The sequence below is a fragment of the Salinivibrio sp. MA351 genome (assembly GCF_001996065.1).
GTDB classification, from domain to species: Bacteria; Pseudomonadota; Gammaproteobacteria; order Enterobacterales; family Vibrionaceae; genus Salinivibrio; species Salinivibrio costicola.
Window position 1 is genome coordinate 1 of sequence record NZ_MUFG01000029.1, and the last position, 40967, is coordinate 40967.

35 protein-coding genes, 3 tRNA genes and 1 other annotated feature are annotated in these 40967 nt (G+C 49.2%); of the genes, 16 read left to right on the plus strand and 22 right to left on the minus strand.

Annotated features, from left to right (window positions below):
- The first annotated feature begins 34 nt into the window (after positions 1-34).
- The 3 genes from BZG78_RS13170 to BZG78_RS13180 all read left to right on the plus strand — a co-directional run bounded on the left by BZG78_RS13170 (position 35) and on the right by BZG78_RS13180 (position 302).
- Positions 35-110 (plus strand) — tRNA-Ala (locus BZG78_RS13170).
- A 12-nt stretch (positions 111-122) separates the two neighbouring features.
- Positions 123-198, plus strand: a tRNA-Val gene (locus BZG78_RS13175).
- A 28-nt stretch (positions 199-226) separates the two neighbouring features.
- Positions 227-302, plus strand: a tRNA-Ala gene (locus BZG78_RS13180).
- Positions 303-799: 497 nt separating this feature from the next.
- Positions 800-3918 (plus strand) — a sequence feature (most likely nonfunctional fraction of RNA operon).
- Positions 3919-4289: 371 nt separating this feature from the next.
- Here the strand turns inward: BZG78_RS13180 and rsmC are convergent.
- The 8 genes from rsmC to BZG78_RS15355 all read right to left on the minus strand — a co-directional run bounded on the left by rsmC (position 4290) and on the right by BZG78_RS15355 (position 11044).
- Positions 4290-5315 carry a 16S rRNA (guanine(1207)-N(2))-methyltransferase RsmC gene (rsmC, locus tag BZG78_RS13195; protein WP_021024545.1) on the minus strand — a complete coding sequence of 342 codons (1026 nt, stop codon included), beginning with the start codon at positions 5313-5315 and terminating at the stop codon, positions 4290-4292.
- A gap of 107 nt (positions 5316-5422) precedes the next feature.
- Positions 5423-6508 carry an AI-2E family transporter gene (locus BZG78_RS13200; RefSeq protein ID WP_077661465.1) on the minus strand — a complete coding sequence of 362 codons (1086 nt, stop codon included), beginning with the start codon at positions 6506-6508 and terminating at the stop codon, positions 5423-5425.
- Positions 6509-6598: 90 nt separating this feature from the next.
- Positions 6599-7750: a radical SAM family heme chaperone HemW gene (hemW, locus tag BZG78_RS13205; RefSeq protein WP_077661466.1), complete on the minus strand. Its 1152-nt coding sequence runs from the start codon at positions 7748-7750 to the stop codon at positions 6599-6601.
- Between the two features lie 3 nt (positions 7751-7753).
- Complete coding sequence (gene rdgB / locus BZG78_RS13210) at positions 7754-8350, minus strand: RdgB/HAM1 family non-canonical purine NTP pyrophosphatase (protein WP_077661467.1); 597 nt, start codon at positions 8348-8350, stop codon at positions 7754-7756.
- Between the two features lie 28 nt (positions 8351-8378).
- Positions 8379-8822 (minus strand): DUF4426 domain-containing protein, encoded by a 444-nt coding sequence (locus BZG78_RS13215; protein ID WP_077661480.1) that lies wholly within the window; start codon positions 8820-8822, stop codon positions 8379-8381.
- A gap of 88 nt (positions 8823-8910) precedes the next feature.
- Entirely contained in the window at positions 8911-9465 is a 555-nt protein-coding gene (locus BZG78_RS13220) for a YggT family protein (protein ID WP_077461754.1), read from the minus strand.
- A gap of 16 nt (positions 9466-9481) precedes the next feature.
- The gene (gene proC, locus BZG78_RS15350) at positions 9482-10300 is read right to left on the minus strand and encodes a pyrroline-5-carboxylate reductase (protein WP_077461753.1); all 819 of its coding nucleotides are present in this window, start codon (positions 10298-10300) and stop codon (positions 9482-9484) included.
- Between the two features lie 42 nt (positions 10301-10342).
- Entirely contained in the window at positions 10343-11044 is a 702-nt protein-coding gene (locus tag BZG78_RS15355) for a YggS family pyridoxal phosphate-dependent enzyme (protein ID WP_108743390.1), read from the minus strand.
- 23 nt (positions 11045-11067) lie between these two features.
- On the opposite strand from BZG78_RS15355, the gene BZG78_RS13230 reads away from it, so the two are divergent.
- A complete protein-coding gene (locus BZG78_RS13230; RefSeq protein ID WP_077661468.1) occupies positions 11068-12105 on the plus strand; it encodes a type IV pilus twitching motility protein PilT in 1038 nt (345 codons plus the stop codon).
- Here BZG78_RS13230 and ruvX read toward each other — a convergent pair.
- The 7 genes from ruvX to BZG78_RS13265 all read right to left on the minus strand — a co-directional run bounded on the left by ruvX (position 12050) and on the right by BZG78_RS13265 (position 17790).
- Entirely contained in the window at positions 12050-12496 is a 447-nt protein-coding gene (ruvX, locus tag BZG78_RS13235) for a Holliday junction resolvase RuvX (protein WP_021024536.1), read from the minus strand. The genes BZG78_RS13230 and ruvX overlap by 56 nt on opposite strands.
- Positions 12493-13059, minus strand: a complete 567-nt coding sequence (locus BZG78_RS13240; protein ID WP_077661469.1) for a YqgE/AlgH family protein — start codon at positions 13057-13059, stop codon at positions 12493-12495. The genes ruvX and BZG78_RS13240 overlap by 4 nt, the downstream gene beginning before the upstream one ends.
- A 91-nt stretch (positions 13060-13150) precedes the next feature.
- Positions 13151-14092 (minus strand): glutathione synthase, encoded by a 942-nt coding sequence (gshB, locus tag BZG78_RS13245; RefSeq protein WP_077661470.1) that lies wholly within the window; start codon positions 14090-14092, stop codon positions 13151-13153.
- Between the two features lie 17 nt (positions 14093-14109).
- Positions 14110-14841 (minus strand): 16S rRNA (uracil(1498)-N(3))-methyltransferase, encoded by a 732-nt coding sequence (rsmE, locus tag BZG78_RS13250; protein WP_021024533.1) that lies wholly within the window; start codon positions 14839-14841, stop codon positions 14110-14112.
- A gap of 119 nt (positions 14842-14960) precedes the next feature.
- Positions 14961-15464, minus strand: coding sequence for a SprT family zinc-dependent metalloprotease (locus BZG78_RS13255; RefSeq protein WP_077461749.1), 504 nt, complete (start codon positions 15462-15464; stop codon positions 14961-14963).
- Between the two features lie 72 nt (positions 15465-15536).
- Positions 15537-16691, minus strand: coding sequence for a methionine adenosyltransferase (metK, locus tag BZG78_RS13260; protein ID WP_077661471.1), 1155 nt, complete (start codon positions 16689-16691; stop codon positions 15537-15539).
- 178 nt (positions 16692-16869) lie between these two features.
- Positions 16870-17790: a LysR family transcriptional regulator gene (locus BZG78_RS13265; RefSeq protein WP_077661472.1), complete on the minus strand. Its 921-nt coding sequence runs from the start codon at positions 17788-17790 to the stop codon at positions 16870-16872.
- A gap of 201 nt (positions 17791-17991) precedes the next feature.
- On the opposite strand from BZG78_RS13265, the gene BZG78_RS13270 reads away from it, so the two are divergent.
- The 5 genes from BZG78_RS13270 (at position 17992) to mscS (ending at position 24610) form a co-directional block, all read left to right on the plus strand.
- Positions 17992-19914 (plus strand): ligand-gated channel protein, encoded by a 1923-nt coding sequence (locus BZG78_RS13270; protein WP_241827379.1) that lies wholly within the window; start codon positions 17992-17994, stop codon positions 19912-19914.
- Between the two features lie 197 nt (positions 19915-20111).
- Entirely contained in the window at positions 20112-21119 is a 1008-nt protein-coding gene (gene epd, locus BZG78_RS13275; protein WP_025744720.1) for an erythrose-4-phosphate dehydrogenase, read from the plus strand.
- Between the two features lie 68 nt (positions 21120-21187).
- Positions 21188-22354, plus strand: coding sequence for a phosphoglycerate kinase (locus BZG78_RS13280; RefSeq protein ID WP_077461745.1), 1167 nt, complete (start codon positions 21188-21190; stop codon positions 22352-22354).
- A gap of 154 nt (positions 22355-22508) precedes the next feature.
- A complete protein-coding gene (fbaA, locus tag BZG78_RS13285; protein ID WP_021024526.1) occupies positions 22509-23585 on the plus strand; it encodes a class II fructose-bisphosphate aldolase in 1077 nt (358 codons plus the stop codon).
- A gap of 167 nt (positions 23586-23752) precedes the next feature.
- Positions 23753-24610: a small-conductance mechanosensitive channel MscS gene (gene mscS / locus BZG78_RS13290; protein WP_077661474.1), complete on the plus strand. Its 858-nt coding sequence runs from the start codon at positions 23753-23755 to the stop codon at positions 24608-24610.
- Positions 24611-24687: 77 nt separating this feature from the next.
- Here mscS and BZG78_RS13295 read toward each other — a convergent pair whose 3' ends face one another.
- A complete protein-coding gene (locus BZG78_RS13295) occupies positions 24688-25278 on the minus strand; it encodes a LysE/ArgO family amino acid transporter (RefSeq protein ID WP_077661481.1) in 591 nt (196 codons plus the stop codon).
- Positions 25279-25581: 303 nt separating this feature from the next.
- Between BZG78_RS13295 and BZG78_RS13300 the strand changes: the two genes are divergently transcribed.
- Positions 25582-26280, plus strand: coding sequence for an oxidative stress defense protein (locus BZG78_RS13300; protein ID WP_242413025.1), 699 nt, complete (start codon positions 25582-25584; stop codon positions 26278-26280).
- Positions 26281-26372: 92 nt separating this feature from the next.
- Here BZG78_RS13300 and BZG78_RS13305 read toward each other — a convergent pair whose 3' ends face one another.
- From BZG78_RS13305 to BZG78_RS13315, 3 genes are all read right to left on the minus strand, one after another.
- Positions 26373-27920, minus strand: a complete 1548-nt coding sequence (locus BZG78_RS13305; protein WP_077661476.1) for an alanine/glycine:cation symporter family protein — start codon at positions 27918-27920, stop codon at positions 26373-26375.
- Positions 27921-28157: 237 nt separating this feature from the next.
- Complete coding sequence (srmB, locus tag BZG78_RS13310) at positions 28158-29381, minus strand: ATP-dependent RNA helicase SrmB (RefSeq protein ID WP_077461742.1); 1224 nt, start codon at positions 29379-29381, stop codon at positions 28158-28160.
- A gap of 106 nt (positions 29382-29487) precedes the next feature.
- Positions 29488-30192: a methyltransferase gene (locus tag BZG78_RS13315; RefSeq protein WP_242413026.1), complete on the minus strand. Its 705-nt coding sequence runs from the start codon at positions 30190-30192 to the stop codon at positions 29488-29490.
- Between the two features lie 310 nt (positions 30193-30502).
- Between BZG78_RS13315 and brnQ the strand changes: the two genes are divergently transcribed.
- Positions 30503-31807, plus strand: a complete 1305-nt coding sequence (brnQ, locus tag BZG78_RS13320; protein ID WP_021023325.1) for a branched-chain amino acid transport system II carrier protein — start codon at positions 30503-30505, stop codon at positions 31805-31807.
- Between the two features lie 142 nt (positions 31808-31949).
- On the opposite strand, the gene fldB is transcribed toward brnQ, so the two are convergent.
- Positions 31950-32468 carry a flavodoxin FldB gene (fldB, locus tag BZG78_RS13325; RefSeq protein WP_025744416.1) on the minus strand — a complete coding sequence of 173 codons (519 nt, stop codon included), beginning with the start codon at positions 32466-32468 and terminating at the stop codon, positions 31950-31952.
- A gap of 147 nt (positions 32469-32615) precedes the next feature.
- On the opposite strand from fldB, the gene xerD reads away from it, so the two are divergent.
- From xerD to BZG78_RS13350, 5 genes are all read left to right on the plus strand, one after another.
- Positions 32616-33506, plus strand: coding sequence for a site-specific tyrosine recombinase XerD (xerD, locus tag BZG78_RS13330; RefSeq protein ID WP_077576788.1), 891 nt, complete (start codon positions 32616-32618; stop codon positions 33504-33506).
- 21 nt (positions 33507-33527) lie between these two features.
- The gene (gene recJ / locus BZG78_RS13335) at positions 33528-35258 is read left to right on the plus strand and encodes a single-stranded-DNA-specific exonuclease RecJ (RefSeq protein WP_077661477.1); all 1731 of its coding nucleotides are present in this window, start codon (positions 33528-33530) and stop codon (positions 35256-35258) included.
- A 94-nt stretch (positions 35259-35352) separates the two neighbouring features.
- Positions 35353-36451 (plus strand): peptide chain release factor 2 gene (gene prfB, locus BZG78_RS13340; protein ID WP_108742909.1). Its coding sequence is split into 2 segments (ribosomal slippage): positions 35353-35427 and positions 35429-36451, totalling 1098 coding nucleotides; the frame shifts between segments, so codons are not numbered across the junction.
- A gap of 26 nt (positions 36452-36477) precedes the next feature.
- Positions 36478-37986: a lysine--tRNA ligase gene (gene lysS / locus BZG78_RS13345; RefSeq protein ID WP_077646814.1), complete on the plus strand. Its 1509-nt coding sequence runs from the start codon at positions 36478-36480 to the stop codon at positions 37984-37986.
- Positions 37987-38219: 233 nt separating this feature from the next.
- Positions 38220-39557, plus strand: a complete 1338-nt coding sequence (locus tag BZG78_RS13350; protein WP_077576786.1) for a sigma-54 dependent transcriptional regulator — start codon at positions 38220-38222, stop codon at positions 39555-39557.
- A 34-nt stretch (positions 39558-39591) separates the two neighbouring features.
- Here BZG78_RS13350 and BZG78_RS13355 read toward each other — a convergent pair whose 3' ends face one another.
- On the minus strand, positions 39592-40023 hold the full coding sequence (locus tag BZG78_RS13355; RefSeq protein ID WP_077661478.1) for a PACE efflux transporter: 432 nt from the start codon (positions 40021-40023) through the stop codon (positions 39592-39594).
- A gap of 82 nt (positions 40024-40105) precedes the next feature.
- The gene (locus tag BZG78_RS13360; RefSeq protein ID WP_077661479.1) at positions 40106-40828 is read right to left on the minus strand and encodes a GntR family transcriptional regulator; all 723 of its coding nucleotides are present in this window, start codon (positions 40826-40828) and stop codon (positions 40106-40108) included.
- Between the last annotated feature and the right edge of the window lie 139 nt (positions 40829-40967).

Genomic DNA, 40967 nt, shown 5'->3' on the forward strand with positions numbered 1-40967 from the left:
TCGAATCCTGTACAACCCACCATTTCTCAGACGCGGGGCTATAGCTCAGCTGGGAGAGCGCTTGCATGGCATGCAAGAGGTCGGCGGTTCGATCCCGCCTAGCTCCACCAAGTCTGAAAGATGGGCGATTAGCTCAGTTGGGAGAGCACCTCCCTTACAAGGAGGGGGTCACTGGTTCGAGCCCGGTATCGCCCACCATTTTCTCAATAGAGAAAAAGCCATTATTGGGGCTATAGCTCAGCTGGGAGAGCGCCTGCCTTGCACGCAGGAGGTCAGCAGTTCGATCCTGCTTAGCTCCACCATTTCATTATACGTTTTTAGACAGCAGTTATCCCCTGTTGCGACGACGGGTGTCTGAAAGCGAATAATAAAGTGGTTTATCGTTATGATAAATACACATGCTCTTTAACAATCTGGAAAGCTGACAAGTCATTCTTTAAGAATGACAGTAAAGTTCTCAATCAGTGACATATCATGTCACTCACACAATCAAGTGTGCTTGGACTTTGTCTTATTGAATCAATAACGACAAAGTTTCTATTTGAGTCCGGCAAAAACAAAACCTTAGTTGTTTTCATGCAAGACCTTTTGGNACACATGCTCTTTAACAATCTGGAAAGCTGACAAGTCATTCTTTAAGAATGACAGTAAAGTTCTCAATCAGTGACATATCATGTCACTCACACAATCAAGTGTGCTTGGACTTTGTCTTATTGAATCAATAACGACAAAGYTTCTATTTGAGTCCGGCAAAAACAAAACCTTAGTTGTTTTCATGCAAGACCTTTTGGGGTTGTATGGTTAAGTGACTAAGCGTAGACGGTGGATGCCTTGGCAGTCAGAGGCGAYGAAGGACGTATTAACTTGCGAAAAGCCCAGATAAGGCAGTAAAAGCCATTTGAATCTGGGATATCCGAATGGGGAAACCCACCTGCATAAGCAGGTATCTTAGCGTGAATACATAGCGCTAAGAGGCGAACTCGGGGAACTGAAACATCTAAGTACCCGATCCGAATGGGGAAACCCACCTGCATAAGCAGGTATCTTAGCGTGAATACATAGCGCTAAGAGGCGAACTCGGGGAACTGAAACATCTAAGTACCCGAAGGAAAAGAAATCAATTGAGATTCCGGCAGTAGCGGCGAGCGACCCCGGATTAGCCCTTAAGCAGACTTGGCGTTAGGTGAACAGGTTGGAAAACCTGGCAAYAAAGGGTGATAGCCCCGTAACCGACGGCGCCATATKTGTGAAAACGAGTAGGACGGGACACGTGATATCTTGTCTGAACATGGGGGGACCATCCTCCAAGGCTAAATACTCCTGACTGACCGATAGTGAACCAGTACCGTGAGGGAAAGGCGAAAAGAACCCCTGTGAGGGGAGTGAAATAGAACCTGAAACCGTCTACGTACAAGCAGTGGGAGCCCCATCACTAAGACACCTTATCTTAGTGAGACGCTATCACTTTGTTGATTGGGTTAACCACGCGAAGCGTGGGTCAACCGCCCAATCAAGCAGAGGTGACTTAGTGATGGGGTGACCGCGTACCTTTTGTATAATGGGTCAGCGACTTAATGTTAGTAGCAAGGTTAACCGCATAGGGGAGCCGTAGGGAAACCGAGTCTTAACTGGGCGTGTAGTTGCTAGCATTAGACCCGAAACCGAGTGATCTAGCCATGGGCAGGTTGAAGGTTGAGTAACATCAACTGGAGGACCGAACTCACTAACGTTGAAAAGTTAGGAGATGACCTGTGGCTAGGGGTGAAAGGCCAATCAAACTCGGAGATAGCTGGTTCTCCCCGAAAGCTATTTAGGTAGCGCCTCGGACGAACACTACTGGGGGTAGAGCACTGTTAAGGCTAGGGGGTCATCCCGACTTACCAACCCTTTGCAAACTCCGAATACCAGTAAGTGCTATCCGGGAGACACACGGCGGGTGCTAACGTCCGTCGTGGAGAGGGAAACAACCCAGACCGCCAGCTAAGGTCCCAAAGTTATCGCTAAGTGGGAAACGATGTGGGAAGGCTCAGACAGCCAGGATGTTGGCTTAGAAGCAGCCATCATTTAAAGAAAGCGTAATAGCTCACTGGTCGAGTCGGCCTGCGCGGAAGATGTAACGGGGCTAAGCGATACACCGAAGCTGCGGCAATGCGATTTATCGTATTGGGTAGGGGAGCGTTGTGTAAGCYGTTGAAGGTGTGCTGAGAGGCATGCTGGAGGTATCACAAGTGCGAATGCTGACATGAGTAACGATAATGGGGGTGAAAAACCTCCACGCCGGAAGACCAAGGGTTCCTGTCCAACGTTAATCGGGGCAGGGTAAGTCGGCCCCTAAGGCGAGGCCGAAAGGCGTAGTCGATGGGAAACGGGTTAATATTCCCGTACTGCTRCTTACTGCGATGGGGGGACGGAGAAGGCTAGGTGGGCCTGGCGATGGTTGTCCAGGTTCAAGGGTGTAGGCTGTAATCTTAGGCAAATCCGGGATTACACACGGTCGAGACCCGATGTCGAGCCACCAAGGTGGTGAAGTCATTGATGCCATGCTTCCGGGAAAAGCCTCTAAGCTTCAGGTAAGTAGGAACCGTACTCCAAACCGACACAGGTGGTCGGGTAGAGAATACCAAGGCGCTTGAGAGAACTCGGGTGAAGGAACTAGGCAAAATGGTACCGTAACTTCGGGAGAAGGTACGCTGCMCACGGTGAAGTCCCTTGCGGATGGAGCTATGGGCAGTCGCAGATACCAGGTGGCTGCAACTGTTTATTAAAAACACAGCACTGTGCAAAATCGAAAGATGACGTATACGGTGTGACGCCTGCCCGGTGCCGGAAGGTTAATTGATGTGGTTATCGCAAGAGAAGCCATTGATCGAAGCCCCGGTAAACGGCGGCCGTAACTATAACGGTCCTAAGGTAGCGAAATTCCTTGTCGGGTAAGTTCCGACCTGCACGAATGGCGTAATGATGGCCACGCTGTCTCCACCCGAGACTCAGTGAAATTGAAATCGCAGTGAAGATGCTGTGTACCCGCGGCTAGACGGAAAGACCCCGTGAACCTTTACTACAGCTTGGCACTGAACATTGAGCCTACATGTGTAGGATAGGTGGGAGGCTTTGAAACGGCGACGCCAGTTGTCGTGGAGCCATCCTTGAAATACCACCCTTGTATGTTTGATGTTCTAACTTAGCCCCCTAATCGGGGGTGAGGACAGTGCCTGGTGGGTAGTTTGACTGGGGCGGTCTCCTCCCAAAGCGTAACGGAGGAGCACGAAGGTGGGCTAATCACGGTCGGACATCGTGAGGTTAGTGCAATGGCATAAGCCCGCTTAACTGCGAGAGTGACGGCTCGAGCAGGTACGAAAGTAGGTCATAGTGATCCGGTGGTTCTGAATGGAAGGGCCATCGCTCAACGGATAAAAGGTACTCCGGGGATAACAGGCTGATACCGCCCAAGAGTTCATATCGACGGCGGTGTTTGGCACCTCGATGTCGGCTCATCACATCCTGGGGCTGAAGTCGGTCCCAAGGGTATGGCTGTTCGCCATTTAAAGTGGTACGCGAGCTGGGTTTAGAACGTCGTGAGACAGTTCGGTCCCTATCTGCCGTGGGCGTTGGATGATTGAGGGGAGCTGCTCCTAGTACGAGAGGACCGGAGTGGACGAACCGCTGGTGTTCGGGTTGTGTCGCCAGACGCATTGCCCGGTAGCTAAGTTCGGCACAGATAAGCGCTGAAAGCATCTAAGCGCGAAGCTGGCCCCGAGATGAGTCATCCCTAGAGCTTCGAGCTCTCTAAAGGGTTGTTTTGCTTGGCGACCATAGCGCTTTGGACCCACCTGACTCCATGCCGAACTCAGTAGTGAAACGAAGCAGCGCCGATGGTAGTGTGGGGTCTCCCCATGTGAGAGTAGGACATCGCCAGGCTTTCATTGCTTACCTTGTTGATAGCTCGACGCTTTTGATATCTGCGATGCTCATGTATTGGCATACACTGCGCGTCTCGATTCAAAATCCTCATCGCATCAAACAAGATAATCTAATTAGCGCTTAATATTGGGCTTTAGTTAGCAAACATTTAAGCATCAAAGCAATTAAGTGTAAGACTTTGATGAGTGAAATACGAAGCCCTGACCTAACGGTCGGGGCTTTTTTGTATATTTAATCTTTGATGAAAAACCAATAGAGCCCTGGCCTGACGGTCAGGGCTTTTTGTTGTAATGAGTCTTCAATGCAGACTTTAGCGATGATAAATGTGGTGATAATAAAGCTGCTAAAGGTAACCCGTTGCTCTGATCTTACTCACGTGTTTTATATGCGTGATAGACCGCGAAGCGTCGAGTCTTGGCGATCGATTCACACTGTCCGAGACTGTCTTTAATTATCGGCGGATAGCGTAAGAAACTATTGGCCACCACAATGAGCTGGCCACCTTTGGAGAGGTGAGAGGGGACGTTACGTAACAAAGACTCGGTTGGTGAGTAGCGTGTATCCAGTCCATCATGGAAAGGGGGATTACTAATGATAGTATTAAATGTCGCCTCAACACCATCAAGCATATCTGAAGGTAAAACTTGCCCATCTAAGCCGTTGGCGGCAAGTGTGGCTTTGCTTGATGCAATGGCGAGGTAATTAACATCCACAAGCGTCACTTGGCAATCAGGATAAGTAGCAAGGATATAGCTACCTATCACGCCTGCGCCGCAACCTACGTCTAATACGTTTCCTTTGATCGACGGAAGATGACGAAGCAACAACTCGGTACCGTCATCTAAACTTTTTTGGCTAAATACGCCGGGTAACGCACGAATGGTCAGTGACGTCTCGCCGAGGGTTAATGGGTAGTCAGTAAACCACGCTTCCAACGAAAAAGAGCTCGCAGGGGTGTGGCAGGTGCCGTAATACATACTGCAGCGCCGCGCAGCATCGTATTTGCTAATAGACCCGTAGGGAGCGAAGCGTTTTTCAATGCTTTTGATGCCACTACGGTTTTCACCCACTACCATCCAATCAACCTCTTTCCCCAATGCGTGTGTCAACATTGCGAGTAAGTAATCAGCTTCTGCTTTTGCTTTAGGCCAATAAAATAAGACCAGATCGATGGGATGATCGATATCGAGCGTCGCGCCTGCATGAACAGTAATCGACGCTTTTTTCTGGCGTGTGGCGAAACCGTGATGCGTCGTAAAGACAGTGACGCTTGCGGCACGTTGCGATAATTGTTGGACAAAGTCATCTTCGAGCTCTCCTGCCAACAGCAGGTGTTTATTATCAAACAACGGAAGGTGACGCTGAGCAATTTCACTGGGGGCCGTGAGGGTCATGATTGTTCTCTTTGCATTATCGACGGTAATAAAGCGCACCGAAATAACCTGGCGCGTCGGGAGTCGAATTTTCCCACAAAGCACGCACCAGGCCAATCTTTAACGGGTTAGGCGTTGTCTTGGCGATCAAGGAAGTGTGCAAACTCGAGCTCATACATCCGGAATAACACCAATGTTAATGAGAAAATAATCGGACCGTAAATTAACCCCATTAAGCCAAAGAGGTGCAAACCGCCCAACAATGAGAAAAAGATAAGCAGGGTGTTCATGCCAGAGTTTCCCTGCATCAAAAAAGGGCGAAGCAGATTATCAATGGAGCCCACAACCACAACGCTCCATACTAAAAGCGCGAGCGCCCACTGCCAGTCACCGATTACTGCGAGATATAGCACTGTTGGTAACCAGATAAGTGCTGTCCCTATCACAGGAATAAAAGAGGCAAAGGCCATCATGGTGCCCCAAAAAAGGGCCGGTAAGCCTACCGCCCACATCGCTAGGCCGCCTGCAGCACCTTGTGCTAAAGCAGTGAGGAATGAACCGAGAACAGCCGATTTGGCGACTTTCTCCACTTCATCAAGCAGTTGGTCTTCTTGGCTACGTGACAAAGGGATAACATGACGCAGTGTTTGGATAATGTTGTCGTGATCGCGCAGTAAAAAGAACAGCACAAATAACATCAGCATAAAGGTGATAAAAAAGTTAGTGACATCGCCCAGTACCCCAGAGCTGAACTCAAGCATTTGACCGCTAAAAGAGGACATCCACGCGGCCAGTTTTTTAACCGTCTCTTGAGGGTCGATGACATCAAACGGTAGCCACTGATTGATAAAGTGTAAGGCTGATTGTATCTGCGGGTTATTGATCAGTTGCCTGGCCCCGCCGTTATTAAGCCATTCATAGCTACGAGTGAAAAAGCTTACACCTTGATCGATGATCGCACCCGCCACGACAGTGAGTGGAATAAAGATGATAAAGGTGATCAGAATGCAAGATAAGACCGATGCAGTATTGGGTCGCTGACCAATCTTTTCTTCGATGCGTTTATGGACGGGGAAGAACAGCAACGACACGATAAAGGCGAGCACAATCGCACCAATATAGGGCTCGATCAAAAGGTAACAGGCGTAAACGGCGATAATAAGGGCCGCAATTAAGGTCCAATGCTTGGGCTCGACGCGAAATGACGGAGTCACAGAGATATCCTTTTTAGCTTGTTGAATGATTGGGCTCGCCTTATGTACCGGCGCCTAATTTATAGGCACCTTAACACATCGTTTGTTGCATTAGTCAGCTAAAAAAATGGCCAGCAGATCATTGAGAAATAATTTACCTTTTGGCGTGATTTGCCAATGGGTGCTTGTTTCTGTGATTAAGCCTTGCTCAGAAGCTTGAGAGATAGGCGCGGCGAGATGTGACAGCGGTAGCCCAGTGTGACTGACAAAATCAGCTTTGGGGCAGGGCTCGAGCAAGCGAAAACGGTTCATAAAAAACTCAAACGCAAGATCGGTATGTTTTACCCACTGGCTGTCGGTGAGGTAGGCTTTGTCTGGATCGAGGTAGCCACGCGGGTGTTTCACTTTGACGGTACGAAGTAAACGAGGTTGGTCATCCTCTAGCAAGGTCAGTTTGCCATGTGCGCCGCAGCCAATCCCTAAATAATCCCCAAAACGCCAGTAGTTGAGGTTATGTGCACATTGGTGGCCTGGCAGGCTATAGGCGGAGGTCTCGTACTGAACATATCCCGCATCGGTCAGTCGTTGATGGCCTTGATCAAAAATGTCCCACAAGGTGTCTTCTTCTGGCAGGGTGGGCGGCTTAGAGTAAAACTGAGTATTAGGCTCGATAGTCAGTTGATACCAAGAAATATGCGGCGGCTTCAGTGCAATGGCTTGCTCCAAATCGCTGAGTGCTTCTTGTTCTGATTGATCGGGTAAACCATGCATCAGATCGAGATTAAAACTCGTCAGTCTCGCTTGGTGGGCAAGGTGAGCTGCCCGTTCTGCCTCACCAGGGCCATGAATACGGCCTAGCCGGGTAAGCTTATCGGCAGAAAAGCTTTGTACGCCAATGGATATACGAGTCACGCCCGCTTGGCGATAGCCAATAAATTTATCGGCCTCGACGGTGCCCGGGTTGGCCTCCATGGTGACTTCCATATTGTTACTCGGGGTCAGTCGCGCATTGATCCCGGCGAGCAAACGCTCAATCTGAGCGGGCGACATCAGGCTGGGTGTGCCGCCACCGATAAAAATAGAGTGCAGTGGACGCGTGACTATTGAGGGGTAAGCGGCCAGGTCGGTGTCGAGATCGTCGAGCAACGCATCGATATAATCGTCTTCTGGGATCGCGCCTTTTTGCGTGTGTGAGTTAAAGTCACAATACGGGCATTTTTGTACACACCACGGGATGTGTACATACAAACTTAATGGGATCATGGGTTATTGCGACGCTTTTAAGGCTTGAAATAGGGCGTTGAGGGCTTGACCGCGATGTGAGCGTTGTTTTTTCTCTGACGCAGGCATTTCGGCAGCGGTGCATTGCTGATCATTGGGCAAAAATACTGGATCGTAACCAAAGCCGTTGTCACCTTGTGGTGCATGGGCAATTTGACCTTCCCAAACGCCATGACAGACCAATGGTGTCGGATCATTCGCGTGGCGCATGTACACCAATACGCAATGAAAACGTGCTTGGCGTGCATGGGTATCAATAGCATGCATCGCGTCGAGTAGCTTGGCGACATTATCGGCATCATTGGCGTCATCGCCAGCATAGCGAGCTGAATAGACGCTAGGTGCGCCTTTTAGCGCATCCACCTCAAGGCCTGAATCATCGGCGATGGCTGGAAGCCCGGTCAGTTTCGCCGCGTGGCGGGCTTTAATGATGGCATTTTCAATAAAAGTGGTCCCTGTTTCGTCAGCTTCTGTCACCGCAAAATCACTTTGCGGCAGAACCTCAAAACCAAATTCGCCGAGTAGCCCGGCCATTTCTTTTACTTTGCCTGCATTGCCGGTTGCCAGCACAACTTTATTCATGTCGGTTACCTATGTGTTTGTCACCCTGTTAAGGGGTATCGACGTAAAACGTGTAATTGTAGTTGAAGGAGGCACTGCGATTGCCCGCTGCGTTGAGATCAATCTGGAATTGATAGGTTTCCTCATCATCAGCGGCAAAGGTCGCAATGTAATAAATCGCGTCGCCTTCGCGGATCTCGGTAAAATCTAGCTCTCGACTGTTACCCACCAAGTTTTTGACTTGGCCTTGGACCTTGGCGGCAATCGCCGGTTTTCCAAGCTGCATGGTGTCGAGAACCGCGATATTAACCAACCCGCGATAGCCGCTGCGGGTAATATCATATTGCTTGGCGATGTCAGGGGTTAAAAACGTCGTTGATAAGGTGTTGTAGTGCACCTCTAATTCGCCGATTTCTTTAAACTGGCCCGCCCAAGCTGGGGTCATGACTATGCCACAGAGGCTAATCATCAAAGCAATGAGGTTACGCATAATCTTTCCTTGTTGTGATCGCATGAGCATACCGAAACCAGTACGCACGAGCACCTCAGCCCGATCCTTGTCAGGGGGAGGCGCATATCCCTTATAGGGCGTACCAAACTGGGCCGACCATATCGCCAATTAACATATTGATAAATTGCAGACCGATAAAGATCACCAAAATACTGAGATCCAGTCCACCGATAGGAGGGAGGATGCGACGCACTGGGGCGCAAACCGGTTCGGTTAATTGATGGAACACTTGCTCTACAGGGTTATTGCCTTGGCTTACCCAGCTGAGAATGGCACGTAGGATCAGCACCCAAAACAGCAGTTTACCGGCTGCTTTAAGCAGCGCAATGGCAGAAAACAGGAACATTCCTGAACTCATTGCTAATGGATTGCCGGCGACTAAATCCAGTGCCACAAATTTAGCGACCATCAGCAGATAAGCAAAGAGGACGGTCGCGAGATCTAACCCACCGAGCGCGGGAACCATCCGGCGCAGTGGACCCACAACAGGCTGGGTCGCCTTCACCACAAATTGAGAGAACGGGTTATAAAAATCGGCCCGAGACCATTGTAGCCATATACGGAGTAACACCACCATGATGTAAAGATCAAACGCGGTGTTGATCAGAAAGGTCATTGCATTCATATCGTCGCCTTAGTGATTAAAATTCTTGTTCCATTTGCTCAGCACGGCTCACCGCCGCTTGCATGGCCTGTGCGACTATGTCGCTAATATTGTGCTGCTCGAATACTTGCAACGCTTCTGCGGTGGTTCCTCCTTTTGAAGTCACCTGCTCGCGTAGTTCTCCAAGCGTGGTGTCTGGGTTCGCGGCCACCATTTCTGCCGCTCCCAGTGCGGCTTGTTGTACCAACGCCCTTGCTTGCTGGTCAGTAAAACCTTGGCGAATGGCTTCTTGCTGCATGGCTTCCATAAAGCGGAAAAAATAGGCCGGCGCACTGCCTGCAGCCGCAATCACACCATTGATACTCGCCTCATTATCGACCCAGCAGACTTCACCCACCGCTTTCATCAGCGCGGAGGCATAGTCTTGATCACCCGTCGTCACACCCGGTGATGCGTACAGGCCGCTCATGCCTTTACCCACCAGCGAAGGTGTATTCGGCATCACGCGCACCAGATTAAGTGATGTACCAGCCATTTGATTAAGACGGGCAACATTGATGCCAGCGGCTATTGAGATCACCATTTTCGACGACCAATCGACCGCTGGCAAGTCGCTTAATACTTTTGCCATTAATTGGGGTTTTACCGCTAAAACGATCACTTCCGCTTGTTGGCAAGCAAGAAGGTTGTTTGTGGTGGTTTGGATCCCGTATTGCGTTGTCAGCACATCGTTAGGATGCGCGCTGGGTGACGCGGCTGTAATGGCTGAGGCGGGATATCCTGCATCCACGAGTCCGGCAATGATGGATCGAGCCATGTTGCCAGCCCCAATAAAGGTGAGAGGGCGATGTTCCATGTATTCGGTTCCTGTTGTTCTGATCATTCTGTGTAGGTGTCGTTAGCGATAATCACGTGCACCAAAAACGGCGGTGCCGATTCTTACCATGGTACTGCCACATGCAATGGCAGCTGCCATATCACCGCTCATACCCATCGATAAGGTATCAATAGTCGGCGTGTGTGCGTGGAGCGAATCAAACGCGGTCGCTAAAGGCTCAAACGCGGCACATTGGCGCTGATAATCTGTTTCCGGTTGAGGGATCGACATGAATCCTCGCACGGTGAGGTTGGGTAAAGCCCGCATTGATTCAATCAAATCCATGGCTTCATCCAGTGTTATGCCTGATTTAGACGCCTCACCGCTGGTATTCACTTGTACTAAAACGTTGAGTGACGGCAAATGCGCGGGACGTTGCTCACTCAGACGTTTAGCAATTTTTAACCGATCGACTGAGTGGACCCAATCAAAGTGGCTGGCGATCAAGCGCGTTTTGTTCGACTGAATTGGACCAATAAAGTGCCACTCAATCTTTGTGTTTGGGGCATGTGTGGCAAAGTGCTCCACTTTTTCAACGCCTTCCTGCACGTAGTTTTCGCCAAATGCGGTTTGACCTGCGGCCACGGCCTCTGCGATCGCCTCGACGGGTTTTGTTTTACTCACCGCAAGCAACTGCACCGAATGATCGGGTCGGCCGCATTTTTGGGTGGCGAGGTCTATTTGTTCCCTGACCTGTTCAATATTCTGCTTAATATTACACATACCTGATTCTACGAGGAAAATGAATGGAAATTACTGAGCTATTGACCTTTAGTGTAAAGCATCGTGCGTCAGATCTACATCTTTCTGCGGGCGTGCCGCCTATGGTGCGGGTAGATGGCGATGTGCGCAAGCTCAGTCTACCTGCGCTCAATCATCAAGCGGTCGAGCAATTGATTATCGCTGTGATGAATCCCGAACAACGCCAAACGTTTGTAACCGAATGGGAGGTGGATTTTTCGTTTGAGCTGGCCTCGGTTGGCCGGTTTCGGGTGAACGCTTTTCATCAGCAACATGGGTGCGCGGCGGTGTTCCGGGTTATCCCAGAGGCGCTGCCAACCTTGGAAGCGTTAAACGCGCCTTCTGTCTTAACAGAGCTCGCGTCGCTCACTCAGGGGCTGGTACTCGTGACTGGGCCGACGGGATCGGGAAAATCAACGACGTTGGCAGCGATGGTTGATCATATTAATCGTCATCAACAAAAGCATATTCTTACTATTGAAGATCCGATCGAGTTCATTCACTCGCCGCAACAAAGCTTAGTGAATCAGCGGGAAGTGAATCGTGATACGCAATCCTTTCAACAGGCGCTGCGTTCGGCCTTACGGGAGGATCCAGATGTGATTCTGGTCGGCGAGCTACGAGACTTAGAGACGATAAGCTTAGCATTGACGGCCGCAGAAACTGGCCATTTAGTCTTTGCCACGTTACATACCGCGAGTGCGGCGAAAAGCGTTGACCGGATTATCGATGTGTTTCCAGGGAGTGATAAGCCCTTGGTTCGCTCTATGTTGTCTGCCTCTTTGCAGGCGGTAGTATCGCAGCAGCTCGTCAAAAACACCCAGGGCCGACGGGTCGCTGCGTATGAAATTATGAAAGCCACCCCTGCGATTGCTAACCTTATCCGTGAAGACAAAGTGGCGCAGATGACCTCCATGATGCAAACAGGCGTCGCCCAGGGGATGCAAACTATGGAGCAGGCGATAACACGGCTGACCGACCAAGGGGTTATTCCGAGGCGTGAAACGGCTCAGCATATTGGCGCTCAAACCAGCTTTCAATAATCACAACGGCTGACTGGGCGTCAACAGCTCCCTTACCTAAGGCTTTGTAGCCGCCTTGTTCAAAAAGTGCTGCGCGGGCTTCGCGTGTTGATAGGCGCTCATCATGTAACGAGACCGGGAAACCAAAGCGCCCATGTAAGCGATTGGCAAATTTTTTCGCTCTGGGTGTAATGGTATCGAGAGGTTCACCTTGTAAATCTAATGGCAGCCCAACCACTAAATAATCAGGTTGCCATTCTTTTAATAGGGCATCAATGTCATCCCAGTTAGGAATACCATCGCGCGCTTTTAAAGCGCATAAAGGGCGAGCGGTGCCGGTTAACGACTGACCGATGGCAACGCCAATGCTTTTTACCCCGTAATCAAAACCCATCACGGTTTGTGCGTTCATGCGTGTCCTACTTGTGAAGAAAGGTTGGCGGCGTCAATGCCGAGTTGGTCGAGCGCTTTTTGCCAACGTTGGTGAACAGGGGTATCAAAAATTACGCTGGGATCGGCCTCCAGTGTGAGCCAACTATTTTCGGCTAACTCTTGTTCAAGCTGTCCGGCCTCCCAGCCTGCATAACCTAAGGCCACCAAAAATTGCTCTGGCTGTTGCTCGGTCCCGAGAATCGACAAGATATCTTTTGAGGTGGTCACGGCTAATTGATCTGATACGGGCACACTGGTGCCATACGAACAATTGGCAGGATGCAGCACAAATCCTCGATCTTCAGACACCGGCCCGCCAAATAAAACGGATTGGGTCAGACTTTCGGTTGTATTGGAAAGCGGCATGTCGCGCTCTACCTCAATTTGGTCCAGCATTTTACCCACGGACAAGTTAATAGGGTGATTGATCATTAACCCCATGGCGCCGTCATGATTATGCTCACACACGTAGATAACACCCTGTTGAAAACGGCTATCGGCCATGCTCGGCATTGCGATTAAAAAATGATTTTTCAGATCCATATCGCCGTCTCCTGTTCGTACGCTTACGTTGAGTATGCGCAAAAAATGTGTATTTAGACAATCATAGAGGCGCAATGCGCCTCATTTTTTATTAGCAGCGTTGGGCGATCGCTTCCATCAGGATGTCGCCTACGGAAATATCATACGCGGCGTCAATTTCACGAATACAGGTCGGACTGGTGACATTGATTTCTGTGAGCTTATCGCCGATCACATCGAGTCCAACGAAGATCAGCCCTTTTTCTTTCAATGTTGGTGCGATTGCACGTGCAATTGCCCAATCCGTCTCCGATAAAGGACGTGCTTCACCACGGCCACCGGCGGCGAGATTACCGCGCGTTTCACCTTTTGCTGGAATACGGGCCAGACAGTAGGGCACCGGTTCGCCGTCAACAATTAAGATGCGCTTATCACCATTGCTGATGTCAGGGACGAAGGTTTGTGCCATGCAAAAACGTTGGCCATGCTCAGTAAGGGTCTCAATGATCACACCAATATTCGGATCACCTTGTTTAACCCGGAAAATAGAGGCGCCTCCCATGCCATCGAGTGGCTTCAAAATAACATCACCGTGCTGGGCTTGGAATGCACGAATCTCGTCGGCACGTCGTGTCACTAAGGTGGTGGGTGTGTGTTCAGGGAACCAAGCGGTATAGAGTTTTTCGTTACAGTCACGGAGGCTTTGCGGTTTGTTCACAATTAAAACACCGGCTTCTTCTGCGCGCTCTAGCATGTAGGTCGCATAGATATACTCGGTATCAAAGGGGGGATCTTTTCGCATCAAGATCGCATCAAACGCGCGCAGCGGTAGGGTTTGTGTTTGGTGTACTTGATACCAATTGTTAGGATCATCCATGACACTCACTGTTTGGGTGCGAGCACTCGGTTCACCCTGCAGCATCGACATATCATTCATCGAAATAGTATGTATTTCCCAGCCGCGTTGTTGTGCCGCCAACATCATGGCAAACGTGGAGTCTTTTTTTACACTGATGGCCTCAATGGGATCCATCACTACACCTATTTTCATCATGTCTCTCCTGTTTGCCGTTAACCCAGGTCGCCAAAACGGACTTGTAGCGCGGTAATGGCTGTCAGCGCTGCCGTTTCTGTGCGTAAGACCCGAGGGCCCAATAAAATTTCTTCAAAACCACGATCACGTGTCATCGCTATTTCTTCTTCTGACAATCCGCCTTCTGGCCCAATCAGCAAACGTAGCTTAGAAGGGGCTTGAGGAAGTGTATTGAGGGAATACGGTGCGCGAGGATGAAGGTTGAGTTTCAGTCCATCAAACGCCTGTTGGCACCAAGTGTCTAGGTTGATCACGGGATTCACGGTGGGGACGATATTGCGCCCACTTTGCTCGCACGCGCCAATGGCTATTTTTTGCCATTGTTGGCGTTTTTTCTCCAGTCGATCAGCATTGATCTTGACCCCACATCGCGCCGATAAAAGTGGCGTAATGGTATTTACCCCTAACTCAACCGATTTTTGTACGGTAAATTCCATTTTCTCACCACGAGAAATAACCTGTCCCAGTTCAAAATCTAGTGGCGATTCAACACCGACCTCTTCGCGGGCTGAGATGGTTGCGGTGACGTGTTTCTTACTGATTTGCGTCAAGGTCGCTGGAAATTGTGCCCCAGAACCATCAAAAAGCAGAATTGGTTGCTCTGCTTGCATTCTTAATACGCGGCCTAGGTGATTCGCCGCTTCATCGCTTAAGGTCACCGTGCCTTGAGACGGTAAAGGCGCGGGGTGATAAATTCGAGGAATTCGCATGGTGTTCGCTTTCCATTATCAATCAGCCTCCAGTGTAACATGGCTACCGGTGGCAATAGGTGATGTGTTAATCGGGAACGTGTCAATAATATGGGGACGGTGAACGGAAAAGCAAATAGCTAATGTTTTTCGCTGACCGGCGTCAGTATCTGTTGGCACTGTTTGCACCGATAGGTTGCCTGGCCGCGCAGAACTTTATGATGACGGCGTATCGTTAAGGCCACTGGCCCACAACGGCATTGGTACGAGAAGGTTTTCCCTTGCACCGCTGTGATATCAAGCTGGTGGGTCGTGTTTGCTGGAACATGAAACAAGTTAGTCATTAGGTCGCGCCATTCCGGACCATGAGGTTTGACACGCCCATGCAGCGCGAACGTGACTAAATGACAGACTTCATGCGGGATCACCTCATGAAAAAAAGCGTCGGCGTGTTGCTGGAGCAATACCGGATTAAACCGTAATCGCCATTCTGTCGGATGTGCGGTGCCTGCGGCGCGCCCTCGTAACGTAAAGCCAATTGTTGGATAAACCAGTTGGCGATCTAGTTGTCGATTGGCACGATCAATACAGGCGTGAACCTGGTCGGTGACCGATTGTATCAAGGTGTTAGAAAGAGAAGGCATAGGTGTCGACTCACACTGCGATCAAAAAAGGGAAGCGAACGCTTCCCTTTGTAAAAAGCGAATCAGGCCAGATTAACCAAGCTTGGCAAATTCACGCAATAGGTCTGCTTTGTCGGTTTTCTCCCATGGGAAAATTTCACGACCAAAATGGCCATACGCAGCAGTTTGCTTATAAATAGGTTGCAGTAAGTTGAGCATTTCTTGTAGGCCATACGGACGTAGATCGAAGTGCTCACGAACGGCTTTAATAATCACCTCTGGCGCCACTTTTTCAGTGCCAAAGGTTTCGACCATGATAGACGTTGGCTCGGCCACACCAATGGCGTACGACAATTGAATCTCACAGCGGTCAGCAAGGCCAGCTGCGACGATGTTTTTCGCTACATAACGTGCGGCGTAGGCGGCAGAACGATCCACTTTTGATGGATCTTTGCCTGAGAATGCCCCGCCACCGTGACGGGCTGCGCCACCGTAGGTATCCACGATAATTTTACGGCCGGTTAAACCACAGTCTCCCATCGGGCCACCAATCACAAAGCGACCCGTTGGATTAATAAAGAATTTGGTCTCTTTGGTGAGCCATTCTGCAGGCAGAACCGGTTTGATAATTTCTTCCATGACCGCTTCGCGGAGATCGTCGGTTGAAATGCTGTCGCAATGTTGTGTTGACAGCACCACGGCGTCAATGCCCGCAATCTTGCCGTTGTCGTAGGCGAAAGTGACCTGGCTTTTTGCATCAGGACGTAGCCAATCTAAGGTGCCATCTTTACGCACTTGCGCTTGGCGCTCAACCAAACGGTGTGAGTAAGTAATAGGGGCTGGCATCAGTACATTGGTTTCATTGGTGGCAAAACCAAACATAATCCCTTGATCGCCGGCACCTTGATCTTTGGGATCAGCGCGGTCAACGCCTTGGTTTATATCAGGCGATTGCTTGCCAATGGTGTTCAATACTGCACAAGAATTGGCATCAAAACCCATATCGGAATGGACGTAACCAATATCGCGTACCGTTTGGCGAGTGAGCTCTTCAATATCAACCCAGGCTGAGGTCGTCACTTCCCCGCCTACCATGACCATTCCGGTCTTCACATAGGTTTCGCAGGCAACGCGCGCTTTGGGATCTTGCTCAAGAATGGCATCCAAGACCGCATCAGAAATCTGATCGGCGATTTTATCAGGATGGCCTTCAGAGACGGACTCTGAGGTAAACAGGTGCTTAGCCATGTGACACTCTCATTGGTTATCAAGAATACCGACGATACGTAGCGAGTTGTCTCGCCGATCATCTCAGATGTTTTAACTTCTAGACGTCTATTTTATTCGCAAATACGATAAACGCAAGTCAGTTAATGCATCAGGGGGCCTCTCTAGGTATAGCAAAGGCGAGCCGTATCGTATTGTTCTAGGTGACGGCTTGAGGCGAACTTGCGGGTTGCCAGCCGGTTGGAGCCGCTTCTTGCAGCCAATGTTTGAGTGACTCGACACGCAGAGGAAGGCGGCCAGCACTGCAATAAAGATGTAATGGAACCGGCGCTGAGTGCCATTGCGCTAAACACCGTATAATTTTATCAGGGTGGTGTTTCTGATAGCCAGCTGCACTCCAAGTCGGCAGAAGTCCGACACCTTGTCCATTTGCAATCGCATCTAACTGGATCGCTATCATGTCGCAATTGAAACGGCTAGGCATGGCGCTTAAATGATAGGTTTTATCGTGATTATGGAGCGTCAACCCTTGCCGCCGAAGGGCAAAAACATCCAGCCATGGATGGCCGTCCAAAGCGCTTGGATGCATAAAAGGGCCGTGTTGTGCCACGTAGTGTGGTGCAGCATAAATACCATATTGCCAAGTGCCTAGCTTATGAGCCCGACAGTTCATCGGCAGTATCATATCGCCCGCCCAAATAATCAGATCCGCAGACTGGATACGCGCTGGGCTAACGTCACTCGTTAATGTAATGGAAACCTTGGGGTGTTGCGCTAAAAAGGCATTAATCGATGGCCCTGCCCATCCACGCATCATGCCTGGGTGGCAAATCACGTCAATTGACCCTTGAAGGTGATTATTTAACCCTTGGATCGCTTCTTCACTTTCCTCGACCAAATCGAGCATTTGTTGGCAGTAACGGGAAAATATCTCGCCTGCTTTGGTTAACACTAGCCGGTTTCCTTGCCGTTGTGTCAGTGACTGCCCCATATCTGTCTCGAGCTGCGCTAAACGACGACTGAGGGTTGATTTGGGCTGTCCCAGTGCTTTCGCGGCCGCCGTTAGGCTTTGATGTTGGCATAAAGCAACAAATGCACGAATAGAGGAGAAGTCCTGCATAATCGTCCTTTTTGATTCCGTTGAAAGTCCACACCTGTCGTTTGGTGACTATGACGTCGTTCTATCACTGGAACGAAGTGTTCCTGTTTTGCCACTAGTTGTCCTGACTTAGATGTGAATAATTATCAGTTAACAAACGATAATCATTATCACAGAATGGAGTTGATTATGTCCAGTTGTCTTCGTCCCTGCGTACTTGGGATGGTTTTAGCCGGTATCCCCTTAAGTGCCATTCATGCGGCTGAAGCGGTCGATCAAAATACTGAAACCATGGTCATCACGGCCTCAGGATTTGAGCAAGCCACAGCAAAGGCGCCAGCAAGTATCAGTGTGATTAGCCGTGACCAACTAGAAGGTCGTTATTATCGAGATGTCACGGATGCCCTAAAACGCATCCCTGGCGTGGTCGTGACAGGCGGTGGCGATACCACGGATATAAGCATTCGCGGTATGGGGTCAAAATATACCCTGATGCTGGTGGATGGAAAGCGTACCACCAGTCGTGAAACACGCCCAAATAGCGACGGACCCGGCATTGAGCAAGGTTGGCTGCCGCCTTTGCAAGCGATTGAGCGTATTGAGGTGATTCGCGGGCCGATGTCGACATTGTATGGCTCTGATGCCATTGGTGGGGTGATTAACATTATTACGCGTCGTAACCAGCAAGAGTGGCACGGTAATGTGCAGCTGAGTACGTTATTACAAGAAAAACGCGCATCAGGCGATGAACAAAGTGCCAACTTTTACCTTTCTGGCGCCCTAAGCGATAAGCTGGGTATGAAGGTATCGGGCCAAACGGTTCAACGTCAAGAAGACGACATTACTTTCGGTTACGAGGATAAATCTTTACGCAGCCTATCAACCTCGTTGACCTATGATGCCAGCGATTTTCAACAATGGACCCTGGACTTAGGCGCGAGCTCGCAAGAGCGCAATGGCCAAATGGGTAAAACCGTGCCGACCGAGGGTTGTCGAGGCGGTTGTGAAAACAGCAATAATGAATATCGGCGACAATCGGTAGCGCTCGGCCATGAAGGGCATTGGACGTGGGGCTGGTCAGACTCACACCTACAGCACGAGCAAAGCCGCAATAAAAGTCGTGAGATGACGATTAACAACACCGAGTTTAAAACCCGTCTGATCCGTGATTTTGACACACACACTTTGACGGTTGGCGGCTCGGTGACCCATGCCGAACTGGAAGACTTTTCCTCTAATCAAGCATCGAGCCAAACTGAAATTGACAATACTCAGGCCGCCTTGTTTGTGGAGGATGAATGGCGAGTGATTGACCCATTTAGCGTGACGCTAGGCCTACGTGTTGATCATGATGAAAACTATGATTATCACGCCAGTCCACGCCTGTATGGTGTTTATCAGCTCACCGATAGCTGGATAGTGAAGGGGGGGGTCGCGACCGGATTCCGTTCACCACAACTGCGAGAAATTGCGCCGAATTGGGCGCAAGTGAGTCGTGGCGGTAATATCTATGGTAACGCCGACCTGGAACCTGAAACGTCTGTGAACTCAGAAGTGAGTATTAACTATCAAGGCGATACCGGAGTCAGTGGCTCGTTAACAGTATTCCATAATGACTTTAAAGATAAGATCACCCGTGTGACCTGCCCGGCTTCCGTGTGTACCGACGGTCCCAATCGGTTTGGCTCAGATCCAACTTATCGAATCAATGTTGATGAAGCCGTTACCCAAGGCATAGAGGCCAATGTATCTGCTCCCGTGACTGACACCATTGATATCAGCGCCAGTTATACCTACACCGATTCGGAGCAGAAGACCGGTGCGTATAAAGGTCAACCTCTGAATCAAATTCCTCAGCAGCTCGCGTATGGCGAAGTAAACTGGCAAGCTACCGAGCGGTTGAGTCCTTGGGTCAGCGCGACCTACCGTGGCGAAGAAATGGATCCTGTCAAAGGCCCATCCTCTCGAAGCAATATAGAACCGAGCTACACCTTGGTAGACGCTGGGATGAACTATCAGCTCAGCGACGCCATTGAGCTTCAAGGTGCGGTTTATAATCTATTGGACAAAGAACGTGACTATGAGGATTACGGCTATATCAGTGATGAACGCCGATATTGGTTAGGCATGAATATCAGCTTCTAAGTCACAATAAAAGGATGGCCTTTGCTGCATCGATTGCAGCCGCCATCACACTGCCACGCCCGTCTCGGACTTTTACCGGACGGGCGTTTTTTTACTACGTTTTGTTCTCAACTCGCGTGAGAAGACTCACACAATACGTGCGTCTTTTACGTGCTTGAGATACACTGTGTACCATCGTCAAACAAGCACCGATGGACATGGCACTCAGAGTCGCAATTAATGGATTTGGCCGCATAGGGCGCAGCGTATTGCGTGCCCTGTACGAGAGCGGTAAGCACGATCGCATTCAAGTGGTGGCGATTAATGAACTCGCCGAGCCGGAAGCGATGGCGCATCTGCTCCAGTATGACTCGAGCCACGGTCGATTCGGTTGGCCTGTTTCTTACAATCAAGAACATTTGTTTGTCGCCACCGACAGCATTCGCCTTCTTCACTTACCGGAATTACAACTGTTACCTTGGCGTGATCTTGATGTCGATATTGTCTTAGACTGTACGGGCAAATTTGGTACCCGTGAAGACGGCGAAGCACACATTGCCGCTGGCGCTAAAAAAGTCTTGTTTTCACACCCTGCGAGCCAAGATGTCGACCGAACCGTGATATATGGCGTCAATCACGAGGCATTGACGACAGACGATCGTATTGTCTCCAATGGATCTTGTACCACAAACTGCATTGTGCCGGTGATCAAAGCGCTGGATGAGCACTTTGGTATTGAGTCTGGCACCATCACCACCATTCACTCTTCAATGAATGATCAGCAGGTGATCGATGCCTACCATTCCGATCTTCGTCGTACACGCACGGCTAGCCAGTCTATCATTCCTGTCGATACCAAATTGCATGTTGGGATCGGTAGGATTTTTCCGAAATTTTCTGACAAGTTCGAAGCGATTTCTGTGCGTGTGCCGACGATAAACGTGACAGCTATGGATTTAAGTGTCACTGTACGTACTAAAGTGAAAGTTAATGACGTAAATCAAGCTCTGCAAACCGCATCTCGATGTACATTAGACGGTATACTGGATTATACCGAAGCGCCCTTGGTGTCGATAGACTTCAACCACGACTCACACAGTGCCATTGTCGATGGGTCGCAAACGCGGGTGAGTAATCATCAGCTGATAAAAACGTTGGTTTGGTGCGACAACGAGTGGGGCTTTGCCAACCGAATGTTGGATACCACCTTGGCGATGGCGCAATGAGTGCGCTAACGCAAGGGGGTCGCCCTGATTAAGTCAGTTTCAATTTGCAACCTTATAGAGAGGACCCTATGTCTGTAATTAAGATGACCGACTTAGATCTTGCCGGAAAGCGTGTCTTTATCCGTGCGGATCTGAACGTGCCGGTAAAAGACGGTAAAGTTACCTCTGACGCACGTATTTTGGCGTCATTGCCTACCATCAAACACTGCTTGGAAGCCGGTGCGAAAGTGATGGTGACCTCTCACTTGGGGCGTCCTGAAGAAGGACAACCTGAAGACCAATACTCACTGCAACCTGTCGTGAACTATCTTGACGACGCGCTAGACTGCAACGTTAGCCTGGCTAAAGATTACTTAGACGGTCTTGAACTGAACGCCGGTGAGCTCGTCGTGCTAGAAAACGTTCGCTTTAATAAAGGCGAGAAGAAGAACGACGAAGCACTGTCTAAAAAGTACGCCGCACTGTGCGATATTTTTGTGATGGACGCCTTTGGTACTGCGCACCGCGCGCAAGCATCAACCCATGGTGTGGGCACACATGCACCGATCGCATGTGCCGGACCATTACTGGCGAACGAACTAGACGCGCTTGGTAAAGCAATGGATAACCCTGCTCGCCCAATGGTGGCGATTGTGGGTGGATCAAAAGTGTCGACCAAACTGACCGTTTTGAAATCACTGTCTACCGTTGCAGACCAACTGGTTGTCGGTGGTGGTATTGCCAACACCTTTATTGCAGCGGACGGCCACAATGTGGGCAAATCGCTTTATGAAGCAGATTTGGTGGATACGGCGAAATCTTTGATGGAAGAGTGCCATATCCCTGTTGCGACCGACGTTGCGTGTGCCAAAGCGTTTGATGAAAATGCAGAGGCTGAAATCAAGCGTGTTGAAGACGTGCAAGACGATGACATGATCTTCGACCTAGGGCCAGAATCTACCCAAGCACTGGCTGACATTTTGAAAAATGCCAAAACCATTCTTTGGAATGGCCCAGTGGGTGTTTTCGAGTTTAAGAACTTCGAAGCCGGCACTGCAGGAATTTCAAAAGCAATCGCTGAGTCTGAAGGCTTCTCGGTTGCAGGCGGTGGTGATACCTTGGCTGCAATTGATAAATTTGGCATTAAAGCCGATGTGTCTTACATCTCAACCGGCGGCGGCGCCTTCCTTGAGTTTGTTGAAGGCAAACCACTTCCAGCGGTAGAAATGCTGGAAGCGCGTGCGAAAGACGCATAAATCCGACGATAAAACGGGAGTGATGTCTCCCGTTTTTGCTTTCGTTTGACTACAATAGGCCGAGTCGTAAACGATTGCACCGTATTGATAAGGGTGCCGATGCGCATCTTTACTCAGTTCAGCAAAGACAACCCGATTTAATAGGACAAGAGCTATGTCTAAAGTTTTTGATTTTGTAAAACCTGGCGTTATCTCTGGCGATGATGTTCAGAAAGTATTTGAAGTTGCTAAAGAGAACAAGTTCGCGTTGCCAGCGGTTAACGTGGTAAACACTGACTCTATCAACGCTGTAATGGAAGCTGCGGCGAAAGTAAAAGCGCCAGTGGTTATTCAATTCTCTAACGGTGGTGCAGGCTTCTTCCCAGGCAAAGGCCTGAAGCTAGACGGTCAAGAAGCGCAAATTAAAGGCGCTGTTGCCGGTGCGAAATACGTTCACGCGATGGCTGAAGTGTATGGTGTGCCAGTGATTATGCATACTGACCACGCAGCGAAAAAACTGCTGCCGTGGATCGACGGTCTGCTTGATGCCGGTGAAGCTTTCTTTAAAGAACACGGCAAGCCACTGTTCTCTTCTCACATGATTGACCTGTCTGAAGAGTCACTGGAAGAGAACATGGAAATCTGTGCCGAATACCTGGCGCGCATGGACAAAATGGGCATGACGCTGGAAATCGAACTGGGCATTACTGGTGGTGAAGAAGACGGCGTGGATAACAGTGATGTTGATACCGCTGACCTTTACACCAAGCCAGAAGAAGTGGCGTACGCATACGAAAAACTGTCTGCTGTAAGCCCTCGCTTCACCATTGCCGCTTCATTCGGTAACGTTCACGGTGTTTATAAGCCAGGTAACGTGGTACTTAAGCCAGAAATCCTACGTGAATCACAAGCTTACTGCTCAGAGAAGTTTGGTCTACCGACCAATGGCCTAAACTTCGTCTTCCATGGCGGTTCGGGCTCTTCAGAAGCGCAGATTCAAGAGTCTATTGGCTATGGCGTGATCAAAATGAACATCGATACCGATACCCAGTGGGCAACATGGGATGGTATCCGTCAGTATTATCAAGACAACGAAGGTTATCTGCAAAGCCAAATCGGTAACCCTAAAGGTGATGATCAGCCAAACAAAAAATTCTACGATCCACGCGTATGGTTGCGTAAAGGTCAAGAATCAATGGTTGCACGTCTTGAGCAAGCCTTTAAAGATCTTAACGCGGTTGACGTACTGTAAGTTACAGTACTGATAGCACAAGAAGACATGAGCCCGCCATATTTGGCGGGCTTTTTTTATATATGGTGATGCCGCGTTCACTGAACGAAGACGCGAAGATAGACAGCGGAGGGTAAAAGCCTGTTACTATTAGGTTATGATTTATTCCAATCATAGAGGGAAAAGGAATGAGTGAAGAGAACACGGTGGTAGAAGGGGCGAAGTGGGCACAAACATGGCTCACCAACAACCAAGATTTATTGACTCAATATGGGGTCAATATTGTCTCAGCATTATTGATTTTAGTGATCGGTAACATGGTGGTAAAAGGGCTCGCCAATTCCATGGCAGGAGTGATGCGCAAGCGTAATATGGACAATGCGGTGGTTGAGTTCATCCATGGCTTGGTTCGATACTTGCTTTTTATCATCGTGCTGATTGCGGCACTCAGCCGTGTTGGCGTACAAACCGCTTCTGTGATTGCGATTCTTGGTGCTGCTGGTTTAGCCGTCGGTTTGGCCTTACAAGGATCGTTAGCTAACTTTGCCGCTGGCGTCTTGATTGTGATGTTTCGCCCCTTTAAATCAGGGGATTATGTCGAGCTGGCAGGTGTTGCAGGCTCTGTCGAGTCGATACAAATTTTCTCTACCGTGCTGACTACCCCTGACAACAAAATGGTGGTGGTGCCGAATGGTTCAGTGATCAGCAGCCCTATCACTAACTATTCTAAGCATGCGACACGTCGCATTGATTTAACCATTGGTGTGGCGTACAGCGCGGATTTGAAGAAAACCAAAGCGGTGTTAACCGATATTGTGACGCAGCATCCGCTTATTCTAAAAGATCCTGAGCCTAATGTGGCGGTGATGACATTGGCCGACTCATCGGTGAACTTCGTCGTTCGACCTTGGGTGAAAACAGAAGATTACTGGAGTGTGTATTTTGAGCTCCTGCCGACCATCAAAGAAGCGCTGGACGCAAACGGTATTGAAATCCCTTTCCCGCAAATGAGTGTTCATTTCGAGCGCGGTGAGAGCCAAGCGTAAGCAGTCTATTGGTTTTAGCAGTCTATTGGTTTTCACTGGTATGGGTGCGGTAAGTGTGCCGCATCCATTCCCATGGCTTAACTGGCGAGCAAGCGTGCATAAAGACCGAGCGCCAGTTTGCCGGCAACAAAGATCATCATACTGGCCATTAACAGGTCGAGTAATCGACGTATCGATGGCGTCGACAGCCAAGGCGATAAGCGGGCAGCCCCTGCGGATAAGCCATAAAACCATAAACATGACCCCATCAGCGCGCCGATCGTAAAGGCAATTCGCTCATCGAATGCAAACTGGCCGCCAATCGCCCCTAACACCACCACGGTATCAAGGTAAACATGCGGGTTAAGCAAGGTCACCGCAAGCGCACCAATGATCACTGCTCGGCGCCCGCGGCTCATGCTCAGTACTGTTAAGTCGTCTTCCTGATGTTGCTGACGCGCACTTTGTATAAACTGCCACGCATACACACTGAGAAACGCGATGCCAGCGATAGTTATCGTATTCAGCAATAAAGGATAGCTCGCTAATAAAGCGCCTCCACCGAAGATACCTGTCGAGATCAAGACGATATCGCAGACAAAGCAAATGGATGCAGTGATCATATGGTGTTCACGGCTGATCCCTTGGTTAATCACATAGGCGTTTTGCGCGCCAATGGGGATAATCATGGTGAGACTTAATCCTAAGCCTTGAAGTGCGACTAAAAAACTGCTCACGGTCTATTCCTTTTATCTCGTGTCATTCCCCTCACTTTAAGCAGAGCGACCCGGAAAGGGAACCGAATTTTCTTCATCATGTAACGGATACGGGAGCAAGAAGAGAAATTGCCGATCACACACAGGTTTGTGCCGAGTAATAAATGGCGTTGATCGGGTTTTAACATAAACTTGACCTAAGCGAGGGAGTCTTTCGCTGATAAAAGAGTCTGACCTCTAACCTCATGATATTTTGAATCCATAAAAGGAGAGATGATGCGTAAGTTTAAAGCAATAATATGGCTCACCGGCGCGTTGGTTATTTCCCCGGCGGTGATGGCCAACATCGATTTTCCTCATTTAGAGATCACAGGTGTTGGGGAAATCACGGCAGCGCCTGATATGGCCAATATTGATGTTGGCGTGATCACTGAGCGAAAAACCGCCAAAGCAGCAAAAAGCGCATCAGATAAAGCGGTTGCTGCTTTTATCGAACGGCTGGCAAAACAAGGTGTGAAACGTGAACAGATAGAGAGCGCCCATATCCAGCTATCTCCACGTTATCAACATACAAAAGACAAAGCGCCTGAACTGATAGGCTATCGTGCCGAACGACAGGTGACGGTGACGCTAAATCAGCTAGACAAATTGAATGCAGTGCTAGATGGTGCGTTGGGCGAGGGGATCAACCGTATCCGACAGGTACAGCTAACCAGTAGCGAACAGTTGGCGCTTAAAGACAAGGCGCGCGAGGCTGCTGTTAACGACGCAAAAGATAAAGCAGATGCCTTGGCTAAAAGCCTGGGGATGCGCATTGATGGCGTTTGGCAAGTTCGCTACCGCTCAAGTCATCCGCGCCCGGTGATGATGAACGCACAAATGCGGAGTGACAGTGCTGAAGTGGCAGCGACCTATCAGGATGCGACTATGCAGATACGCGATCAAGTCGATATTATTTTTCGTTTAGAAGACTAAGCGTGTAATACGTAATGTGCACAGCATTACCGCTATATCCATAAAACAGGGCGCCCTCTAAGGCGCCCTGTATTTTATCGCTTTAGGATGGATTACGCGGTTGGATTAATCGGCTTTCCATCCGCATCTGTTGCTTGGCTGTCCTGAGTACCATTGCGACGCGCTAAGCGCTGCTCCCAGTAGTCAGCATTTTTGATTCCTAGTTTGACGGGATCAAAGGTGTAAGTTTCAACCCCTTGGGCTTGCTGCTCTTCATAGTCTTTCAACGCCTTCATCGCCGGTTTGGACATGAAGAAGATGATGATGATACCGACAATGTTGAGCCAAGCCATTAAGCCAACGCCAGCGTCACCAAATGCCCAAGCGAGGTTAGCACTACGAACACAACCATAGAATACCGCGGACATCAGCACCAGTTTCAGTACAAACATCATACCAGGCACTTTAAACGTGCGACGTAGGTACGCAATGTTGGTTTCCGCAATGTAGTAGTAGGCAAGAATGGTAGTAAAGGCGAAGAAGAAAAGTGCAAACGCGATAAAGGGTTTGCCCAGTCCAGGCWTCGCCGCTTCAATGGCAAGCTGAGTAAACTCAGGGCTATTGGCTGCCACCGATGAGGCTAAGTTTTGTACGATAAAGGCGTCACCGGCACCGTGCACATTGTAAGCACCGGTAATGATGATCATAAATGCGGTGGCTGAACAGACCAATAGCGTATCAATATACACGGAGAACGACTGCACCAAACCTTGCTGAGCTGGGTGCTCAACGTTCGCAGCAGCGGCGGCATGAGGGCCTGTTCCCTGACCGGCTTCGTTAGAGTAAACCCCACGTTTCACCCCCCAACCGATTGCTGCGCCAGCACCGGCCATTGGTGTGAAGGCATCGCCAACAATCATGGCAAACACGGTAGGTACTTCGCTGATGTTGAGCAAAATGATGACGAAGGCGATAATAATGTACGCCAGCGCCATAAATGGCACGACGATCTGGGTAAAGTGGGCGATACGCTTCACACCACCAAAAATAATGAAACCCAGCACGACAGAAATAAAGGCGCCGGTGATGATTTTAGACACCTCGAGTGCGCCAAACATGGCGGTATCAACCATAGCACCTGAGCCAAAGGCGGTTTCAACGGCATTACCAATGGCATTCGACTGTACGCCCGGCAACATGACGCCACAAGCGAGGAGTGTCGCGAGTGCAAAAAGAATGGCATACCATTTTTGCCCCATCGCTTTTTCAATATAATACGCTGGCCCACCGCGGAACTCACCGTTGTCTTCTTCTTTATAAATCTGCGCGAGGGTTGACTCGGTGAATGCCGTTGCCGCCCCTAAGAAGGCAACAACCCACATCCAAAAAACAGCGCCTGGACCGCCAAAACCGATCGCTGCTGCCACACCGGCAATATTACCGGTACCGACACGACCAGAAAGGGAAACGGCGAGCGCTTGGAATGAAGAGATCCCTTTTTCCGAACTTTTCCCAGAAAAGAGCAGTCGCCACATCTCGGAGAAATGACGGACTTGCACAAAACGTGTCAATATGGAGTAGAACAGTCCTGCACCTAGACAGGTATAGATCAGCACTGGGCTCCATATGATGCTATTTAAGAAATCGACAAACGATTGCATAGTGAGTTCCTTCTACTGTGTTTGCATCATGTTTTATTGTAATCGCGGCTAGCATCTTAAACTGATTTGCAACTCAATTGTTAACATTTTGTGTCATTGTGTTGTGTGATGTGTGAAATTGATCGTTTAGTGTGCAGTAAAATGGACGTGACAGGCGAAAAAAAGGAGACCGTGTAGGGCCTCCTTGAGTAAATCCTTATATTTCAGCCAGTCAGTGTGACGGATGGATGTCTAAATCTATTTGCGTTTTTTGGGCTTTTTAGCTGTGGTTGTCTTTTTATCGCTTTGCTTCTTTTTTTTCTTTTTGTGCTCTGCTTTTTTATGTTTTGGCTTCAAACCATCAATGGTTCGCTCTTTGATATCTTCATCCATATAACGGGTGATCCGATCCATCATGGGCTGATCGTGGGCCTCAACCAGCGAAATGGCAGATCCTTTCTTACCCGCGCGTGCTGTGCGACCAATACGGTGTAAATACACATCGGCAGTCCGCGGAAGATCGTAGTTAATCACGTGGGTGATATCAGGCACATCAATGCCGCGAGCGGCCACATCGGTCGCGAGGAGAATACGCACTTTTCCCTCACTAAAACGGCTGATGGCATTATTGCGTTTGGCTTGTTGCATTTCACCTTGAATCCAGGCGCATTCGAGTTGTTGTGACTGCATATACTCGCGAAGTTCCGCCAAGCGTTCACGTGTTTTTATGAAGACAATCGCGCGCGCCGCTTGATCGTTCACAATGGCTTTGAGTAGCGCGCGTTTATGATTGAGGTCGTCACAACGGTAATACCACTGGGTGATTTTTTTGCGTTCACGGCGAGGAGGGGTGACATCGATTAGCTCTGGCTCGTCTAAAAGACTGTCAGTGAATCCGCTAACCCCACGACCTTCAAGTGTTGCTGAAAATAGCATGGTCTGACGACGACGTTGGCACTCATCAGATAGGCGATTGACCGTATTGGCAAAGCCCATATCCAACATGCGATCTGCTTCATCGAGAATAAGGCACTCAACGGCGCGACAATCGAAACGCTCTGCCTCGATGTACTCCATTAAGCGACCTGGGGTCGCGACGACAATATCCTGGGTTTTTCCCAATTGCTCGGCGTGCTCTTGATACGAAATCCCGCCCGTAATGGTGAACACCTTTAGACTTGTGTTTTTGGCTAATGCACGCGCTTCATCAGCGACTTGTATTGCCAGTTCACGCGTGGGGGTCAGAATAAGCACGCGGCCTGGTCCTGGCTTTTGCCGTGGAAAATCTAACAAGTGCTGCAGCATTGGCAGCAAAAAAGCCGTGGTTTTTCCCGTTCCGGTTGGTGCCGACGCGAGGATGTCGCGCCCATCCATACCATGGGGGATGACCTCCGATTGGATAAGCGTTGGGCGCTGATAGCCCATATCGTCGAGTGCACTGAGCAGTTCAGGATCCAGCTCTAGTTCGGCAAAGCTTCGCACAGGGTAATTCTCCAAGGATAGTTAAGCGCGGCATTATAGACGCAAATGGTGTAAATAGGCAGCGCGTCATCACCAATACGGGTTGTCCTACACTGCGATGTTTTGCTTACGGCAATTTGAGATAAAACGCGCGCGTCAAGGCGGCAAACGTTTGGGTGTAGTCGCCATGTTGATCACGCACGGTGATCGTATCAGATCTTAGCGTTCCCGTCGTGGGACTTAAAGTGAACAATAATCGTGATGGCGGTTTATTCGAGCTTGGCTTCACGCAGACATAGCGGCGTAAGTAGAGACCACATTCAGCGGCCTGTTCGATCAACGCCTCGGCTTCTTTGAGGGGTAAAATCAGATCAGCACATCCTGTTGGCGTTAAAAGACGAGCCAAGCAGTGAACTAAATCTTCATGGCTAAGCGTTTGCGTGTGTCTGGCGATCGCACGTTGCTTGTTTTTTGATGAAATACCACTGGTAAAATACGGCGGATTACACACAATGTGAGGCCATAGATGCGGGCTGCGATAGGTGTTGATATCGGTCTGTTGTACCTGAATTTGATCCACAAACCGTGACCTTGCCACATTGTCGTATGCACAGTGGAACGCTGACACGTCATAGTCGACGGCTGTCATTGCCAGGTTAGGAAAACGTTGTGCCAACATAAGGGCTAATAATCCGGTGCCAGTCCCTATATCTAAACTGTGTTGTGCCTGATTCGGTTCGGCCCACGCCCCTAACAGCACCCCGTCGGTACTGACTTTCATGCCACAGTTACTGTGTTCAATCGTGAACTGTTTAAATCGAAATTGACTCACAAGATGCTCAGTGTCTCCGTAGTTTGGTCAGCAAGCCGATAGCATTTTTTGCTTTAATGTGATCAGAGTGTTGCAAGATATCGTTATTGAAAAATGCCAGAGATAATTATTTAGCCAGTTTATTGAGCTGATTGTTATTGCTAAAGCAGAAGATCACAAGGTTTTTTGCCAATGCCTTTACTGTGACAGGGAACTTGTTCATTATTCTGCATTCCGCCTATCGTCTGAAACAAAATATTATAAATCAGCGTTTCAGATGGGCGAAAGATTATTCATTTGCAAACACCCTCTAAAGCTGTAGGTATTCATCGTGACTAAACGTTTAAAATTAGTAGATATTTTAGCGTTAGGTTTTATGACCTTTGCCTTTTTCTTAGGCGCGGGAAATATAATCTTTCCACCACAAGCTGGCATGTTAGCTGGCGACCATTATACCGCCGCCATGATCGGATTTTTGATCACTGCCGTCGGTCTTCCGCTGATTGGTATTATCGCCGTTGCCATCGCAGGAGGGGGCTGGAAAGGGCTCACTCGTGATTTGCCAACCGGTGTCGCGACCCTGATGGCAGTGTTGATTTTTATTATCATTGGCCCGGCTTTTGCGGCGCCTCGTGCCGGATTGGTCGCTTACGAGATTGGTTTTAAGCCTTTTTTGTCATCGCCTGGACAGCTTGAGCTGGGTGCGTTTTCTGTTGTCTTTTTCGCCGCCGCGATGTTTTTCTCTCTTTCGCAAGGAAAACTGATCGACACGATCGGTAAATTCTTGACGCCTTTATTATTTGCGGCATTAGCGATCTTGGCGATCGCGGTGATTGTTAATCCACAAGGTGAGGTGGCCGCCGCACAAGGAAGTTACGTTGAGAATGCGCTGACGACCGGTTTTCTTGAAGGGTATAACACCATGGATACCTTCGCCGCCTTGATGTTTGGTATGTTGATTGTCGATGTTATCCGCAAAAAAGGTATTGAAGACAACAAAGCGACCTGCATGTATCTGATTTACGCCGGCATTATTGCTGCCGCAGGCTTAGCGTTTGTCTATGTTTCCTTGTTTTACTTAGGCTCAACCGCGAGTGTGGTGGCACAGGGGACACAAAACGGTGGCGAAATCATGGCCGCCTATGTGGATGCGCTGTTTGGTCCGGTTGGACAAATGATCCTTGCCGCCATCATCGGTTTGGCGTGTTTGACCACAGTAATTGGCTTGGTCAGCGCATGTGCAGACTATTTTAGCTCACTGACTTCATGGACATACCGCCGCTGGGTGGTAGTGGTGGCAACCGTCTGTGCCGTGGTTGCCAATGTTGGCCTAAAGCAGTTAATCGCCATTTCCGTTCCGGTGTTGTTCGCTTTATACCCCGTCGCGATTGCCCTGATTGGCTTGACCTTTATTCGTCGCTGGTTGCCGAATCCAGCACTGGGTTATCGTTTAGTGATGGGCGTTGCCTTGGTATTTAGCTTACTCGATGCGGTAAAAGTAATGGGAGTCGATATGAGCACTTTCAACTTCTTGCCATTATTTGATGTCGGTATGGCGTGGTTACTGCCGACGCTAGTCGCCATGGTGGTGGCCAAGTTTGTTGGCGCCCGAGACTCGGCCTTAGCCGAAGCGTAATCGCCTTGCATTAAGATAAAAAACCGCGCCAAGTAGCGCGGTTTTTTTTATTATGGTAGTGGTAACTCTATCACCGCCTAGGCGATTCAAGCGCTCACGCTTAGCAAGTGTTCAGCGTAGGATTGATTGCGCGCAGTGCGCGCTAAAGCATTGCCTGATATTCTACCAGCACTTGCTCGCACCAGGTTTGAATGCGCTCATCACTGAGATCGTATTCGCTGTCTTCATCGAGGGCTAAGCCGACAAACTGTTTGCCATCCTCCGTCACCGCCTTGGATGCATCAAAGCGGTAGCCTGCGGTTGGCCAGTAGCCAATAAACTGCGCGCCACAACCTTGCAACTGCTGATGAAGCATGCCCATGGCATCGAGATACCATTCCGCGTAGCCTTCCTGATCCCCTAAACCGAACAGGGCGATGGCTTTATCGTTTAGCTGCAAGCTATCTATATCTTGCCAAACGGCTTCCCAGTCTTCTTGGAGCTCACCGAAATCCCAGGTGGAAATACCTAGCAGTAGTAAGTCATAGTCTGCCATCTTGGCGAGCGGCGTTTCTTTTACATTGTGGAGCTCGACCAGATCGTCACCGATAAAATCACGGATTTTTTCCGCGGCCATTTCGGTGTAGCAGGTGGTAGAGCCATAAAAAAGACCGATTTTCATAGCGCGACTCTGTTGTTTATCATGCGGGCAGTTTACCTGTTGAACGGCAATTTGATCCAGCAAGGGCTAGCGACATTTTGTATAATGTTGGTCGTCCCTACCCCGGCAAACCACGTATTTTCCGATTTATAACCAAGCAGGCTGAACGTGAATAAAAACATTGAATTAATCGAACAGTTTCTGGACGCCATGTGGATGGAACGCGGGTTATCCGAGAATACCTTAAATTCCTATCGTGCCGACTTACTCAAGCTTTGTCACTGGCTCGACCGCCGTGCATTGGTGGCAGTGAGTAAGCAAGATTTACAAGATTATCAGTATTGGTTACACGAACAAGGCTACCAATCCAGCTCTCGCAGCCGAATGGTGTCGGCATTACGTCGGCTTTTTCAATATGTATACCGTCAGAAGTTGCGTCCCGACGATCCGAGTGCGACGCTGATAAGTCCCAAACAACCTAAACGATTGCCAAAAGATCTAACTGAAGCGCAGATCGACGATTTATTAGAGGCACCGAACACGCGCGATCCGTTAGAGTTGCGAGATAAAGCGATGCTAGAGCTACTCTATGCCACCGGGCTACGTGTAACCGAATTAATTGAACTCACCACTGAAACCGTGAGCCTTCGCCAAGGTGTCGTGCGTGTCTCAGGGAAGGGCGATAAAGAGCGGTTAGTACCGATGGGTGAATCGGCGGTGGATTGGCTCGAACAGTATTTAGCTCACAGTCGTCCCGTCTTATTGGGCCAAACCAGCACCGATGTGTTTTTTCCGAGTAAACGCGCGCGGCAAATGACACGACAAACTTTTTGGCATCGAATTAAATATTATGCTCAACTGGCCGGTATTGAGACCGATGATTTATCTCCACACGTCCTTCGACATGCTTTCGCGACCCATCTGCTTAATCATGGTGCGGATTTGCGGGTAGTACAGATGTTGTTGGGGCACAGTGATCTTTCAACGACGCAAATTTATACCCATGTGGCGACGGAGCGTTTGAAACAGCTTCATCAAGCGCATCATCCTCGAGGTTAACCCGCAATTGGTAATCACTTCATGATAGAAATAAAAAGACGGACGCCGTCAGTCACGCCAGCATTCAGCGATGCCATTCCTCCGCTCTTACAGCGTTTATATGCGCACCGTGGGCTACAAACAGATAGCGAGCTAAATCGCAGCGCAGCGGGGCTCCATCAATATCAAGCGCTCAAAGGGATCGATGCCGCCGTACACTTGCTTGCCGAGGCCTTGGCGGCCCATCGGTCTATTTTAATCGTTGGAGATTTTGATGCTGATGGCGCGACTTCATCGGCGCTATCAGTGAAAGCACTGCGTATGATGGGCGCGACACGCGTAGATTATTTGGTGCCCAATCGCTTTGATGATGGTTATGGCTTGAGCCCAGAGGTGGTTGATCAAGCCGCTGAGCGAGGAGCAGAGCTGATTATGACCGTCGATAACGGCGTATCTTCATTAGCAGGTGTTGCCCATGCCAAAGCCCTCGGTATGCACGTATTGGTAACCGATCATCATTTGCCCGGCGATCAACTGCCGAATGCGGATGCGATGGTCAATCCGAATTTAGATGACTGCCACTTTCCCTCTAAAGCGTTAGCAGGGGTCGGGGTTGCGTTTTATTTAATGCTTGCCTTGCGTGCGCACTTGCGTGACCAAGGTTGGTTTACGCAACAAGGTTTGGCTATCCCTAATCTGGCTGAGCTACTCGATTTAGTCGCACTCGGCACGGTGGCGGATGTGGTGGCGCTTGATAGCAACAACCGCATTCTTGTTCATCAAGGGTTACAGCGGATCCGAGCAGGTCGTTGTCGGCCAGGGATTCAAGCCTTGATCGAGGTCGCCAATCGCAATATGGCAACACTGGTCGCCAGTGATTTTGGTTTTGCGCTAGGGCCCAGGATCAATGCGGCAGGACGGTTAGATGACATGGCCTTCGGGGTAGAGCTATTACTGTGCGACAACATCCATGCGGCCAGACGGATGGCGTCCGAGCTGGATGCGTTAAATCAAACGCGTAAAGATATCGAACAAGGTATGAAGCAAGAAGCCGTGGCTTGGTGCGAGCGCTTGATTGCCGAACACTCTGAGCAAGATTTACCGGTGGGACTGGCCTTATTTCAGCGCGATTGGCACCAGGGTGTCATTGGCATTCTCGCGTCGCGCTTAAAAGATCAATTTCATCGTCCGGTGATCGCCTTTGCCGACGGTGGCGAGGGGCTGATCAAAGGATCGGCACGCTCGATTCCCGGCTTACATATGCGTGACACGCTAGATAGGATAGATACGCTCAATCCCGGGTTAATTAAAAAGTTTGGCGGCCATGCCATGGCCGCGGGACTGACCATCAACGAAGCACAGTTTGATACGTTCGCCAAGCAGTTTGATGCGCAGGTGCGCGAGCAGGTCAGTGAGGATGATCTGAAAGGGGTACTATTGAGCGACGGCGCGCTGCAAAGCCATGAGCTGGGGATAGAGACTGCCGAGATCATTCAATCTGGCGGACCTTGGGGACAAGGTTTTCCAGAGCCGCAGTTCGATGGCAACTTTCATGTATTACAGCAAAATCTGGTGGGAGGAAAACACTTAAAATTGATGGTTGAGCCTGAAGGTGGTGGCACCATGATAGATGCGATCGCATTTAACGTGGATGTGCGTCGCTGGCCGGATCCCAGTGTCAAAACGCTTCACCTCGTTTATCGACTGGATATCAATGAATTTCGTGGTACTCGCAGTGCTCAGCTGATTGTTTCTTACCTTGAACCGGCTTAATTGTGCGGCTTTTTCCATCACGCCCTGTTTATTAGCGCGACAATTCGCTAAAATTCGGCGGTTAAATTTCCGCAAATAATGAAGATGCTTGACCATGTTTGAGATTAATCCAATCAAAAATCGCCTCGCGGATATCGCTGAACGCACCGATGTCCTTCGGGGGTATCTTTGACTACGATGCTAAAAAAGAGCGTCTAGAAGAAGTTAATGCCGAATTAGAACAACCCGACGTATGGAATGAACCACAACGTGCCCAAGCGCTGGGTAAAGAGCGTGCTTCACTGGAGGCAGTGGTTGAAACCATCGATCACTTGACCCAAGGGGGCGAAGAGGTCAACGAGCTGTTGATGCTGGCGGTCGAAGAAGACGATCAAGAAACCTTTGATGAAGTTGAGCCTGAGTTGGCCGACCTTGAAGCAAAGCTCACTAAGCTTGAATTCCGTCGTATGTTCTCTGGCGAGCATGATGCATCCGATAGCTATATTGACTTGCAAGCAGGGTCTGGCGGCACAGAAGCGCAAGATTGGACCAACATGATGCTCCGCATGTACCTCCGTTGGGCGGATGCAAAAGGCTTTAAAACCGAAGTTATCGAAGTATCTGAAGGCGATGTCGCTGGGCTTAAATCGGCGACTGTGCGTATATCAGGCGAATACGCCTACGGATGGTTACGTACGGAGACAGGCGTACATCGCTTGGTGCGTAAGTCGCCGTTTGATTCTGGCGGGCGCCGTCATACCTCATTTGCGTCTGCGTTTGTGTACCCTGAAATTGATGACGACATTGATATCGAGATCAATCCTTCTGATTTACGCATTGATGTTTACCGTGCATCGGGGGCCGGTGGTCAGCACGTTAACACCACAGAATCAGCGGTCCGTATTACCCATGTGCCGACCAATACCGTGGTGCAGTGTCAGAACGATCGCTCGCAACACAAAAACAAAGATCAAGCGATGAAACAGCTAAGAGCCAAGCTGTTTGAACTTGAGCTACAAAAGCAAAATGCGGAAAAACAAGCCAACGAAGATGCAAAGTCGGATATTGGTTGGGGCAGTCAAATTCGCTCCTATGTCTTGGATGATTCGCGCATCAAAGACTTGCGTACCGGTGTTGAAAACCGTAATACCCAGGCCGTTCTTGATGGCGATTTAGATAAATTTATTGAAGCCAGCCTCAAATCTGGCCTGTAATCACGATTTAATGTAAAGGGTTTTCTATGACTGACCAGTTACCAGACGAAAATAAGCTGATTGCCGAGCGTCGCGCCAAACTGAATCACATTCGTGAAAACTGTAAGGCAAACGGCCATCCTAACGACTTCCGTCGTGAGCATCTTGCCGCAGACCTGCAGGCTGAATTTGGCGATAAAGACAAAGCCGAGCTTGAAACACTTGATCACAAAGTCACGATCGCAGGCCGTATTATGGCCAAGCGCGGACCATTTATGGTGGTACAAGATGTCTCGGGCCGTGTGCAAGCCTATGCCTCGAAAGACGTACAAAAAGCGCTGAAAGCCGAGTACCAAGGCTTAGATATTGGTGACATTATTGGCGTGCATGGTGCGCTGCATAAGTCGGGCAAAGGCGATCTGTATGTCAACATGGAGCGCTACCAGCTACTGACCAAAGCATTGCGTCCGTTGCCAGAAAAATTCCATGGCTTGGCTGATCAAGAGCTGCGTTATCGTCAACGTTATGTCGACTTGATTGTCAACGAAGAGTCACGTCACGCATTCCAAGTACGTTCAAGTGTGGTGACCGCCATTCGTAACTACATGGTAGAAAAGCACTTTATGGAAGTGGAAACACCGATGATGCACGTTATCCCAGGTGGGGCAACAGCACGTCCATTTACCACTCATCATAATGCGTTAGATATCGACATGTATCTACGTGTCGCGCCTGAGCTATACCTCAAGCGTCTCGTTGTCGGTGGTTTCGAGCGTGTGTTTGAAGTGAACCGGAATTTCCGTAACGAAGGTTTATCGCCACGCCATAACCCAGAATTCACCATGATGGAATTCTATATGGCGTACGCGGACTATAACGATCTGATGGATCTCACCGAAGATATGTTATCGCGTGTGGCGCTGGAAGTGATGGGGCAATCTGTAATGCCTTATGGCGAACATGAGATTAATTTTGCTGGGCCTTACCCACGCATTACCATGCTTGATGCCATTAAGCAGTACAACCCTGATCATGCTGAGATTCAAGCGCTGAACGATGAGAATGTGCAAGAGCGAGATCATCTAGCCGCCATTGCCAAATCACTGAATATCAGTGTCGAATCGTTTTGGACGGCTGGCCAGTTACTTGAAGAAATCTTCGGTGAAACGGCGGAGCCACAATTAATTCAGCCGACCTTCATTACCGAATACCCAGCGGATATCTCACCATTGGCTCGTCGCAATGACGACAACCCATTCGTGACTGACCGTTTTGAATTCTTCGTGGGTGGGCGTGAAGTGGCCAATGGCTTCTCAGAGCTAAATGATGCCGAAGATCAAGATGCGCGCTTCAAAGCCCAAGTTGATGCCAAAGATGCAGGTGATGATGAGGCCATGTATTACGATGCCGATTACATTAATGCGCTTGAACATGGCTTGCCGCCAACGGCAGGGCAGGGGATTGGCATTGATCGTCTGGTGATGCTCTTTACCAATACACATACCATTCGCGATGTGATTTTGTTCCCAGCGATGCGCCCTCAACAAGGTAGCTAAAACTGGAAAGACCACCATGGAAGCGGCTCACAGAGCCGCTTTTTTTGTGCCTTATACCCGATATTTAGGTCAAAGACTCAACATTTTATCGGGTTTATTCATATATTTGACTAAAATAATGCTTATGGTGTCCAGCTGATGTCTCTTTATTGAGACAGATTTAAAATCGGCCATCTTTATAATAAGGCTTTGTTTGGCAAGTAGTATGACAGACTGGATGTAAGGCAGGTGTTATGGGATTTGATGCAGGGAGTGACAAAACCTTAAGCTCACTCGTGGTGGTCGGTGGCGCTTATGAGCCTTGGCTGGCAACCCTTGAGCAAGCTGGCTGGCATTGTCATCGCTGCTATGATTTGCGTGCTGCGCAGTCATTGTTACAAGATATCGGCCCTTGTATTGGTATTGTCGATCTCAGCCATAACGACTTTAGCCTCAATGGTGTCGCTTCGCTAGTTAACCGTAACAAGCAGGTGCGTTGGTTAGCCTTGGTGAGAGAAAATCAGCTTACTAATGAAGCGATCTGCCAGTTTATTGTCAGTTTCTGTATTGACTACTTCACTTCGCCTGTTCCTAATTCGCAACTGATGAGTACCATTGGTCACCAACTCGGTATGCTGCGTCTTGAGCGCCATGTCTGGCCACAACTCGGTGACCACAGTGATATGGGACTAGAGGGAACGAGCCCGGCGATGAAAAAGTTGCGTGATCAAGTACGTCGTGTCGCGCCAACCGATGTGTCTGTGTTAATCGCCGGCGAGAGCGGTACCGGTAAAGAGCTAGTGGCCCAAGCGATTCATCATGCATCTACTCGTGCGAAAGCGCCGTTTGAGTCGGTGAAATGCTCGGCGTTAGCCGATGAGTCGATGCAGCATGCGTTGCTGGGCGATGAAAAGATGCCAGGGAAAATCCGCCAGTGTCATAAAAGCACCTTGTTTTTTGATGAAATTGGCGACTTACCCCTGCACTTGCAAGGGCACTTACTGCATTTGCTGCAAGAAGGCACCTTGGATATCACCCATGACCAATATAATCGTGATCTCGATGTGCGCGTGATTGCCTCCACCCATATGGATTTAGAAAAGCGTGTCGCCGAAGGATTATTTCGCGAAGACTTGTATTATCGATTGAATGTGCTGCGTATTAATATGCCAGCGCTTAAAGATCGCCAGTCCGATGTGCCTGAGTTAGCAGAGTATTTTTTGCTTAAGTTTGCACGTCAATATAATACGCAAGCACGAACCTTTTCTGATGAAGCCAAGCGCGTACTGAGCAGTTATTCGTGGCCGGGTAATGTGCGCGAGCTTATCAACCAGGTGAAGCGCGCGGTATTGCTGGCCGATCATCTGGTGATTGATGCGGAGCACTTAGATTTGCCCCATCAGGGTGATTATAAACAAAGCTTACGTAAAATCCGTGAAGAGTCGGAACGCGATGCGTTAATTGCTGTGCTAGAGGAAAATAAGGGACAAGTATCGGCCGCGGCTAAAGAGCTCGGTGTTTCACGTGCGACCATGTATCGGCTTTTAAATAAACACAATTTGATCCCCGCGCCACGCACGTTTCGTCAATAAACCTTTTGACGCATTCGTATGAAGGTTGATGTACTCAGCCTTGTTTTGAGTGGGGAGCTGGGATCGGAAACAAATAGTCATACAGCCAGTTATAAACAAACGCATAAATCAGATAAAAAATGACGAGCCCAATATCCATGCTCAGAGCTTGCCAAAAGCTCATCGACAGCCACCACATGATAAAAGGGATAGTGGCGACCAGAAGCCCAGCCTCAAAAAGCACAGCATGCAACAGACGCAAGGGGAGGGTTTTGATCACCGAGCCCCGCCGCGCTAACATCGCTTTATCAAAGCCAATGTTGTAGACATAATTCCAGAAGGTGGCGAGAACTGAAAAAATCGCCCCCATCACGCCAAGGTGACCGATCCCAGCCCCAAGGATCCAATTGAGCCCCAAGACCACCAAGATCAAGCCCGTTAGTTCAAAACCGATAGCATGGCGCCATCTATCTGCCTGTGTTCTCATCAAGTTGCCGCGTTAGGCTGGATAATACGGCCAGATTACATGAAATGGACGGCAACGCAACCGAGATAAATGTGATAGTGACTTACTGCGCTGTTGTTTGACGATGTGCGATAAACTCGAAGCTATATTGATATAAACGAAAATAGTTCACTGTATACTCAAATGGTGTGCCATCAACTAATTCACTCACCGACTCAACACGTAAAATAGGTGTGTTTTCTTTGGTATTCAATAGATCAGCGAGCGATACAGAGGTGCTATCTGGCCAAACGCACTGTCGACTTTTGGCTATCTGCATTCCTTTTTGGTGCTCTATATAATCATATTTTGATGTTTGCATGATATCGATACTAAGGTCGGTAAACATGGCAACCGGCAGGTAGGTGCACTCAAGGATTTCTGGCTCATCATCGATCAAGCGAAGACGTTGTATCGCATAGATTAATGTGCCTTCCTCAAGATTTAATTTACTAGCAATCGCGTGACTACAAGGACACGTTTCAAACGCAATCACCTTTGAACTTGGGATCTTTCCTTGTGCGGATACTTCTTCGATAAACCCCATTAGTTGAAAGGCATTATGTTGTGCTTTTGGCGCTTTTACATAGCTACCACTGCCTCTCACTCGATAAAGCAGTTCATTATCGACCAATACTTTCATTGCCTTACGTATCGTGACGCGGCTGACATCATAGGTTGCTTGTAGTTCTGCTTCTGTGGGCATCATCGCGCCTGGTGTCAGGGTGCCATCTTTAATCTGCTCAGTGAGTAAATCGGCTATTTGCATGTAGCGAGGTTTCAACATGTCGGCTCCTTTTAGCTGCATGCCCAATCATAACAAACTGTGATCGATAATACATTTAAAGTACATAAATAGATTCTTATCGTGCCCTTGATCAATAAATGACCCCTTGTGTATTTTTAAGGTATCTTTAATGTAATAC

What these genes read in the sequence shown, in the direction of transcription:
- rsmC (WP_021024545.1), bottom strand. Translation starts at nt 5,315, where the DNA reads ATGACCCTCACGGCCCCCAGTGAAATTGCTCAGCGTCACCTTCCGTTG.
- hemW (WP_077661466.1), bottom strand. Translation starts at nt 7,750, where the DNA reads ATGATCCCATTAAGTTTGTATGTACACATCCCGTGGTGTGTACAAAAA.
- rdgB (WP_077661467.1), bottom strand. Translation starts at nt 8,350, where the DNA reads ATGAATAAAGTTGTGCTGGCAACCGGCAATGCAGGCAAAGTAAAAGAA.
- BZG78_RS13220 (WP_077461754.1), bottom strand. Translation starts at nt 9,465, where the DNA reads ATGAATGCAATGACCTTTCTGATCAACACCGCGTTTGATCTTTACATC.
- proC (WP_077461753.1), bottom strand. Translation starts at nt 10,300, where the DNA reads ATGGAACATCGCCCTCTCACCTTTATTGGGGCTGGCAACATGGCTCGA.
- BZG78_RS15355 (WP_108743390.1), bottom strand. Translation starts at nt 11,044, where the DNA reads ATGTGTAATATTAAGCAGAATATTGAACAGGTCAGGGAACAAATAGAC.
- BZG78_RS13230 (WP_077661468.1), top strand. Translation starts at nt 11,068, where the DNA reads ATGGAAATTACTGAGCTATTGACCTTTAGTGTAAAGCATCGTGCGTCA.
- ruvX (WP_021024536.1), bottom strand. Translation starts at nt 12,496, where the DNA reads ATGAACGCACAAACCGTGATGGGTTTTGATTACGGGGTAAAAAGCATT.
- BZG78_RS13240 (WP_077661469.1), bottom strand. Translation starts at nt 13,059, where the DNA reads ATGGATCTGAAAAATCATTTTTTAATCGCAATGCCGAGCATGGCCGAT.
- gshB (WP_077661470.1), bottom strand. Translation starts at nt 14,092, where the DNA reads ATGATGAAAATAGGTGTAGTGATGGATCCCATTGAGGCCATCAGTGTA.
- rsmE (WP_021024533.1), bottom strand. Translation starts at nt 14,841, where the DNA reads ATGCGAATTCCTCGAATTTATCACCCCGCGCCTTTACCGTCTCAAGGC.
- BZG78_RS13255 (WP_077461749.1), bottom strand. Translation starts at nt 15,464, where the DNA reads ATGCCTTCTCTTTCTAACACCTTGATACAATCGGTCACCGACCAGGTT.
- metK (WP_077661471.1), bottom strand. Translation starts at nt 16,691, where the DNA reads ATGGCTAAGCACCTGTTTACCTCAGAGTCCGTCTCTGAAGGCCATCCT.
- BZG78_RS13265 (WP_077661472.1), bottom strand. Translation starts at nt 17,790, where the DNA reads ATGCAGGACTTCTCCTCTATTCGTGCATTTGTTGCTTTATGCCAACAT.
- BZG78_RS13270 (WP_241827379.1), top strand. Translation starts at nt 17,992, where the DNA reads ATGGTTTTAGCCGGTATCCCCTTAAGTGCCATTCATGCGGCTGAAGCG.
- epd (WP_025744720.1), top strand. Translation starts at nt 20,112, where the DNA reads ATGGCACTCAGAGTCGCAATTAATGGATTTGGCCGCATAGGGCGCAGC.
- BZG78_RS13280 (WP_077461745.1), top strand. Translation starts at nt 21,188, where the DNA reads ATGTCTGTAATTAAGATGACCGACTTAGATCTTGCCGGAAAGCGTGTC.
- fbaA (WP_021024526.1), top strand. Translation starts at nt 22,509, where the DNA reads ATGTCTAAAGTTTTTGATTTTGTAAAACCTGGCGTTATCTCTGGCGAT.
- mscS (WP_077661474.1), top strand. Translation starts at nt 23,753, where the DNA reads ATGAGTGAAGAGAACACGGTGGTAGAAGGGGCGAAGTGGGCACAAACA.
- BZG78_RS13295 (WP_077661481.1), bottom strand. Translation starts at nt 25,278, where the DNA reads ATGATTATCCCCATTGGCGCGCAAAACGCCTATGTGATTAACCAAGGG.
- BZG78_RS13300 (WP_242413025.1), top strand. Translation starts at nt 25,582, where the DNA reads ATGCGTAAGTTTAAAGCAATAATATGGCTCACCGGCGCGTTGGTTATT.
- fldB (WP_025744416.1), bottom strand. Translation starts at nt 32,468, where the DNA reads ATGAAAATCGGTCTTTTTTATGGCTCTACCACCTGCTACACCGAAATG.
- recJ (WP_077661477.1), top strand. Translation starts at nt 33,528, where the DNA reads ATGATAGAAATAAAAAGACGGACGCCGTCAGTCACGCCAGCATTCAGC.
- lysS (WP_077646814.1), top strand. Translation starts at nt 36,478, where the DNA reads ATGACTGACCAGTTACCAGACGAAAATAAGCTGATTGCCGAGCGTCGC.
- BZG78_RS13350 (WP_077576786.1), top strand. Translation starts at nt 38,220, where the DNA reads ATGGGATTTGATGCAGGGAGTGACAAAACCTTAAGCTCACTCGTGGTG.
- BZG78_RS13355 (WP_077661478.1), bottom strand. Translation starts at nt 40,023, where the DNA reads ATGAGAACACAGGCAGATAGATGGCGCCATGCTATCGGTTTTGAACTA.
- BZG78_RS13360 (WP_077661479.1), bottom strand. Translation starts at nt 40,828, where the DNA reads ATGTTGAAACCTCGCTACATGCAAATAGCCGATTTACTCACTGAGCAG.